This is a genomic window from Ralstonia sp. Ralssp135 (genome assembly GCF_047304345.1).
Lineage (GTDB): Bacteria > Pseudomonadota > Gammaproteobacteria > Burkholderiales > Burkholderiaceae > Ralstonia > Ralstonia chuxiongensis.
Window position 1 is genome coordinate 1 of the sequence record NZ_JBGLYZ010000005.1, and the last position, 54,654, is coordinate 54,654.

Below are 54,654 nucleotides of genomic sequence, written 5' to 3' on the forward strand. Positions count from 1 at the left end.
GGGTTGAGGGGCGGCAGTCGGGGGTTTAAGGCTCAAGCGCCGAGCTTGAGGCTCCGAATCCGCTCCGCCTGCCATACCGCCAAAGCAGTGCTCGCTTCGATTTCTTCCTCCTTGGTTGCCTTCCGGGTTTTATACGGCGACGAACTGGCAACCAAAATCGGCGCGGAGTTATGTATGTCCTGAGCCAGCCAGCTCAGGTAATCCCGACCCGCATCGCGATACCTTTTAGCCTCCGCCGTGGTCAGCCGAATCATGAAGCTGTAGCCGACCGCCCCATGGTTGCAATTGGCATCGAGATACAGCTCGCCATCCGCTTCAAATAAAAACCAGCTCTGCGGTTCGTGGTCCAGCACCTGCATCAACGCCTCCGAGCGCGTATTTGATTGTGTGAGTGGTTGCGAGCAATTGCGCGACATGCCATGGCGCATGTGCAGAGGCTTCGCGTTTGCGATTGCGTTTTCGCGTGATCGTACTGGACGCTGCCATGGGCCGCCTAGCATGCAAGCGTTATTGACCATAGCTGCCCGCCATGCCGATTCCATCGAAGATCAGTGGACCGAGCGTCCAGACACACATCAGCGGTAACGACGCGCCAGGCTCGTCGCCGGTCAAGCCGTCGCAGCCTCAGGCGCCTCAGCGCACGGCACGTACGTCGCAAGGGGAACTTGGGGCGTTGTCTGCGCGCGGCACGAAGCGCCCACGCGAGTCGAGCGGTGACGATGCCGCTGCACAGCCCCAAGCCAAGCAACGCCGCGCGGATTTGCCCCGCTCGGAACTCCCTCGCGCACACGGTGACGCAGATTCGCGCATGGAGCGGATCATGCAGATGCAGGCCGAGACCATGATCCGTAGTGCGGAGCTGCAGAACGTGCTGAACCGGGCCAACGCGCAAGCCAAGCTGATGGAAGAGGGCAGCAAGGCCGCGAAGGATCTGATCAACTAGCGCCTGCGTGCCAGCGTGGCGTGCCCGCGCCGTGGCGGTAGCATCGGCACGGCGCCGGTACCGGTGCGCGTGCTTCCTATGGGGGCCGAACAGCTCGGCGCGCATACGATGTCGCTCAAATCCAGCCATATGTCGCTGGTTTCACACCCTGTGGCGGTGGCCGATTTCATCGAACGGGCAGCCAAGCAAGCCCAGCGCTAACTGCCTAGGTCGGCGAAATCTCTGCCTCCGCCATTGCGGGCGGAGGCTCACTCTGTCAATCCAGCCAGCCACGAATCGTCGATGCCATGACGTTTGTGGAAATCCCATAGCGGTCGTGCAGGGTGGGGAGTGCGCCGGCATCGAGAAATGCGTCCGGCAGCCCAACCTGGCGGAATGGCACGCTCACCCCGGCGCGCATCAGGGTGCCTGCAACCGCCTCGCCCAAGCCGCCGATCACGGTGTGGTTCTCTGCCACCACCACGAGCCGGCCCGAGCGCCGTGCCTCACGCAGGATCGTCTCGGTATCAAGCGGCTTGATCGTCGGCACGTGCAGCACGCCCACGCCAATGCCGTCGCCTTCCAGCGCCTTGGCCACTTCCAGCGCGCGCATGGTCATGATGCCCGACGAGATGACGAGCACTTCGGCGCCGTCGCGCAGCAGCTTGGCCTTGCCCAGCTCGAACTGATAGCCGTATTCGTCAAGCACCACCGGCACGTTGCCGCGCAGCAGGCGCGCATAGACAGGCCCGGCATGCGCTGCAATGGCCGGCACCATCTGCTCGATCTCCAGCGCGTCGCACGGGTCGATGACGGTCATGTTGGGCATGGCGCGCATCAGCGCCAGGTCTTCTGCGGCTTGGTGGCTCGGCCCGTAGCCGGTGGTCAGGCCGGGCAGCGCGCAGACGATCTTCACATCGAGGTTGTCTTCGGCAATCGTCTGGTGCATGAAGTCGTAGGCACGACGGGTGGCGAAGACGGCATAGGTGGTCACGAACGGTTGCGCACCTTCGTTGGCCAGGCCGGCGGCAGCGCCCATGAGCAGTTGCTCGGCCATGCCCATCTGGTAGTAGCGGTCGGGGCATTCCTTGGCGAAGATGTGCAGGTCGGTGTACTTGCCCAGGTCTGCCGTCATGCCGACGACGTTCGGCTTCACGCGCGCCAGCTCGGCCAGTGCGTGGCCGAACGGCGCCGGGCGTGTTGCCTGGCCCTCGCCCGCAATGGAGGCAATCATCGCGGAGGTCTTCAGCTTGGGCTTGTTGATGACGGTGCTGCTCATGCGGTCCTCCCGGCTTCCAGTGCTTGCAGCGCGAGCTGCCATTCGTGCGCGTCAACGCGGATGAAGTGATTCTTTTCGCGCTGCTCCAGGAACGGAACACCGCAACCCATGCGGGTATCGCAAATGATCATGCGCGGCTGCGCACCCTTGTGTGTGCGCGCTGCGTCAAACGCGGCCTTCACCGCGTCGATGTCGTTGCCATCCACGCGCTGGGTGAACCAGCCGAACGCTTCCAGCTTGGGCAGCAGCGGCTCGAACGCCATGATCTGCGTCGACGGACCGTCGGCCTGCTGATTGTTCACGTCCACCACGGCGATGAGGTTGTCCAGCTTCCAGTGCGCGGCGGACAGCAGCCCCTCCCACACGGCACCCTCATCCAGCTCGCCATCTGAGAACAGCGTGTAGACGAACGCGTCGGAGCCCTTGCGTTTGAGCCCGAGGCAGCGCCCGACAGCAATCGTGAGCCCCTGGCCGAGCGAGCCGCCGGACATCTCCATGCCGGGCGTATAGCTGGCCATGCCAGACATCGGCAGGCGGCTGTCGTCACTGCCGTACGTCTCCAGTTCTTCGGCGGGCAGGATGCCGGCTTCGAGCAACGCGGCGTAGAGCGCGATCGCATAGTGGCCGTTGGAGAGCAGGAAGCGGTCGCGGCCTTCCCAGTCGGGGTCTTCGGGCCGATAACGCATGGCGCCGAAGTAGGCGACGGCCAGCACGTCGGCAATGTCGAGCGCTTGCCCGATATAGCCCTGGCCCTGCACTTCGCCCATCAGCAGGGCGTTGCGGCGGATCCGGTAAGCGCGCTCGGCCAGAGGCAGAGCGTCGGTTGGGGGCAATGATGTGGAAGTCATGATGGTTCCTGTGATGAAGCGGGAAGCACGGAGGCAGAGACAGTCAGCGCCTCAACGGTTGACGGTCTTTGCGGGCACGAAGAACACCAGCACGGCGCCAAGCACGATGGCCGAGGAGATGAAGATCAGGCCAGCCGTTGATTTACCCGTCAGGTCGTTGAGCCACCCGACGATGGCCGGCGAGAAGAACCCGGCAAGGTTGGCGAAGCAGTTGACCGCAGCGATGCCCGCAGCGGCCGACATGCCGCCCAGCATGGCGGTGGGCAACGACCAGAACTGCGATGAAGAAGACAGGATCCCGGCGGCAGCAATGCTCAGGCACACCAGCGCAGCGCCCACGTTGCCAATCAGCGGCAGTGCGGCGAATCCGGCGGCGGCAACCAGCATCGGCACGGCAAGGTGCAGGCGGCGCTCGCGGCGGCGGTCTGCGCTCATGCCAATCAACGGCAGCGCGACGATGGCGCAGATATACGGCACGGCGGTGAACACGCCCACCCACAGCGGATCAGCCACGCCAGCCTTGCGGATCAGGGTCGGCAGCCAGAACGTGAGCCCGTATTGGCCAAGCACCACGCAGAAGTAGATGGCGGCCAGCAGCCACAGGCGGCGGTCTGCGATGAAGGCGCCCACCGAACCGTGTGCGGTCTTCTGTGCGTTGTCTCCGGCGACGTTGCGCTCAAGCAGCGCCTTTTCTGCGTCGGTCAGCCACTTGGCCTGGGCGATGCCGTTGTCCAGATAGAACAGGATGGCCACGCCCAGCAGCAGCGACGGCAGAGCTTCGATCAGGAACAGCCACTTCCAGCCGGACAGCCCCGCCACATCGTGAAAGGTGTGCAGGATGTAGCCCGACAGTGGCCCCCCCACGATGCCCGCAAGCGGAATCGCCATGAAGAAAATCGACAATGCCTTGGCCCGGCGCTGCGACGGGAACCAGTACGTCATGTACAGGATGACGCCCGGCGCGAAGCCGGCTTCGGCCACCCCGAGCAGGAAGCGCAGCACGTAGAACGACGTCGGTGTGTTCACGAAGGCAAAAGCTGCAGAGATGACTGCCCACGTCAACATGATGCGTGCGAGCCAGTTGCGCGCGCCGACCTTGTGCAGGACCACATTGCTTGGCACTTCAAACAGGAAGTAGCCAAGAAAGAAGATGCCGGCACCCAGGCCGTAGATCGTCTCGCTGAAACGCAGGTCGTTGAGCATCTGCAGCTTGGCGAACCCCACGTTGACGCGATCAAGGTAGGCGCCCAGATAGCAGATCATCAGGAATGGAATGAGCCGGCGCGCGACCTTGGCATAAGTGCGGGCTTCAAACGTGGCGGCATCGGCGTGCGCCATCTCGTCGCCCGGCAGGGGCGATGCAAACTTCGTGGTCATGGTGTCTCCTACCATGTGCCCCGGGTGGGCCCGGGTGCATGTGTCTCGAAGAAGTCCACGGCCGGTGTACGTGCCGTGGCGGTGTAGGTTGGATCGTTCAGTGAATCAGCATGCCGCCGTTCACGTCGAGCGTGATGCCGGTCAGGTAGGCAGACAGATCGCTCACCAGGAACAGGCACGCGTTGGCAACGTCGGCCGCATCGCCGAGCCGGCCAAGCGGGATGCCCTTGATGATTTCGGCGCGCATGTCGGGCGTGAGCTTGTCGCCGGTGATGTCGGTCTGGATGAGCCCAGGCGTGATGGAGTTGACGCGGACATTGTCGCCGCCGAATTCGCGGGCCATGGCCTTGGCAAGGCCCAGCACGCCTGCCTTGGCAGCGCTGTAGTGGGGCCCGCCGAAGATGCCGCCGCCGCGTTGCGCAGACACCGACGACATGCAGACAATGCTGCCGCGCTTGCGCGCTTTCATATGCGGCAGGACAGCTTGCGACATGTACAGCGTGCCGCGCAGGTTGACGTCGACCACCGCATCGAAATTGCCCGCCTGGATGTCGAGCGTGCGCAGCGGCTGGGTGATGCCTGCGTTGTTGATGAGACCGTCAATGCGGTCGTATTTGGCCAGCGTGGCCTGCGCAGCCGCATCGCAAGCAGCCCGATCGGTCACATCACAGGCCAAGCCCAGATGGCCTTCACCGAGTTCGCGCGCCGCCTGTTCGGCATCTTCGCGCCGCAGGTCGAGTACGACCACACGCGCGCCTTGTGCGGCAAGTGCCTTTGCGGTGGCTCGCCCAATACCGCGCGGCGAAGCGGCACCGGTCACGATCACGACCCTGTTCTCAAGCAACATCGTTGTCTCCTGGCTGTTGGAATCTTGTTGGCTGCAGTGTTGTGCCAGCAGGCGATTCGATCAACGCAGTTGGATTCAACTATGGCTGAGAAATTTTCAGATGACGCCGGGCATGTCTCTGGTGCGGCGCACCATGCGGCCCCGGCAAGTTAGGCGCCTGGCGCGGCTTTGAGCAGCCGGTCGACCCAGGCAAGAAAGCGCGCCACGCGGGGCAGTTCGGCGTTCTGGGGCGGGAACACGATATGGTGGCCCGCCACTTCCAGCGCGTGGTCCTTGCCAAATACCGGCACGAGGCGGCCCTGGTCGATCAGGACCGATGCGAGCAACGTGCTCTCCAGCGCCACGCCCAGGCCGAGCGCCGCAGTCTCGAGCGACATGTACGAACGGTCGAAGGCGAAGTCGAACGACACGTGCATGTGCTCGACGCCAACGCGTGCAAACCACTGCTGCCACTGCACGATTGGCGTCTCCGACCGAATGAGCCGATGCGCGAGCAAGTCTTGCGGCGATTGCACGGGGTGCCGCTCAAGGTATGCCGGTGAAGCCAGCGGAGCGATGTGCTCGGTGCGCAGCGTCCTGATCTGCACGTCGCGCCAATGCGCGTGTCCGTAGCGGATGTCGAGGTCGTAGAACCCGCTGGTGAACGACACGTCTTCATACGAACACGACACGTTCAACCGAATGTCGCTGTGATCCTCCTGGAATGCCGCGAGCCGGGGCAACAGCCACATCAGGCCGAAGCTGGGGCTGGAGTGCACGCGAAGGATCTCGACGTCGGTACGGCTGGAGGCACGTTCGGTGGCGCGGTTGAGCTCGGCCAGCGCCCCTGTCACGTCGCGCAGGTATTGCTCACCAACGGGCGTCAGGACCAGACCGCGGCCTTGCCGGAAAAAGAGCGGCTGGCCGATTGCCGCCTCCAGGTTGCTGATCTGATGACTGACGGCAGAGGCCGTCAGCCCCAGCTCTTCGGAGGCACGATTCACGCTCTTGGTCCGCGCGACGGACTCGAACGCGATGATCGCCTTCATTGGAGGAATACGCATCTTTTGCGTGGCAGAGGTTGATCGGCGGTTGATGAAGCACGGAAGCTATCTTATCGCCCGAACTCTGTGACGCGTACCGCTGCCGCATCCATCACCGATTCACGCTTGCCACACGGCATACCCTTCCTCGCGCAATCCGATCGCCAGCTCCACTTCCATCTCCCGTGCCGCCTCGTAAGGCATCGGGTTGAAGCACTCATACAGCTCCGGCATCAGACGCAACCCATACTCGCGCACAAACCGGTTCGATTTCAGCCCGGCCTTGTGTTTGTCAAACCGCACGTCCGGCGACTGACCTGTCATGCCCACATAAACGCAAGGTTTGTCGCCAAAGTAATCCGGATTGGCTTTCACAAAGCGCGCTTCGCCCAGCACTTGCCGTGACAGCTCGACGACGTAGACATGATGGTGATGACGTGGCATTGGGGAGCGCTCCACCAGCGAAGCAGCGAAGCAGAGAAGAAGCGGACGGTGGGCATGGATCGTAGCGCCCCCGCGCTTCTTCTGCCAGTGCGCGGCTGCATCAGGCCACCGCTGCCGCCCCTTGCAGCCGGAAGAACGCCACTGCATGGCTCAGTTGCTGCCCCTGACCTTCCAATGATGTGGATGCGGCCGCTGCCTGCTCGACCAGCGCGGCGTTCTGCTGGGTGACTTCGTCCATCTGCGTAATGGCCATGTTGATCTGCTCGATGCCACGGCTCTGCTCGACGGAGGCGGCGGCAATCTCGCCCATGATGTCGGTCACGCGGGCCACGGCCTGGGTGACTTCGTTCATGGTCTTGCCGGCAGTCTCCACGAGCGAGGAGCCGTCCTGGATCTTCTGCACCGAGGTGCTGATGAGTTCCTTGATCTCCTTCGCGGCGCTGGACGAACGCTGCGCGAGGCTGCGCACTTCACTGGCCACCACGGCAAAGCCGCGGCCTTGCTCGCCGGCGCGTGCGGCTTCCACCGCGGCGTTGAGTGCGAGGATGTTGGTCTGGAACGCGATGCCTTCAATCAGGCCGATGATGTCTGCCACCTTGGCCGAGCTGGTGCGGATGTCGGTCATGGTGTCGACCACGTTGCCGACCACGGTGCTGCCGCGTTGCGCAATCTCTGAGGCGTCGGATGCGAGCACGCTGGCCTGCTGGGCGTTGTCGGCGTTCTGCCTCACGGTGGAGGTCAGCTCTTCCATGCTGGAAGCCGTCTCTTGCAAAGACGAAGCCTGCTGCTCTGTGCGCGACGACAGATCCTGGTTGCCACTCGCAATCTGACCCACATCGCTGGCAATGCCGTGCGCGGCCTGGCGAACCTGGTCGATCAGCTTCACAAGGCTGGCCTGCATTTCCGACATGGAAGCGAGGATGCTGCCGCGCGGTGCAGTTGCTCCACCGGGCACGGGGCCCAGGTCTCCGGAGGCTACACGGCGCGTGATGTCGCTCAGGGCATCCGGCTCGGCACCCAGCGCGCGGGTCAGGCCACGGGTGATGAGAATGCCGGCAGCCAAGGCACCCAGCACGGTGGCAAGGCAAATGCCGATGAGCAGCGTGCGCTGGAAGGCGTAGCGCTCGGCAGACTGGCGCTCCATCTCGTGTGCGCGCTCGCGGGCGTGTTCGCTGTAGGCATTGGTTGCCTTGACGAGCGCGGCCAGCAGCGGCCGGCACTGCTCGTTCATCATCGTGATGGATTCTTCATGCTTGCCAGTCAGCGCCGCGTTGACAATGGCGAGCGCCACGGGGCCGTACTTGACCTCAATGCTGTCGATGTCAGCAACCAAGGCCCGTGCGCGGTCATCGGTGTCTCCGGCTTGCGCAGTCAGCTCCTTGAGTTTGCCCAGGCGGCTCTGCACGTCTTCATGCGCCTGCGTGACAGCGGCTTTTTCCAGGTCGATGTCTGACTGCTTCGTCACGAGCACGAGGTTGCGTGCCGCAATGGCGCGGCGGTCCACGGCGGTGCGCACACGTTCGGACAGCAAGGCCCGGGCGTTCACGCCGTTCACGTACTTGGAAAAACGGGCGTTCGACTCGCTCAGCGCCTGCACTGCAAGCGCAGACACCAGCAACACCAGCCCCGCCAAAAAGCCAAACGCCAAGGTGAGCTTGGCGCGCACCGTCAAATTGTTGATGCTCATTGTGATTTCCCCGTTCGGCCTTTTAACCGCGCCGTTTGTTGATGGCAGGCCCCGATGACGCTGCTCGAAACTTGCAACGGCAAGGAAACTTGATGCTGTAGCGACCAAGTGGGGGTAATCCTCCCTATGTGAGCAATTTTGAGAATTGGCGCAACCAACGCGAGCGTCACGCGCCGGCGCGATCTCAGCCCAGCACGAAGACGAAATGCCGTGATGGCGCACGTTGCCTGGGCAAGTGGTTGTGGCGGGGCAGGCGGTGATTAGTCTTTTTGGAGGGAGCGATTGGTGTCCGGTTGAGGAGGGGGTGAACGGTTCCAATCTCCCCGTGGTCCAGCAACTTCGCTGGATGCACCGGCGTTTCGTGGCGGCGGCAGCACGTGGCGGGTGCCGCTCTAACATGGTCGTCGACGCTACGCGGTTGAGCAGGGCACCGGATCGTCGTCTTTCTCCTTCCGAATCTTGGGAATGAAGTCCATGGGCAACCATCGCATTGGCTCGGCATCCACCACGCTGCCACATCACAGCACCTTGGCGAACAAGGAAAACGTAGCGCCGCAGCAGCAGCCCAATGGCAAGCAGGTTCGGTCTCGGCAGGGGGTCTTGGCGTCGCTTGCCGCGAGCCCGCGTCGTGCAGGGCGCGCGCTGCAGCGGATGCTGCATATCAATCGGCCCGCCGAGCCGGTCAAACCACAAGTTGCCCGACCGGCTGCGCAGGTGCGGCCACCCGTCCAGCAGCCCCCCTTGGCCAACGCCCCCGTGCGGCGCGAAGTTGCGGGGCCACCCAGATCGGTGCGTACGCCAGGCCATGGAGTGTCTGGCGGCAATACCTCGGTCCAGCATCATCGTGCGCGCATATTGAGCCAGATCGAGCATCTGCCGACCGAGCACGGCAAGCAGGCTTGGCGCAAGCCGATCGAGGCGATGGAAACACTCGATCGACACTTTGCTCACTTGCCGCCCGCGCAATCCGTCAAGTTGCTGCAGCAGATGCAGGTCATCCTCAGCATCAAGGACAGCCATGCGCGCAATCTGAACCTGGATCACTTTGTCGCCTCGCTCAAACCGGCAGCCGTACACGCGCGCCCATCGGGAGGAATGTCTTCACCGGCACCGCGTCCATCCGCTCCTCGCCAGGCTGCAGCCACGCAGAACGGCCCGGCAGCCACGCCGACCAAGCTGAGCTTCAAGGATCTTGAGGATTTCGCGAGCCAAAGGCCGCGTCCGGTCGCGCAGGCCCAAAGCACGCCCGCACGGCGCCCGCAGGCTGGCCGACCGGCGAGCGCACCTGCCACGCCCGCACGTGCGCATACCGCCCCGACCCGAACGCTGGCCGACTTCGAGCGCGACGCAGAGGAAGCCGCCGCCTATCACGGCCACGCGCATGCGGACTACAGTGCCGCTCGTGCGGAGTACGCCAGCTATCTCGCGCGCAGCAATCCGGCGCCGGAACGCCGCTCGCAGTCTGCACCGCCGCGCCTGCAACGCGCTGCGCCCTCCAAGCTGGACCATGTGCAGCGCGCCCAGATTGCGCGTGCCGAAGACGAGCGCGCCCGCTACCACGGCGAAATGCCGAACTATCAGCAGGCCTATGCAGACCATGCCGCTTGCCAACCGACGCCCGCCGCCGTTGGGCTCAGGCGCGCGGCGCGCCCGGCGCCTCGTCAGTTGAGCGCCAGCGAGCTGCAGTCGATCCATCAAGCTGAAGCCCAACGCGCGGAATACCACAGCGAAAGCCCCGACTATGCAGGCGCGGAAGCCGCATACCGGGCGCAACACGGGCTGTGAGGGGTTTGCGGCGGGCCTGACTCAGTGATGGGCGCGCCGAACATGCTCCGCTTGGGGAGGGAATGCGCGGCCCTCAGCTGAGTTTCGGTTCGACAATGCTATGGATGAAGCTTCTCGCCCTTGTTCAGCATGTCGATGAACTGAGCGATCTTCTTTGCGCGCGTCTCGGCCTTCTTCACGTTTTGGATTCTGAACAGAATCGCATAGCGGTTCTGGCTATTCAGGGTCGAGAAGAATTGCCTGGCCTTCGGGTTGGTGTCGAGAGCCTGCTGCAGGTCATCGGGCACCGTTGACGTACTTGCCGATGCATAGGCAGCCTCCCAACGCCCGTCGCGCTTGGCCAGATCGATTGCGCGAAGCCCGCTTGGGCGCATCTTCCCGTCGGAGATCAACGCTTCTGCCTTGGCTTTGTTGATCTTCGACCAGATGCTTTTGGCGGTTCTCGGCGTAAATCGCTGTAGCCAGTAGTGCTCGTTCTCAGCCTTTTTTTGGCCATCGATCCATCCGTAGCAGAGGGCGCTCTCCAGCGCCTGTGCGTAAGACACGGTCGATTGGTCGGCCGACCGCTTTGCGATGCGGAGCCAGACACCGGTCACGGCCTCTGCGTGGGTGTCGAGCCAGGCTTCCCAGGCTTCCTGAGTGGTGAACGTAAGTTGTTCGTTCGACATCTCGCTAGATCACTCACCGTCAAGTTGGCAGGGGAGGTTATTCGCGCTTGAAACGCAGCACACCTCTTCCCATTGGATTTTCGGAAACCAGCGGGTTCGGCATCCACGCTGTGTGGACCTCAAGTGTGTCTGCGTCGAGCGTGTAGAACCGTTCCTGCTCCGTGCCAGTCCAGGCTTCATTCCAGGATGCATCCACCTTTGTGATGAACCGGTCCCCCTCGACCCGATACCGCCCCGTATAGGCCATCACCGTACGGAATAGCGCCAGCAGTTTCTCGTCTGTATTGCCGGGCTCCCGCACCTTTGCGGTGAGAAGCACCATGAGGCGCCCATCCGAACCGAAGATCAGCGACCCTCTGGGATCAGGGCCCCAAGGCTGCGTGCGCTCCCTTGTCTCTTGCATCTCGGTCTCGAAAGACACCAACCGCCAGCTACCGTGCAGTTTTGCGTCGTGCTCAGTCATGGTTCGTCCTGTCATCGTCCGTTCAGATGTTCGTACGGGGCGGGCGCCGCAGAACAACATGCGTTGCGTTTTCCGACGCTACGGATTCAACACACGTATAACCCAGCGCTCGCAAATCAATGCCTTCGAAGAGAGGTTCCCCACGGCCGAGCAAGATCGGCGAGATCGCAATGTGCAGTTCATCGATGAGGCCCTCGCGAAGGTACTGTCGGATGGTGCCTGCCCCACCGCCGATGCGTACATCTTTCCCGCCGGCGGCCTCGCGAGCACGGTCGAGCGCTTCTCGAGCGCCGCCTGTGACGAAGTGGAAGGTCGTGCCGCCCTCCATCTCGATGGGCGCACGCGCGTAGTGGGTCAACACGAAAACGGGAACGTGATACGGCGGGTTGTCGCCCCACCAGCCTTTCCAGTTGTCGTCGGGCCAGTCCCCGCGAATGGGGCCGAACATGTTTCGCCCGAGAATCCACGCCCCAACGTTCTGAAAACTGCGGGCGGCAAAATCATTGTCAACGCCGGTTGTGCCGCCGTCCTTGCCGAGCAGGGCGTGCTGGAACGTGCGCGTCGTGACCAGCCACGTGTGCAGTTCTGTCCCGCCAATGCCGAGCGGATTGTTGATGTCCTGATCCGGACCTGCGCCGTATCCGTCAAGCGAGATGGTGAAGCCCGCAACGCGAACGCGTGTCATCGTTTGTCTCCAGCTCGAATGCGACGCCCGAACGGTCATCAACGGATGCCGGCGTCAAGACCTGCATATTAGTACCGGCGCCAGCCGAACGTGCCGCGCACGCCGGGCCAGACATCGGCCATTGGGGGGAGGGGGCCGCCATCATTTAGAATCGCGCACTTTGCCCGTACTCCCATGTGGTTCAAAAACCTTCAGCTTCATCGCCTGCCGGCACCTTGGGCCGTTACCCCTGACCAGCTTGAAAAGTGGCTGGCGCCTCACGCGTTTCAACCGGGCAACAGTGTAGAAAAGCAGACCTCCGGCTGGGCATCGCCGCGGGATGACGGCGCGCTCGTGTATTCGAACAACGGCCAGATGCTGCTGACCTTTCGCGCGGAAAAGAAGCTGCTGCCGGCGTCCGTCATCAATCAGGTGACCAAAGCCCGCGCGCTTGAGGTTGAGGAGCAGCAGGGCTTCAAGCCCGGCCGAAAGCAACTGCGCGAACTCAAGGAGCAGGTGACCGACGAACTGCTGCCGCGCGCGTTCAGCATTCGGCGCGATACCCGGGTGTGGATCGATACCGCAAACGGCTGGCTCGTGATCGATGCGGCTTCGCAGGCGGTTGCCGACGACGTGCGCGGCCTGCTCGTGAAGTCGATCGATCAATTGCCGCTCACGAACGTGCACGTGGCGCATTCGCCGGTTGCCGCGATGACGGAGTGGCTGCTCTCTGGAGAGGCGCCCGGCGGTTTTACCGTAGACCAGGACGCGGAGCTGCGCTCGACGGGTGAGGGTGGTGCCACCGTGCGATACGTCGGCCACGCGCTCGAAGCGGAAGACATGCGCCGGCATATCGAAGCCGGCAAACAATGCATGCGCCTTGCCATGACCTGGGACGACCGGGTCTCCTTCGTGCTGACGCCGTCGCTCCTGATCAAGCGCGTGACGCCGCTTGACGTGATCAAGGAAGCCGAAGACCCCACCGCCCAGAACGATGACGAACGCTTCGACTCCGATGTCGCGCTGATGACCGGCGAGTTGGCGCGGATGCTGACCGACCTGGTCGACAGTCTTGGCGGCGATCAGCTCGACGCCATGCAACAGGCCAAAGCGGCCTGAGCTTCGTCAGCCGGCTGGCGGTGTGCCGGTGAACACCGCCAGCTGCGCCTCGAACGCGCGCTGGTAAGCGGGCCGGGCTTCACCGCGCGCGACATAGGCGGCCAAGCTGGGGAATTCATCCAGAAGGCCCGACGGCCGCAGCCGGAGCAGGACGGACACCATCAACAAGTCCCCCGCGCTGAACGCGCCATCAAGCCAATCCGCATCGCCCAGGCGCGCAGAAAGTTGATCCAGCCGACGGCGGATGCGATCCATGATCAGCGGCAAGCGCTCAGCGGTCCACGGCTTGTCGCCCTCCTGGAACTTTGCAGTAACGAGTTCAAGAATCGGCGGTTCGACGGTGTTGAGCGCCGCAAACATCCACGTGATCGCCCGCGCCCTGGAATTGTTATCGCTTGGTAATAAAACCGTATGCCGCTCAGCGATATGGAAGACGATCGCGCCTGTTTCGAACAAGGCCAGGTCGCCTTCTTCGTAGGTCGGAATCTGGCCGAACGGATGCAGGCGCAGGTGCGGAGGCGCTTTCATCGCCTGGAACGAAACCAGCCGGACGTCATAGGGCTGGCCCGCTTCTTCTAGCGCCCAGCGGACACGTGTGTCGCGCGCCAGTCCCTTGCCGCCATCGGGCGAGCGTTCAAAAGCGGTAATGGTGGGGATCATGCATGCGCTCCGATGCGTGTCTGGCGCCACTCGTGGAGGCTGTGGCACCTGCGGTTGGTTTTCAGTAGAACGGAAGACTCCACCACGTTGCGTGCCAAGCATGTGCACGCCGGCGTCAAAGATCAATCGACATTCGTTGACGCGCCTCACGCCGGAAGGCACACTCGTCCCCATGCAAGTCCACACGTCCCTCACCATTGCGATCCAGCATCACGCGCATGCCCATTGGGGATGGCCGCTGGGGACGTGCACGCATTAGCAATCCGCAACACCATGCGCACCGAAGCCCCGCCGACATCGACGGGGCTTTTTGTTTTTTGCGCGTTCCATCCGCTGTCGCATCAACCGGGGTATCCAACCTCGATTCAACCGCCGCTTCCCTATCGATGAAACAGGAAGATCAAATGCCAGCCATGTCGCCCCCTTTCGCAATGCCCCTCGATCTGTACCGAGCGCTCTCGAACGTGTGGTCCGCAGATACATCGAGCCCGACCGATGCGTGGTCACCGTCAAATCCGGCGCAGAATCATTGCAGCGTGACTTCGCTTGTCGTGCAGGACTATTTCGGTGGAGACATCCTCACGACGCAGACGCCAGGCGGCACGCACTTCTACAACCGGATCGACGGCAAGATGTGGGATCTGACAGTGAGCCAGTTTGCCGAGCCGGTGCCGTATGACGACACGCCGTCCACGCGCGAAGCCGCGTTGGCTGATACCTCACCGGAAAAATACGCACTGCTCGTGTCGAGGCTGAAGGCGAGCAGGTAGCGCTTGCCGCTCGGTATCCCGCAGCATCCGGCCAGCCTGGCGCGAATTGACGGCGGTGCCTGTTCGATGCTGCGTCGTGCTTGCGCGCGCTTGTGCGTGCTCGACGGGGCGCGGGCAGGAGGCACCCCGGCTTTTAGGCGCCATTTCTGGTGTTTCGCTGCCAGTGATACCGCGCTCACCCCCGTAGGGAGGGGGCTGCCGCGCCCCATGCGCGACGATATTCCCACGTAAAATCCGGAGCGCGCGCCGCCATGCTCGGCGCCCTGTTTTGATATCCGGATGTACGTCGATCTTCTTACCCTTTATCTCCTTGCCGTCGGAATCCTGCTCGCCAGCGCTGGAATGCTGTTCTGGGAGCATCGGACCAACCCCCGGCGCAGCAAGGCGTTGCGCCTGCTGGCGGCCGGGTTTGCGACGCTCTCGCTCGGGTGCACGGCCGTGCTGTTCCGCCACGTAGTGCCGGGTGCGACGGGCGCAGCACTCTGCAACCTCATCATGCTGTGCGGCTATCTGCTCGTGCTGTCGGGCGTGGCGGCGCTGAACGGGCGGCAGTATCGCGGCGCCGCAGCCGGCGTGCTCATCGGCATGGCCCTGGTCTGGGCGATCTGGGGTGCGCAGTGGCAAGGCATCCTCTGGAACTACGTCAGCGCGATTCCGATTGCATTGGTCAGTGCGATGACGGCCCGGGAAATGTGGCGATGCGACACCATGAAGCCGCTGCGCCCGCGACAACTCGTGGTGATGGTGACGACCCTGCATGCCGCGCTCTACCTTGCCCGCGGGCTCGCGCTGCCCTGGCTGGTGTCCGCATTCGGGCCGGCCATGCAGCCGCTGGCCAGCAAGTTGACGATGATCGAGGGCGTCTTGTACGCGATGGTGTTGCCGATGACGTTGCTGAAGCTCATTCGGGACGAAGCCCATGGCCAGCTTCTGAGCGAATCGCAGACGGACTACCTGACCCGCCTTGGCAATCGCCGCTGGTTCTTCGAACGGGGCGAACGCCTGATCGAAGGTATTGGCAGCCACCGCCCCATCGCCATGCTCGTGTTCGATCTAGACCGGTTCAAGTCCATCAACGACCGCTATGGACACCAGGCTGGCGACACCGTTCTCAAGGTGTTTGCGGAAATCGCGCAGGGCGTGCTTGGCCCCGGCGTAATGCTTGCGCGCATTGGCGGCGAGGAATTCGCCGCGTTGCTGTCGGGCGACGACGCCCGCCATGCCAGAACGCGGGGCGAGGCCGTGGCCAAGTGTTTTGCGGAGGCGGTTCAACGCCGCAGCGACAGCGCCGGCATTCTGGCGACAGTCAGCATTGGCATGGCTCAGTTCGACGCCGATCTGCCGTCGCTGGCGGATGGTCTGGCTGCTGCAGACAAGGCGCTCTACCGTGCCAAATCGCTGGGCGGCAATCGGCTTGAAGTCGCGCAGCCTGCCGGGCAAGTCGACGAGGCTGTGTTCTCGTAACGGTGAACGTTGTTCAGTCCGTCCGGCCGGCGCGCAGGTCGCTCTTGCGGATGAGCTGCAAGAGCGTCTCCGCAGGCTTGCTCAAGCGCCGCGCAGACAACGTAATGAATTCGATTGCCGGCAGCGGCGGCAGGACATCGCCATTGACGGGCGGTACCAGCCCGCCGCCGGCCAGGTTCTGCGCACGCACGGTAATCCCCAGGCCGCCGCGTGCGGCCGCAATACACCCGGAATGACTGCTGCTGGTGCAGACCACGCGCCACAGCCAACCGGCCGCGGCCAGCGTGTCCAGCACGATTGCGCGGGTTACGCTCGGCTCGTTGACAAGGATGAGCGGCAGCGGCTGACTCACATCGACCACGGTACCGGGCCGCGCCAGCCATTCGAGCTGCCCTCGGAATAGCGGGACACCACGTCGGCCGCCTTCGCGGCGCTTGCCGACAATCAGGTCAAGCGAGCCGTCTTCGATGCCTTCGTACAGCTTGCTGGTCATCCCCATCGTGATTTCAAGCTCGACATCCGGGTGCGTGGCCCGGAAAGCGGCAAGCAGATTGGGCAGCGGCCCCTGCGCCAGGTCTTCCGAAGAGCCCAGCCGGACACGGCCCTGCAGCCGGGGCGCACTGAACTGCAACTCGGCGCGCGCCAGGGATTCGAGGATCAACTTCGCGTGAACGAGCAGGGCCTCGCCGTCGGGTGTGAGCGAGACCGAATGGGTGTCGCGCACAAATAACCGCCGGTTCACGCTTTGCTCGAGCCGGCGGATGTGATCGCTGACCGACGATTGCGACAGGTCAAGCTGGCGCCCCGCCTCCGTAAAGCTATGTGCGGCGGCCACCGTGGCGAAGGTTTGAATCCAGACAGGATTGAGCATGCCGGCATTGTCATCGGGTTTTCCGATAACAGTCAACGTCTCTAGAGGGGGTCCCGATTGGCTATCCATCGGTAGCATTGCGGGTGATGTCCGGCGCTTTCCGGACAGCATTCCAGGATTCACATGCACACCGCTTCAACTTCCGCCACCCCACAGAGCGCCTCGCAGAAGGCCATGCTGTGGATTGTCTTTGCCGGCTTCTTCATGCAGGCGCTGGACACAACCATCGTCAATACTGCGCTGCCATCGATGGCAGGCAGCCTCGGTGAAAAGCCGCTCGACTTGAAATCGGTGGTGGTGGCCTACACGCTGACCATGGCCATGCTGACGCCAGCATCAGGGTGGCTGGCGGACAAGTTCGGTACGCGGCGCGTCTATTTCACCGCGATCCTGATTTTTGTTCTCGGTTCGGTGTTCTGTGCAACGGCACACACGCTGCCGCAACTGGTGATCGCACGTGTGCTGCAAGGGATTGGCGGATCGATGCTGTTGCCGATCGGCCGGCTGGCGGTGCTGCGCAACATTCCGGGCGAGCAGTACATCGCAGCGTTGGCCTTCGTGTCGGTGGCGGGACAGGTTGGTCCGCTCCTGGGGCCCGCCCTGGGCGGTTGGCTCGTGCAGGATGTCTCGTGGCACTGGATTTTCCTGATCAACGTGCCGGTGGGTTTCGTCGGTCTGTTTGCGGTACGGCGCTATCTGCCGCAAGACGCCGTGCGCGCCGTGGCGCCATTCGATTGGCTTGGCTGCGGGCTGCTGTCGTTGTGCATGGTGGCCTTCTCGCTGGCGCTCGAAAACGGTGCACGTAGCCCCTGGAGCGTGGCGCTGATCGCCGTGAGCATCGTCAGCGCGCTGCTTTATATTCCGCACGCAAGGCGGCGAGTGGCACCGCTGTTCCAGCTTGCGCTCTTTCGCGAACCGAACTTCAGCATTGGGCTGGTCGGCAACCTGTTTTGCCGCATCGGTTCCGGCGCCGTGCCATTCCTGTTACCGCTGCTGTTCCAGTTGCAGCTTGGGTATTCGCCGTTCCATTCGGGGTTGCTGCTATTGCCCATTGCCATTGCCGGCATGCTCGCCAAGCGTTGGGTGGTTCCGCTCGTGAACCGGTTCGGATACGACGTGTTTCTCCAGGTCAACACGTGGGTCGTCGGTGTCTCGATTGCCTCGTTTGCGGCCATGTCGCCGGGCTGGCCGCTGGCGCTATCGATCGTGCAACTGTCGGTGTTTGGATGGGCGAATTCGATGCAGTTCGCGGCCATGAACAGCATCACGCTCAAAGGCTTGTCGCATCAGGATGCGGGCAGCGGCAACAGCTTGTTCTCGATGGTGCAGATGCTCGCAATCGGCCTGGGCGTATCGATCGGGGGCGGTCTTGTCAGCCTTTTCTCGGTCAAGCTTGGTGTGGCCGCGCCGGCGTATCGGCTGGCGTTCTTCACCATGGGCGTGGTGACGGTGTTCTCTGCATGGATTTTCCGCAGGCTTGACGCCAAGCCCGCGCCGCTCCATGCCAAGAACGTAGAAGCCAAGACTGTGCAGGCGCGCTAACGATTGCAGGCGCTGCGTAGGCCGGGCCTCATCCGCGCATGCGCAGAAGATCGGCGTAGGAGACCAATTTGCGCTTTCCCGTCCCGAGCGTCTTGCGCTTTGAGGTTGACCGGCCTGGCTTGCTGCGCTCGAACTTGGCCGCGGCACGTGCATCTTCCTTGGCATGGACGCTGGCGGATTTCGTTTCCGCCTTGGCGCGTTCGGCTTCCAGGCGTGCGGCCACCCGCTCTTCGCGCGCAACTTCCTGTGCTGCCGAGAGGATTTCTGCCTTGAGTAGATCGCGTCGCTGTTTGGCGGCAACGCGGGCGGCCTGCAGTTGTTCCTTCCGTTGCCGAAGCCAGTCTTTTCGGCTCACTGGCGCGGGCCGTGCCTCTGCCGGCACGCTCAGGCGCAAAGCCCGGCTGGCGGCGACTTTCTCGGCATAGATCTGGCGACGCGGATCGCGTTTCGCATCACTCATGGTGCGTAGCGCTCCCTGGCGGTACGGGTCTGCCGCCGTGCATGAGCAAGGGATGGCGGGTCATGACGTTCATTCCGTCAACCGTACCATAGGGTTTCAAGTCCCGCAGGGGTGCTGCCCGCCCATCAAGCCTTCTGGCGCCCGTTCCGGCAGGCGCGCGAACGCGCAGCGACGTCGCGTCGCCATGCCGGTGCGGTATTCCACCTCAGTCAGGCGGCATCTCAGCCGTTGAGCTACGGCGGTTGATGCCCCCGGAGCGCTCATCCAGGAGCATTTTTTCCGCCGCCTGCAATACCGTATGTGCGTGAATACGCAACCAAATTGCATCGCCGTTGGCGCAAAATAGTGGTTTGGGCATTTTTGTGTCCCCTCGCACTCTTGGAGACGGTATGAACAACGTTGTCGAATCGGCTATTTCGATCGAGAAGCGCCCGAACCCTGTTCCGGCGGAAGAGCGGGCGCGCCTGCTGGAAAACCCCGCTTTCGGCCGCGTCTTCACGGATCACATGGCCACCATCCGCTACACCGAGGGTAAGGGCTGGCACGACGCCAAGATCGGCGCGCATGGCCCGATCCAGTGCGATCCGTCCACGCTGGTGTTGCACTACGCGCAGGAAATCTTCGAGGGCATGAAGGCCTACCGCCTGCCGGATGGCGGCGGTGCGCTGTTCCGCCCGGAGGCGAACGCGCGCCGGTTCCAGAATTCTGCCAAGCGCCTGGCAATGCCCGCGCTGCCGGAAGATCTCTTCCTGCAGGCCGTGCGCGAGCTGGTCAAGCTGGACCGTGACTGGATTCCGTCGGGCCAGGGCTCGTCGCTGTACCTGCGCCCCTTCATGATCGCCACCGAAGTGGTGTTGGGCGTGAAGCCGTCGGCCGAATACCTGTTCTGCGTGATTGCCTGCCCGGTGGGCGCGTACTTCAAGGGCGACGCATCGTCGGGCGTCACCATCTGGGTGTCGGACAACTACACGCGCGCCGCGCCCGGCGGTACGGGCGAGGCCAAGTGCGGCGGCAACTACGCTGCCAGCCTGGTCGCCCAGGCCGAAGCCACCCGCGAGGGCTGCGACCAGGTCGTCTTCCTCGACGCGGTGGAGCGCAAGTGGATTGAAGAGCTGGGCGGCATGAACGTGTTCTTCGTCTTCGATGACGGTTCTCTGCAGACGCCGCCGCTCACGGGCACGATCCTGCCCGGCATCACGCGCGATTCGCTGATCACGCTGGCGCGCGGCATGGGCTTGACTGTGCGTGAAGAGCCGTACTCCATCGACCAATGGCAGGCCGACGCCCAAAGCGGCCGCCTGCGCGAAGCCTTTGCATGCGGTACCGCAGCGGTCGTCACGCCCATCGGCAAGGTCAAGGGCCACAAGCACAACTTCACCATCGGCGATGGCAAGGCGGGCGAGCTGACGACCAAGCTGAAGGCGGCGCTGGTCGATCTGCAGAACGGTCGCGCACCGGACCCGCACGGCTGGCTCGACCGCCTGTTCTGAGACCGGGATGGCTGAGTCGCTTTCTGCGCTTTCGGTGGATGGGACCGAGGCATGGATCACCACACCCGATGGCCGTCTGCATGCCCGGCAATGGGGCGGCCCGGTTGACGATGCCGGCAAACCGCCCATCGTGCTGCTGCACGACTCGCTCGGCTGCGTAGCGCTGTGGCGTGATTTTCCGCAGCACCTGGCGCAGTCGACCGGGCATGCGGTCATCGCCTACGACCGGCTTGGCTTCGGCCAATCCGACGCCTTTGCGGGCCAGCTCGATCCGGGCTTCATTCAGCAGGAAGCGTACGGTAGCTTTGCCGCGCTGACCGAGCAACTTGGCGTGGACCGCTTCATCGTCTTCGGCCACAGCGTTGGCGGTGGGATGGCCGTGTCGATTGCGGCGGCGTATCCGGGCCGCTGCGCGGGGTTGATCACCGAGTCGGCGCAGTCGTTCGTGGAAGAGCAAACGCGCGAGGGCATCCGCGTTGCCCAGGCACAGTTTGCACAGCCCGGTCAGATGGGCCGGCTGGAGCGCTATCACGGCAGCAAGGCGCAATGGGTGCTGGATGCGTGGGTCAACACGTGGTTGTCTCCGGCGTTTGCGCAGTGGTGCCTGGACGATGCGCTGCTTGCCGTGCGCAGCCCCGTGCTGGCGGTGCACGGCACCGAAGATGAATACGGCTCGACTGCTCAACCCGAACGCATCGTCACGCTGGCCGGTGCACCCGCCACGCTCAAACTCGTGCCGCGTTGCGGGCACGTGCCGCATCGGGAGCAGGAGGCCGCTGTGCTGGATGCGGTCAACACGTTCCTCCCCACATTGGCCTGATTCGCATTGCCCACCGGCGCCCTCGGGCGCTGGCATAAGCGGTTGTTGCGAGCCTCCGTTCAGGTGCGTCGCACCAAAATCGAACGACCGTTTTTAAATCGTCCGTTTCAATCGACTGCTTTTTTCCCGCCTTCAGAGGGCTGCACAGCGGCCGCTTTGTTTGGAGTTTCGCGCCTAGTTTCTGGCGTTGGTCTCTCCTCCTGCTGCGCCTATAACGCAAGTGTCGGGCACGACCCCGGCGGCGCACGCATGTGCGTACACAAGCCAAGCCACCCAGCGGGGCAAAACAGGAGGAAGACAATGGCAACACCCGGCATGGTCGCGTCCGTGGAATGGACCGACGGCAAGCGCTATCTCTGGATGCTCGGCGCGCTGACCATCACGCTACCCATCATCGCGGCCGTTTCGGCGCTTGCGACGGGCTGGCATCCGCTCTGGTGGGCGGGGCCGTTCATCGTGTTCACGATCATTCCGTTGCTCGATTTGCTGATTGGCGACGACCGTGACAACCCGCCCGAAGAAGTCGTCCCGACGCTGGAAAAACAGCGCTACTACCGTCGCATCGTCTACTTGGCGACCACCGTGCTCTACGTTAGTTTTGCGGTGGCGATGTGGGTGCTGCGCACGTATGACCTAGCCTGGTACGACTACATTGCGTTCGCGTTTTCGGTGGGCGTCGTGACAGGTATCTCGATCAACACCGCGCATGAGCTGGGTCACAAGACAGACCGTTTCGAACGGTGGCTCGCGAAGATCACGCTGGCGCCAGTCGCTTACGGGCACTTCTATGTGGAGCACAACCGCGGTCACCATGTGCGCGTGGCCACGCCGGCCGATCCGGCAAGTGCGCGCTATGGCGAGTCGTTCTGGGAGTTTCTGCCGCGCACGGTGGTGGGCAGCGTCAAATCGGCGTGGGCATTGGAGAAGCGTCGGCTGGAGCAGCATGGCCACTCGGTCTGGTCATGGCGCAACGATGTGCTTAACGCCTGGGCGATGACCGTGGTGCTGTGGGGCGTGTGCATTGCGTTTGTCGGGCTGAAGGCGGTGCCGTTCCTGATCATCCAGGCCATCTACGGCGCGTCGTTGCTGGAGGTGGTGAACTACCTGGAGCACTACGGCCTGTGCCGCCAGCAATTGCCCAGCGGCCGCTACGAGCGATGCACACCGCAGCACTCGTGGAACAGCAACCACGTGGTGACGAACCTGTTCCTGTATCAACTGCAGCGACATGCCGATCACCACGCCAACCCGACGCGCTCATTCCAGGCGCTGCGGCATTTCGAGCATTCGCCGCAACTGCCTGCCGGTTATGCCGCGATGATCCTGATCGCCTATGTGCCGCCGCTGTGGTTTCGCATGATGAACCCACGCGTGGTGGCGCATTACAAAGGCAACATGTCGCTGGCGAACATCAAGCCGTCGATCCGCGACAAGGTGCTCGCGCAGTATCCGGCGCGCGCCTGAGCTGCCGGCCTTAGCGCCGCGCCACCAGGTACTGCACACCCTGCGCGCCGTAGCGCTCGGTGTGCGGTGCGTTGGCTGCCAGATGGAATGTGTCGCCGGGCCGGTAGACGCGCTCGGCGCCGCCTGCGCGGATATGGATTTCTCCTTCCAGGATGAGCGCTTTCGCCTCGAACGGGTGCGTGTGCGTGTCCAGCTCGCCTGCGTCTCGCGTAACGACGACAAACTCTGTAAAGCCCTCTGCTCTTAGCGCGCTGACGAATGCGTCACGGTCCATTGACGTGTCTCCATAGGGCGCCGTATGGGCGCAGAATGTCGAGGCGCCACCGAACCTCCGGCCCTGCCATGAACGCCATCACGCCCGCCGCCTTGCTTGAACCCGCTCCAGTCAGCCTGCGCTCCAGCGAGGGCCGCGGCTGGGACGGCTTTGCCGCCACCCTGCTCGGCATCCGCCCCGGCACGTACCGTGTGCCCGCCATGGCGCATCACCGCGTCACCGTGCATGTCGGCGCACCCGTGCGGACGAACTGCGTATGCGACGGCCGCCGTTATTCGGGCATCCAGGCGCACGGCGATGCGAACGTGATTCCCGCCGGCCTGCCCGGCATGTGGACGGACGATGCCGACTGCCGGATTCTGCGGATCGCCATCACCGACACGTTTGTGCGCAGCATCTGCGAACAGGTGGGTGCACCGGCAGACATGACGCCGCGTCTGCAATGGCGCGATGCGCGCGTGCACCATCTTGCCGCTGCGCTGGGGGCCGAACTGGAGGCGGAAGACACCTCCGATGCGTTGTATGCGGAAAGCCTGTGCACGGCATTGGTGGTCCGTCTGCTCAACAGCAGTCGGGATGTGGCTGCCGGGGCGGCCAACAGCGCTCGCACGCTGGCGCCCCGCGTGGCTGCACGCGTGATCGACTACATCGAAGCCCATCTGCACCAGCGCCTGACGCTGGCCGAACTGGCGGCGCAGGCCGGCTTGAGCGTGCCGCATTTCAACGTGCTGTTTCGTGCAACGCTGGGCGTGCCGGTGCATCGCTATGTCGTGCAGCGCCGCGTCGAACGCGCGAAAGTGCTGCTGCTTGAAGGCCGGCGCAGCGCATCGCAGGTCGCGCTCGAGGTCGGCTTCGCGCACCAGAGCCACATGACGCAGTGGATGCAACGGTTGCTCGGTGTGGGCCCGCGTGACATCGCGCGCGCGGGCAAGGCTGCGGCCGCTTCTCCGGACACGCCGGCCGGGTAGCCAATCCTCCGAATCTGCCGGATTCCTCCGTTTCTGCAAGTCGGGTTTGCAAGACCGCCCTAAGCTCGTGCCTCCCACTTGAGAGGAGCGCGAACATGTTTGTCATCTTTGGGGCGTCGGGCAAAGTTGGCCGCGCCACCGCCGCGGCACTTCGCAACGCGGGCCGGCCAGTGCGCGCGGTGGTGCGCCATGCGCGGCAAGGCGAGGCGCTGGCCAGGCTCGGCTGCGACATTGCGATTGCCGACCTGACAGATCCGACCTCCGTCGCATCGGCCATCAAGGGCGCCACGGCCGTGCAGATTCTGTGTCCGGTGCCGGTGCGTGATGCGGACCCAGCGGCGACCATGGAGCGCATGGTCGACGTGGCGGCTGATGCGTTGCGCGCCAACCCGCCCTCGGCTGTGCTGGCCTTGTCCGACTACGGCGCAGAACTGGACCGGGGCACCGGCCTGACGCGGTTGTTTCATCTGCTGGAAGAGCGGCTCAAGCCGCTGGAGACGCACCTGACGTTGCTGCGTTCAGCAGAGCACGCGCAGAACTGGGCGGCGATGCTGCCCGTCATGCTGGCAACAGGACGGCTGCCGAGCCTGCACCAGCCGCTGGAGCGCGCGTTTGCGACTGTCGCCACGCAAGACGTTGGTGCGCTGGCCGCCGAATTGTTGCTGGAGGCGCCATCGGCAAAAACGCCGCGCATCGTCAGCGTGGAGGGCCCGCGCCGCGTGAGCCTGGTCGACGTGGCACGCGCCTTCAGCGCCGTCGTCGGCCGCGAAATTGTTGCCGATGCACTGCCGCGCACCGCCTGGGCGCCGATGCTGCAACGCGCCGGTCTGAGCGCGAATCACATGCAGCTCATCACCGAACTGTACGACGCGGTCAACGCCGGGCAGATCGACGTGGAGAAGGGCGTATCCGAGCAGCGTTTCGGCAAGACCGAGCTGCACGATGTGTTTGCCTCGATGCTCGCGGCGCACGTGCAGTCGAGATAGTTTGGGGAGTCGTCCAGGGCGTCTGGATGGTCCGCCGCTTTGCGCCTATCCTTCGCAGCATTGCTCAAGCCGACGCCCCGTGCGGGCGAGGAGGCCACCGTGATGATTTCCGCACGCTGTCTTGTCCTGGCGCTGCTGCTGGCCGCGCCGGCCACCCACGCTGAAGACGACCTGCAGAACCGCGGTCACGACCCGTTCTTCCAGATTTCGTCAGGCGTAGCCAACTGCCCCGAGCCGGCCGGCCCGCGCATCACCGAGGCGGAATGGAAGCGTGATTCCCACCACCGAATCGAGCACGGCAACCATTGTTGGCTGGAAGGGCGCTGCCGCCAGTTCAACTCTTTCGCCTACGACGATGAGATTGCCGAGACTGCGAAGCGGCGCCTGCAATGGATGTCCATCCATGTGCCGGGATGGAAGCAGAACACCACGCTGTGGGTGACGATATGGGAGCGGTGGATGCTGGTGCAGGGCTGCGTGGCACCGGGTTATGCGCTGGCGCCGTTCATGACCGCCCTGCATGACGTGCCCGATGTCGAACGCTTCATCAACGAGACAACAGCACACCCGGAGCGGGGCGTGCCGTATGCGTTGTTCCACAAGGGCGCAGTTGCCAAGCCCTGAGAGCCAATCGGCCTCTACCTTCTGACGTTTCGGCTCAGCGAGTGTGCTTCTGATAAGTGCCGACAAGTTCGGCTTCAGCCAGCACATGGCCACGCATGGCCCGCTCCAACTCGGCCTTGGTAGGTGCGCCAAGCTCCGGCAGTTCGACGTTCAGCGCGTAGAGCTTGTGGTAGTAGCGATGGCGCCCGACGGGCGGGCAGGGGCCGCCGTATGCGGTGCGCTTCCAGTCGTTGTTGCCGGGGCGTGCGCCGGGAGGCAGTCCCGTGCGCGACGCGTCTTCCGACAGCGAAGTCGTGGCGGGTGGGATGTTGTAGAGCACCCAGTGGACCCACGTCATCTTTGGTGCGGCGGGGTCGGGGGCGTCGGGGTCATCGACAATCAATGCCAGGCTGCGCGTGCCGGCCGGGGCGCCGGCCCACGCGAGCGGCGGCGATGTATCCGCGCCTTCACATGTGAGGCGGCTGGGGATTTCGCCGCCGGCGGCAAAGGCCGGAGAGGTCAAGGTGAGCGTCATGGCGTTCCTCACTTGAGCGGAGACGGGAGGGCCACACAGCAGGGTTGCCAGCAGCAGCGCCCGGCCCAGCATTCGGAGCGTTCGGCAGTCTGCAGGCGGCATGTGCTAGGTCCTGGTTGGCGAGAGCGCATCGTCTAACGCGCTCCTGACTCCTTTCAAGCTAGTGCGCGGCGGCGGGGCAGACAAGCATTGCCGCCGTCGCCTCAGCGCCCATCGTCCACTGCCTTCAGGCGAACCACCCCAGCACCAACGCCGCCACAGCCGGCACCGTCTGCACGAAAAGAATCCGCTTGTTGACGGTGATGGCGCCCCAGATGCCGGCCACCGCCACGCAGATCAGCCCGAACAGCGCGAACGACGCGTTGACGGTCGGGTCTGGTGCCACCAGCCCAATCACCAGCGCAGCCACCAGGAAGCCGTTGTACAGGCCCTGGTTGGACGCCATGGCTGCAGTCTCGGCGGCTTTCTCGGGCGTCATGCCGAAGACCTTGGGCCCGCGCGTCTTCCAGAGCACCATTTCGAGCACAACGATATAGACGTGGATCAGCAATACGAGCAGGTAGGCGATGAGGCCGAGGGTTTTGATCATGGGAGGCAATCAGATGTGAACGTGCCGCCATGATAGAGACTTTGTGCCGCGTATCGGCACCCTGATGGAGGGGTATCGGCAGGGCAGAGGCGCACGCAGCCCATTCCCGCTGATGCGCCGCCTGCAAATTTCATCTGGCAGGACTATCCTGTGCGTTTTCGTTCCAGGCAGAGGAGCCATCGCATGACTGCATCGCAAGGATCCATGATCTCGTTCAAGCGCCCAGACGGGCAGGATGTCCAGGGCTATCTGGCCAAGCCCGCCAAGGCGGAAGGCGCCCCGGGCATCGTCGTCATCCAGGAGTGGTGGGGGCTGAACGACCAGATTCGCGGCGTGGCAGACCGCCTCGCACGCGCGGGCTACATGGCCCTGGTGCCCGATCTCTACCGCGGCAAGATGACGGTAGAAGAAGAGGAAGCCCACCATCTGATGACCAACCTGAATTTTGGCGACGCGGCCACGCAGGACGTGCGCGGCGCCGTCCAATATCTCAAGCAGACGTGCGCCCGCGTGGGCGTGACGGGCTACTGCATGGGCGGCGCGCTGACGCTTCTGACGCTGAGCAATGTGCCGGAAGCGGATGCCGGCGTGGTGTGGTACGGCTACCCTCCGCTGGAATACATCGACGCCTCGAAGATCAAGGTGCCGGTGCAGGGGCACTGGGGCACGCAGGACACCGCCTTCAAGATCGAAGGCGTTGATGCGCTGGAAAAGAAGCTCGTCGATGCCGGCGTCGATGTCGACTTCCACCGCTATCTCGCGCATCACGCTTTCGCCAATGAAACGGCCGTGGGCGAGAACCGCATCGCCATCACGCAATACGACCCGGTGTGGGCCGAACACGCGTGGGACCGCGCGCTGACGTTCTTTGGCCGCACGCTCTGGTCGCGTCAGGCGTAAGCGCTGCCCGAAGTGCGGGTTTGGCGGTAAGGCGCAATCACGAAATGCTGCAAACTGGCACGTGGGCTGCGCCGTTGCCGCCGCTATAATTCACGGCGCTGCCGCACCAACGGCAGCTGGGTTTAGCAGCCTATTTTTACCGTATGGCCGGACGGCCGCCTCGCGCGGCTTTTTCACGTCCGTGCTCGTGCACGTCTGCATCATGGCGGGCCGGGCAGGGGACCTTCGGGTCGCCGGCGTCCTACGGGCCGGTCTGCTAACCCTGTCGTCGGGCCCGCCACCCTCGTTTAGCAGCGATTAGTCGGGCCTTTTGCTATCCGTAGGAGGCTCCATGACTGTTGTGTTCAGTGGGCGTCGCCCCGCGTCCTATCCTTCCCCGCCTTGGTTGTGCCCCGTTCCGTTGCGATTCGGGAGCTGCCAATGACACTCACCAAACGCCGCGTCTACCTTGACGGTGCGCTGGAAGCGCGAACCTTTCTCTGCCGAACGCAGGCCTACGTGCGCGAGTTTGGACAACACCGGCCGCGCCTTTTGCGGCAGCAACTGATGCAGTACACGGGCAGCGCATATCCACCCGCATTTGCGCGTGGGTTTGTCGACATGATTGGGGCATACCTGTCGCTGGCACTCGAACGCAGCGATATCGATCCGGCCACGTGGGAACTGATGGCCGAGGTTGAACGGTTGCGATAGGAGCGCTGCAGGGGGCTGGAAATCAGACGCCCAGAATGCGCCGCGCCGCGCGGTCACCCCACCACGCGGCTTCTTCAAACACGGAATAGCCGGACAGGTCCGCATGCGCGTAGTGGATCGGCCCGGCGCTCTCACGCAGGCGCGCAATGCCCGGTCGGGAGAGAAAGCCCGGTGTGGGAATCGCCATCGCGTGGCCGCGCAGCGTCAGGTCTGCGCGGCGTATCTGCGTGCGCAGGCGAATGCCGTACACCGTATCCAGATCGGCCAGCGCGCGATCGAGCAGCGCTTGCGGCGATGCCTTCAGCAGCCATTCACGCGCGGTCTTCGGCGTCATGTCCGACAGCGCCACGTAGGCCGTGAACACGCTCTGCGCGGGCGGGCCGACGCGAATGTCCTGGTGATTGGCCACCACGTAGCCCAGGCCCGTGCCGCGATAGACCACGTTGTCCCACGCCAGCGGCGTGTCGTCGTGTTCGGGCGGAAAGCCATCGATGAGCAGGTTGGCGAGCAGCCACGGCGCAGCTTCGGGCAACTCGGCGGCGGGCACATCAAAGCCCTCGACGATGTGTTTGGCAACGTGCATCGGCATCGCGCTGACCACGTGATCGGCCAGCAGGCGCACGACGCGGCCGTCTGCCTGCAGCACATCGGCGAAGACGCGTGCGCCGGCCTCGTTCGTCGTGCCGATGCGCGCGGCGCTGCCCGGTAGCAAGCGGCCTGGTTCGTTCAATCCGGCCGCTTCGAACAGCCGCTCGGCCATCCAGTCCAACCCTTCCGGCCACGTGAGCACGGTGCCCTGCTCGGCGTTGCTCGCCATGCCGCCTCGGCTGGCGAAATACGCAATGCCGGCCCAGGCGGAAACGTGATCTGCCGTGGCGCCGTAATCGTCGCGGCAGCAGTAATCGGCGTACCAGTGCAGCGTGGCGGCGCGGTAGCCCTCGCGGTGCAGCCAGTCGCGGAATGTGAGCGCATCGAGCGCGCGCCATGCCGGGTCTGCGGACGAGAGCGCCGTCGGCACGGCAAAGATGCGGCGGCCATCGGCGCCCTTGGTTTGGCGCAGGTTGTCGATCTGGGCGAAGAAGCGGACGTGCTCCGCACGCTCATCGGGTGTGATGCCCTCATGCGGCACGAAGCCGTCTTGCCAGCGATTGCCGAGCCACAGGCGTTCATCGGGGGCATGCACGAGCACGCGTTCGTCGTACGTCGGGCGCAACGCAAATGGGTTGCGCTCGATCACGCTAAAGTCGGCCAGCATCTCGCGCACGTGCGTCGATTCCATCGACGGCAGCGGCAGGTAATGCGCACCGGTCGGGAAACGCTGCGTACCGAAGGCGCCGCCCGCGGCATTGCCATATCGCTCGGGGCCTTCCACGACCACCACGTCGTGCCGCCCGCTTTTTGCCAGCCGCCACGCGCAACTTAAGCCGCCGATGCCGCTGCCGCAGATGGCCACGCCGACGCGGCGCGTTTCCGACGGCGCGGGCAACGCGCGCAAGTCGCGCAATTGGTGGCCCGCAGCCTGACCCGGCATGCGCACGTTGGGCGTGATTTCCGTAAACGCCCGAAACCCCGCCCACGAAGCGGCGCCCGCAGCGGCCACGCCGGCCGCAGCTGCGCTCATCAGAAAGCTGCGTCTGCTGTTCATGATGTGCCGGTCATCAGCGCAGCACGCCGTGCCAGTCTTCTTCGAAATACCGCACCAGCGATTGGTTGTTCAGCCGGTTCGGCTCCACCTGCGGGCGCGGCATGTCGGGCGCAAAGCTGAACATCTGGTGCGTGGTGTCGGCATCCAGGAAGCGCGTCGGCACGCGGTATGACGTAGGCGGCTGGAAATCCGCGCGGCCAGGTGCCGCCAGGATGAAGCCCCATTCGCCAAAGGACGGCACCAGCGCGTGATATGGCCATGTACGGTAGCCGGCTTCCTTCAACGTCGCATCCACACACCAGTACGAGCGCGGCGCGAAATACGGAGACGTGGCTTGAATGACGACCAGGCCCGTATCCGCCACATGGCGCGACAGCAGCCGATAGAACGGCACCGAATACAGCTTGCCGATGCTGAAGTTCGACGGGTCCGGAAAGTCCACGATGGCCACGTCAAACATGTCGGTAGCGGTCTGCATCCATTGCGCCGCATCGGCGTTGACCACCGTCACGCGCGGGTCGCTGAACGCATGCTGATTGAGCGCGACCAGCGCCTCAGCGTGCGAGAACAGGTTCGTCATGCGCGGGTCTAGGTCAACCAGCGTGACGTGCTCGATCTGCGGGTACTTCAGGATCTGCCGCAGCGCGAGGCCGTCGCCGCCGCCCAGCACCAGCACGCGCCGCGCACCGCGCACCGATTCCAGCGCAGGCAATACCAGCGCCTCGTGATAGCGGTATTCGTCGCGCGAGGAAAACTGCAGGTTGCCGTTGATGTACAGCCGCAGGTCGTCCTTCCAGCGTGTCACCACCAGCCGCTGATACGGCGAGGAAATCGCATGGATGATCTCGTCGCCAAAGAGCGCACGTTCAGACCAGTGCGTGAGCTTGTCCGATGCGCCAAAGCCCGCGAGCAATGCCGCCGCCACTGCACCCGCGCGCCACGCCATGGCCGCGCGCATGCGGGCCGAGAGCGCCAGCTCGGCGCGGAAGTGCCAGAGCGTCCAGACCGCAATCGCCGTATTGAACAGGCCGAACAGGAAGCCGGTGCGCACGAGCCCCAGGCGCGGCGCCAGCACCAGCGGAAACAGTAGCGACACCGCCAGCGCGCCTAGGTAATCGAACGTCAGCACGCGGCTGACGAGATCGGAGAACTTTGCCTGCCGCCGATGCAGCATGCGCATCACCAGCGGGATTTCCATGCCGACCAACACGCCGATCACCGTCACCAGCGCATACAACACCAGCCGGAACGGCGCCGATTCCAGCGCAAACAACGCAAACAGCGCCGCTGCAGATACGCCGCCGAACAGCCCGACCAGCAATTCCAGATCGACAAAGCGGGCGAGCAGCGCGTCATCGGCCACGTAGCGCGAGAGCCACGAACCGATGCCCATGGCAAACAGATAGGCGCCGATGATGGAAGAGAACTGCAGGATGGAATCACCCAGCAGATACGAAGCCAATGCCCCGGCAATCAATTCGTAAGCGAGCCCGCATGAGGCGACCACGAAGACGGCGAGGACCAGCAAGGCATTGCCGCGGCCCGCAGGCTGCGTGGGTTCGTATGTGGCGTCAGGCTGCGGCGTCGACATGCTGCGAAGGTGGAAAAATGAAGGTGCGTTAACAAACGGCGGATGCCAAGGCGAGCGCGATTGTGCCGCCTTTTTTCCCTCCCTGCGAGCCGGGTGGTGCTCGGCCGCATCGGGGGGTACGCAAGCGGCGCATCAGCCGCTATAGTGGCGCCACCTATGTACTGCACGGCCTTCCCATGCCCGACATGATCGCTCCCGTGATCGCCTACGCCTCGCACTTGCTGGCGGGCGCCGTGGTGTTCTCCGGCTTCTTTTTCGTCTATCTGCGCCTGACGCCGTATGACGAGTTCAAGCTGATCCGCGAAGGCAATATTGCGGCAGCGCTGTCGCTGTCCGGTGCGCTGCTCGGCTTCGTGCTCACCATTGCATCGAGCATCACGCATGCCGATGGCCTGGTGCCCTTTCTGTTCTGGGCGGTGATGGCGTCGGTGGTGCAACTGATCGTCTTCCTGGTGCTCACGCGGCTGATGCCGGACTACCGCTTGCAGATCGAGCACAACAATATCGCCGCCGGTATGCTGTTTGGCGTGAGCGCGCTGGCCGTGGGCGTGATCAACGCGGCGTGCCTGTCCTGACCTTGTCCTGATTATTCCTGCCCCGCGAATCATCGCGAAGGAGTTTGCTGTGAGCCTGTCCAGTTTCATCAAGAAGCAGTTCATCGACATCCTGCAATGGACGGAAAGCGAAGACGGCGTGCTTGCCTGGCGCTATCCGATGCAGGACATGGAAATCCAGAACGGCGGCACCCTGGTCGTGCGCGACTCGCAGATGGCGATGTTCGTCAACGAAGGCCAGATTGCCGACGTGTTCAGCGCCGGCACCTTCAAGCTGACCACGCAGACGCTGCCCGTTCTCACGTACCTGAAGAACTGGGACAAGCTGTTCGAGTCGCCCTTCAAGTCCGACGTTTACTACTTCAGCACGCGCCAGCAGCTCGGCCGCCGCTGGGGCACGCCGCAGCCCGTGACGGTGCGCGACAAGGATTTCGGCATGGTGCGCCTGCGCGCCTTTGGCGTGTATGCCTACCACGTGGCCGATCCGAAGCTGTTCTACCAGCAGGTGAGCGGCACGCGCGACATCTACACCGTGGATGAAGTCGAGGCGCAGCTTGGCCCCGTCATCATGGGGGCGATGGCCACCGCGTTTGGCGAATCCGGCGTGCCGTTCCTGGACCTGGCCGCCAACCAGATGCTGATGTCGAACAAGGTGCGCGAGGCGCTGCTGCCGCAGTTCACGCAGTACGGCCTGGCGCTCGACAGCTTCCAGGTGTCCAGCGTCACGCTGCCGGACGAATTGCAGGCCGCGCTGGACCGCCGCATCAGCATGGACATGACCGGCGACATGCAGCGCTTCACGCAATACCAGACGGCCGAATCGCTGCCGCTGGCCGCGCGCAACGAGGGCGGCATCGCCGGTACGGGCGCGGGTTTGGCGGCAGGGCTCGCGATGGGCCAGGCGATGGCCGAGAGCCTGCGCACGGCGGTGCAGGGCAACGCAGGTGGCGCGGCTGCTCCGGCGGCTCAACCTGCGGCTGCAGCCCCAGCGGCTCCAGCAGCGGACGACCCCACCGCTCGGCTGGCCAAACTCAAGGAGCTGCTCGACAAGGGCCTCATCACGCAAGCTGACTTTGATGCCGGCAAGGCTGCCGTGCTCAAGGCACTGACCGGAGGCTGAGCTTCGGCCCCGCTGATCGGATGACCGGGCGGCACCGCAAGCCGCCCGTTTTTCTGCGCAATTTTTCGCGCAATCGAACGACCTGACCATGTTTCATGCCAACTGCCCGGCGTGTGGCGCGCCGGTGGAATTGAAGTCTGCGGCCGCCGTCATGGCGGTGTGCAGCTTCTGCAAGAGCACGCTGCTGCGCGACGGTGAGACGCTGTCCGACATCGGCAAGATGTCTGCCGTGCTCGAGGACTACGCACGCGTGCAGATCGGCACCACCGGGCGCTACAAGAACAAGGCGTTCACCGTCGTTGGCCGCATCCAGTTGCGCTACGACGCAGGTTTCTGGAACGAGTGGTACGTGCTGTTTGACGACGGCACCGATGGCTGGCTCGCAGAAGCATCCGGCCAAGTCACGATGACGTTCGCGCGCGGCACACCGTCCAATGCGGTGGCATTCGAGGCGCTGCGTCCCGGCCAGCTTTACGACGCCGAGGGCACGCAATTCACGCTGTCCGACGTGCGCGAGGCCGATTGCACAGGCGGTCAGGGCGAATTGCCGTTCCGCGTGGGCGAGGGTTGGCATGCGCGCGTGGCCGACGGCCGCCGCGAAGACGCCTTCATCACGCTGGATTACTCCGACGGCACAGCCCCCACGCTCTACGTGGGTGAGGCCACCACGCTCGACGTGCTCAAGTGCCAGCTTTTGCGCACCGACGCCGAGATCAAGGAAACCGCCGGCCGCGTCCCGCGCAAGCTCACGAATCTCGACTGCCCGCAGTGCGGCACGTCGATTCCGTTCAGCCCCGGCCTGACGGGCCACGTGCTGTGCCCCGGCTGCGGTGCGGCCATCGATGCGGCCACGCCGCGCGGCGACATCATTGCGCGTGCGCGGTCGGTGCCGCAGGTGGCCACCACGCTGGAGCTGGGCGACAAGGCGCTCATCGACGGCCTGCAGTGGCAGGTGATCGGCGTGATGCGCCGTGCGGTGGTCGATGGCGGCGGCGAATGGTTCGAATACCTGCTGTACACGCCCAAGCGCGGGTTCAGCTGGATGGTCGAAACCGACGACGGCTGGTTCCGCGCCAGTGTGCTCGACCGCTGGCCCACCCAGAAGGACGGCCGCACCGCAGTGCTCGACGGCAAGGCGTACGCCCGCGACGAGGACTACACCGCGCGCGTGACCTACGCCGCCGGCGCCTTCAACTGGCGCGTTCAGGCCGGTGACCAGACGCGCGTTATCGAATACACCGCAGGCGAGGAGAGCCTGGCCGCGGAGAGCGACGCGCATGAGCTGACGTGGTCCAAAAGCACGCCGGTGAGCGCCGCTCAGATCAAGGCGTGGTTCGGCAAGGTGGTGGCGGAGCCGGCCAAGGCATCGTCGACGAACTACATGACGGTGGCGGTGGTGGCCTGTGTGCTGCTCGGGCTGCTGAACCTCGTACCGTTCTTCATGGCGCCGGGTTCGGTGTTCGGTATCACATTCTTCGCGGCACTGCTGTTGTTGGTGCCGGCGTGGCTGGTTGCCAAGATCGGGGGCGGGGAATGAAGAACTGGTTCGTTCTCTATGCCGTGGCGGTGGTGATTGGCGCCACCTATATGGACTGGAAGGCCGGCTTTACCGCGCCGCGCACGCCGTCGTACGGCAGCAGCACGGGCGGCTCGTCTTACTGGGGTGGCTCATCGGGCGGCAGCGGTTATGGCGGCGGTTTCAGTGGGGGCCACAAGTGACGCGCATCGACGCAGCGCTTTCAGTGGATGAAGCATCCTCCGCCGTGGGCGAGCATCTTCTGCTCGATCTGTACGGCGTGGCGCCTGCGCTGCTGCGCGATGCCGCTGCACTGGAAACCGCGCTGCGCGATGCTGCCGACGCGCTCGGCGCCACCATCCTGCATGCACATCTGCATCGTTTCGATTCCGTGCGCACGGGGTTGTCCGCTGGCGAGCAGGGCGGCGTGACCGGCGTATTGCTACTTGCTGAATCGCATCTTTCCATTCACACCTGGCCCGAGCATGGGTTTGCCGCCATCGATGCGTTCATGTGCGGCACCGGCACGACGCATGCCGCGCGCGCGGTGTTCGAGCGTGCGTTGGCACCGCAACGTGTTGACGTGCGCGTCGCCCGCCGCGGCGGCGAGCCTGCACAAAACTGATCTACACCGGCTGACCGTCGAATATCACGCGATTGCGCCCCAGCCGTTTGGCAGCCAGCAGCGCGGCATCGGCGCGCATGATGAGGTCGGTGGGCGTGCACAGGTTGCGCCCCGGCCCGCAGCTCGCCACGCCCAGGCTGATCGTGCACCGGATGTTGGCCTCGGGCGTGCCAATCTCCAAGGACTCCACAGCGCTGCGTAAGCGCTCCGCAATGCTGGTGGCCTGGGGGTTGTTCGTGTCGGGCAGCACCACCAGGAATTCTTCGCCGCCGTAGCGGCCCACCGCGTCGATGGGGCGCGAATTCACCCGCAGCGCACGTGCGATCTCAACCAATACCGTATCGCCCACGGGGTGGCCGTAGGTATCGTTCACGCGCTTGAAGTGGTCAACGTCAACCACCAGCAGTGAAAGGGGCTGCCCATGCAGCATCGCGTGGCCGCATTCGCGCGTGAGCAGTTCCATCGCAGCGCGCCGGTTCCAGATGCTCAGCATCGGATCGGTCAGGCTCTCGTGGCGCGCGACCTGCAGCTCGGTCAGGATGGAGCGCTGCGTTTCGCTCAGTTCGCGCTCGCGAAAACCCGATTCCACCCAACTGGCCAGGTCGTCGAGCAACTCTCGCTCCGCGCGGTCGAATGCACGCGGCTTCTGGTCGATCACGCAGAGCGTGCCGACGGCATAGCCCACGAGGTTCCTAACGGGCCGCCCGGCATAGAAGCGGATGTGGGGCGCGCCGGTAACGAGCGGGTTATCGGCAAAGCGCGGGTCGGCCATGGTGTCGGGAATGACCAGCATCTGGTCTTCGGCCACGGCATGTCCGCAGAACGAGATGTCGCGCGAGGTCTCGCGCACGTTCAGCCCGATGCACGATTTGAACCATTGGCGCTGGGCGTCGATGAGCGACACAAGCACGATGGGGGCTTCGAACACGCGCTTGGTGGTGCGGGTCACGCGGTCGAACAGTTCCTCATCCGGCGTGGACAGCAACAGCATGTCCTGAAGGGAGGCCAGACGTTCTGCTTCGTTATCCGGAATCGGGGCGGGTTTCATGCGCAAGGGGCGCCGGTCCGGCCGGCGCGCTTGAAACGGGCAATGGAAGAGGAATAGCCCACGCGTAGCAAGCCGCGGGCCCGTGGCACATCACGTTAGCGGCCGACCATGTTCTCTGGCCGCACCCACGCATCAAACTGCTCGGGCGTGACATAGCCCAGCGCCAGCGCGGCTTCGCGCAGGCTCGAGCCTTCCTTGTGCGCCTTCTTGGCGATCTGCGCCGACTTGTCGTAACCGATATGCGGGTTGAGCGCCGTCACCAGCATCAGGGATCGCTGCACCAACTCGTCGATACGGTCACGGTTCGGCTCGATCCCCACGGCGCAATGGTCGTTAAAGCTGCGCATGCCGTCGGCCAGCAGGCGCACGCTGTGCAGGAAGTTGTAGGCGATCATCGGGCGGAACACGTTCAGCTCGAAGTTGCCCGACGCACCGCCGATGTTCACTGCAACGTCGTTGCCGAAGACCTGCGCGCACAGCATCGTTACGGCTTCGCTCTGCGTGGGGTTGACCTTGCCCGGCATGATGGACGAGCCCGGCTCGTTCTCGGGAATGGAGATTTCGCCCAGACCGCTACGCGGGCCGCTCGCCAGCCAGCGGATGTCGTTGGCAATCTTGGTGAGGCTGGCTGCCAGTGTTTTTAGCGCGCCGTGCGCATGCACGAGGCCATCCGCTGATGCCATGGTCTCGAACTTGTTCGGCGAGGTGATGAAGGGCAGGCCGGTCAGTTGCGCCAATTCTGCGGCCACCTGTTCGGCGTAGCCGCTGGGGGCGTTCAAACCTGTGCCGACGGCCGTGCCGCCCAGCGCCAGTTCGCACAGGTGTGGCAGGGCGGCGTTCAGGTGCGTCTCGTTGTGCTGCAACTGCGCAACGTAGCCGGAGAACTCCTGGCCCAGCGTGAGCGGCGTCGCGTCCTGCAGATGCGTGCGGCCGATCTTGATGATGTCGTTGAAGTCCTCGGCTTTCTTGGCGAGCGTCTCGCGCAGCGTGCGCAGCGAGGGCAGCAAGTGCCGCGTGATGGCCGTTACAGCCGCCACGTGCATCGCCGTGGGGAACACATCGTTGGACGACTGGCTGCGGTTCACGTCATCGTTCGGATGCACGAGGCGCGCTTCGCCACGCTCGCCGCCGAGCAGTTCGCTGGCGCGGTTGGCGAGCACCTCGTTCATGTTCATGTTGGTCTGCGTGCCCGAGCCCGTTTGCCAGACCACCAGCGGAAATTCATTCGGGTGCTTGCCTGCGATGACTTCATCGGCGGCACCCACAATGGCGTTGGTTTTTTCGGCGGACAGCAGCCCGAGCCGCTGGTTGACGACGGCGCTGGCACGTTTGATGCGGGCGAGCGCGTCGATCAGCTCGCGCGGCATGCGGTCGCCGGCAATGTCGAAGTTCTGCAGCGAGCGTTGCGTTTGTGCGCCCCACAGGTGGTCGGCAGGGACTTCAATGGGGCCAAAAGTGTCGCGTTCGGTACGGGTGGTCATAGCAGAAGGAAAGGCGCGAGGTGACTGGGATGAACGCTCCAGTATAGGCAGAGCCCAGTGCCCTTGTTGGCGGTAGGGCGGATACGTCAGCCAAGCCGGGTACAGCGTTTGCGGGCTCACGCCAGGCGCGCCACAATGACGGCTGCCTCGCACACCGTGCCGCTCCTGCCCCCCGCCCCATGCCCACCACGCCCTCCGCTTCCGTCGACAAATCCCTGAAACCGCTGCTCTGGCTGGTGGCCATGGGTCTGTTCATGCAGACGCTCGATTCCACCATCGTCAACACCGCGTTGCCGGCGATGGCGCGCAGCCTGTCGGAAAGCCCGCTGAAGATGCAGTCGGTCATCATCGCCTACACGTTGACGACCGCCATGCTGATGCCCGCGTCAGGCTGGCTGGCCGATCGCTTCGGCACGCGAAAGATGTTCTTCGCCGCCATCTTCCTGTTCACCATCGGTTCTTTGTTCTGTGCAGAATCCCGCAGTCTGGACATGTTGATTGCCTCGCGTGTGGTGCAAGGTGTGGGCGGCGCGCTGCTGATGCCCGTGGGGCGGCTCACGGTGCTGCGCGTGGTGCCACGGGAGCAGTTTCTGCCCGCCATGAGTTTCGTCACGATTCCGGGGCTGATCGGCCCGCTGATCGGTCCGACGCTGGGGGGCTGGCTGGTGGAAGCCGTGTCGTGGCACTGGATCTTCCTCATCAACATTCCCGTGGGTGTGATCGGCGCCCTGGTCACGCTCAAGGTGATGCCCGATGTGCACGCTGAAGATGACAACGGTTTCGACTGGTCCGGCTACCTGATGCTGGCCTTCGGCATGGCAGCGGTGTCGTTCTCGCTCGACGGGCTCTCGGAACTGGGCTTCCAGCACGCGACGGTGCTGGTGCTGCTGGTCTTCGGTTTGGCCGCGCTCACTGCGTACTGGCTGCACGCGGGGCGCGTGGCCGGGCCGCTGTTTCCGCGCACGCTGTTCGGCATTCCGAGCTTTTCCATTGGTGTGCTGGGCAACCTGTTTGCGCGCATCGGTAGCGGCGGGATGCCGTTCCTTATTCCTCTGCTGCTGCAGGTGAGCCTCGGGTACACACCGCTGCAGGCCGGGCTGATGATGGTGCCGGTGGCCGCTGCCGGCATGGCCGCCAAGCCGTTGGGCACCTGGGCCATCAAACGCTACGGCTATCGCCGCATGCTCTCTGTCAACACGGTCATGGTCGGCCTGATGATGGCCAGCTTTGCCGTGATGACGCCCAACGTACCGGTGTGGCTGCGCATCGTGCAATTGGCGGTTTTTGGCACCTTCAACTCGATGCAGTTCACGGCCATGAACACGCTCACGCTCAAAGACCTGAGCGGCCCGCTGGCCAGTGCGGGCAACAGCATGCTCTCGATGGTGATGATGCTGTCGATGAGTCTGGGCGTGGCCGCAGCGGGCGCGTTGCTCACGGGCTTTACCGATTTCACCGCTGGGCCGGAAGGGCGCGACACGCTGGCTGCATTCCACAAGACGTTCGTCTGCGTGGGCGTCATGACCTGTGCAGCCGCGTGGATCTTCGCGCAGCTCTCGCGCTTCGAGTCAACGCACGTCGTCAAGCGGCCCGAGATGGAAGTGCATTGATTGCGCGCTTCGGCTGCCGCGCTGGCTACTTTTTCCAGTAGCCGCGCATCTTCTGGCTCAGGTCTACCCTGGCTGCGGCACGCGCTTCGGCTGCGGGGTCTGCGCCGGGCTCTGGTTCCGGCCATGCACACGTTTCGAACAGCGGCAGCAGCGCCGGCGGAATGAACCGCGTGCGCGACGCGTAGATGTGGCGATCGCCATTGGGTGTTTGCTGCGTGACGTAAAAGCGCTGGGGCACCAGGATGTCCAGGTGCTCGCGCGCACGGGTCATCGCCACGTAGAGCAGCCGGCGTTCTTCTTCCAGCTCTTCATGCGAACCGGCGCCCAGATCGGCCGGCATGCAGCCATCCACGGCGTTCAGCACATACACCGCTTTCCACTCCTGGCCTTTCGATGAATGGATCGTTGAGAGGATCAGATAGTCCTCATCGCGGTACGGGTCGCCCGATTCATCGCTGGTCAGCTCGGGCGGGTCGAGCGTCATCTCGGTCAGAAAGCGCTCGCGCGTGGCGTACGTGGCGGCCATGCGGGCGAGCTGGTCCAGATCGCCCTGGCGTACGGCCGCGTCGTCGTGCAGACGCTCCATGTGCGGCGAGTACCAGGCGCCTACGGCGTCGAGTTCGCCAGCCCATTCCAGACTGTCTTTGGGCGTGCGCAGGGCTTGCATGAGTGCCATCAGCGCAGACCAGTCGCCGGCCAGCCGTGCCGGTGGTTCGTGGGCGAGCAGCGCGGCAATCGGGTCCGCCGCTTCCGCCATGGCGTCGAGCACGCGTGCCGCCGTGGCAGGGCCTGCACCCGGCAGCAGTTGGATCACGCGAAACCCGGCGATGCGGTTGCGCGGGTTCTCGGCCCAGCGCAGCACCGAGAGCACATCCTTCACATGCGCGGCCTCCAGAAACTTGAGGCCGCCGTATTTCACGAACGGGATGTTGCGGCGCGTGAGTTCAATCTCCAGCGGCGCGCTGTGGCTCGAGGTGCGAAATAGCACCGCCTGCGATTTCAGCGTCAGCCCGCCTTCCCGGTGATGCAGCACCTGCTCGGCCACACAACGCGCCTGCTCGGCTTCATCGCGCACCGAAATCAAGCGCGGACGATGCGTCGATGCGCGGTCCGTCCACAGCGTTTTTGCAAAGCGCTCTGTTGCGAAGCGCATCACGCCGTTGGAGGCATCGAGAATTGGCTGGGTCGAACGGTAATTGCGCTCCAGCAGCACCGTGTGCGCCGGCCGCGAAAAGTGGCGCGGAAAGTCGAGGATGTTGCGCACCGTCGCCGCGCGAAATGCGTAGATCGATTGCGCGTCGTCGCCCACCACGGTGACGCCGCGGCCGTCCGGACGCAGCGCGCGCAGGATGGACGATTGCAGCCGGTTCGTGTCCTGGTATTCGTCGACGAGGATGTGGTCGAAGCGTGCGCCAATCTCGGCCGCCAGTTCTGCGTCAGACACCATCGCGTGCCAGTAGAGCAGCAGGTCGTCGTAGTCGAGCACGTGCTGCGCCTGCTTGGCTTCGACATACGCATCGAACAGCGTGCGCAGCTGCGTTTCCCACATCGCACACCACGGAAAGTGGTGCTTGAGCACGGCGTTCAGCGGGCTCTCGGCGTTGATGGCGCGCGAGTAGATTGCGATGCACGTCTGCTTGAGCGGGAAGCGGCGTTCCTTGGTCGACAGGTTCAGCTCATGGCGCACGACGTTGAGCAGATCGGCCGAGTCGCTGCGGTCATGGATGGTGAAATCGGGGGCGAGGCCGACGCGCTCGGCGTATTCACGCAGCAGGCGCGCGCCGATGCCGTGGAAGGTGCCGGCCCAGGGGAGGGTGGTTTTGTACGAAGTGCCAGCCGAATTGAGGGCGTTGTTCGATCGCTCGCCTTGCATGGCACGCGCCAGCAGGTGGCCGGCGCGGTTGGACAGCTCGCTCGCTGCCCGGCGGGAAAACGTCAGCAGCAGGATGCGCTGCGGATCGGCCCCATTGGCCACCAGATGCGCCACGCGCCAGCCCAGCGTGTGCGTCTTGCCGGACCCGGCACCGGCCAGCACGAGGAGCGGGCCGGTTTCCGCCGCATCCGCCCCGGAAATACCGAACTCGACCGCTTGGCGCTGCTGGTCGTTCAGTTGGGCTAGATAACCGGGGCTGGCCGCGGCATTGGCGGTGTCAGGGGTGGAGGAGGCGGTAAGCACGGCAGGGCGTCACAAAAAATAACTGTATGAATATACAGCACTGTGACGCCTGCTTTCGGAAAGTGAAGGCGGTGAAGGGGAGGGCCGATCAAATCCCGTCCCGCAGCGTCTTCGTGAAATCCTGCGGTGTAGCCCGCCGGTTGACGGCCTCCACCAGATCCGCCAGGAACCAGGGCAGCACGAGCTGCGTGCCCGGATCGCTCAGCCCGACGCGTAGTCTGTCAGGAGATGCCGGTTCGGCGGCTTTGGCCGGCTGGATCTGCTGCGGAGGCTGGCTGTGCGCGAGCATCCCTTGCAGGTCCTGATCGGTGAATGTGAAGGTCGACGTGGTCAGGGCCGAAGCGGACATTGCTGCCGACATCAGCGTCGCGGCCACGACAAGGTGTTTGAGGGTGTTGGCAGGCATCGTGGCCTCCAGAACAGAACGGTTGGGTGAGTAGGTGACCGGCGCGCAGCGCGATGGCCGCAGCCATGATCCTCCCTCCGATCCTGGCGGTGGCTTAGGGTTCCGTTTCGCTCAGGAAAACCTAAATATCTGCGCAATTCGATCAGTTGGCCTGCGGTTGCAGGGCGATCACCGCCATGCCCGTCAGCGCAATGGCCGCACCGCCGATGTCCCAGCGCGTGAGCGTCACGCCGTCGACCAGGCGCAGCCACACCAGCGCCACCGCGATATACATGCCGCCGTATGCGGCATAGGTGCGGCCGGCGGCGGTCGGGTGCAATGTCAGCAACCACGCAAACAGCGCCAGTGAGGCGGCCGCCGGCAGTAAGAGCCAGACCGGCTTGCCCTGACGCAGCACGAGCCAGGGCAGATAGCAACCGACGATTTCCGCCACGGCGGTGACGGCAAACAGCAAGGCAATGCGAAGCAGTTCCAAAGTGGGCCCCGAAGCAATCAAAACGCGGACGGCGCAGATTGTGGCATGCGGCGCCGCGCTGCCACGTGGTCTCAGGCGTGCGAGGCGGTGTGCGCCTGCTGCAGCGCATCGACTTCCTCCTGCGTGCCCGCATACGCGCCGGCGCGTGTGGCAGTGAGGGCGGCCGCGGCGGCGGCCTGGCGCAAGTGCGCTTGAACGGGCGCATCGGGCGATTGCAGCAGGCTCGCCAGCCAGCTTCCCATGGCGGCATCGCCGCAGCCGACGGTGTCCGCCACCGGCACGGCAAAGGCCGGTTGTGCGACACGGGCATCGTCTTGCCCCCGGTGCGCTGCTGCCAGCCATTCCATGCCATCGGCCCCGAGCGTGAGCAGGATGTCGGCCTGCGGCGCGAGGGTGCGCAGCGTGCTCAGCGGATCAGCATCCCTGGGGAAAAGCTGGCGCAGATCTTCATCGGACACCTTGATGACAGACGCGATGGCGGCCATGCGCAGCAGCAGCGGCGCGTAGTGCGGTGCGTCCATCGCCGTGCGCCAGTTCGGGTCGAAGGTGATGCGCGTGCCTTGCGCGGCCAGCGTCTCGGCCAGTGTCACCAGGCGGCTGCCCAGCGGCTCGCGCGCTAGGCTGATGCAGCCGAAGTGGGCGATCTCCACGGCGGTTTGCCAGCCGGCGGGCAGGGCGTGTGCATCGAAATGCAGATCGGCGCTGTCATCGCCCACGAAGAAATAGTGCGGCGGCTGGGTGGACGTGACCATTGCCAGCAACGGCGAGCGGTCGACGCGCTGTAGGAAGCGCAGGTCAAGGCCAGCCGCCTGGGAATCTGCGAAGAGCGCATCGCCGAACACGTCGTTGCTGATGGCGCCCGCGTAGCCCGTGGGCACACCCAGACGCGCCGCCACGCGTGCCACATTCCAGCACGCGCCGCCCGGCCGGGCGAGCCACTGGCCGTTGCCCTGGTGCAGAAAATCAGTCAGCGCTTCACCAAAGACGACGAGGCGGGGCAATGACAAGAAGTCGGTCATGCTGGCAATGGCAGGTCAGTCGTTTGAGCGGAAGGTGTAAGCGGCAGCGGCGAAGCACGCCGATACAGCGCACGGAATGTCGATAGCCGTTCAGCAAGCCGCGCGTGGCGTGCGGCATCGGGCCGATACGTGGCTTGCACGGGTGGTTTGGCGCAGACGGCCGCTTCGATGCCGCCATCGGCCATCCAGCCCAGGCGGGCAGCGCCGAGGGCGCCACCGGCTTCGCTGCCGACATGCGTCGTCAGTTCGGTGTTGAGCGTGTCGGCCAGCAACTGCGCCCAGAACGGACTGCGCGAGCCGCCGCCCACAAACGACAGCGATGCAACCTGCGTGCCCGCTGCGCGCAACGCGTCCAGGCCATCCGCCATGCCGAAGGCGACGCCCTCGATCACGGCATAACCGAGCGCGGCACGGTCGCTGGCGTGTGTGAGGTTGTGGAAATGCCCTTGCGCAAACGCGTCGTTGTGCGGTGTGCGCTCACCGCAAAGGTAGGGCAGGAAGAACGGCGCTGACTGGCGTTCAGATTCGGCCAGCGCCGCAATTTCCGGCAGCAGCGTGGCTTCCGGCACGCTCGTCAGCCGGCAGAACCAGCGCAGGCAGCTTGCCGCAGACAGCATCACGCTCATCTGGTGCCAACGCCCCGGCAGCGCATGGCAGAACGCGTGCACGGCTTGGGCAGGGTTCGGGCGAAAACGGTCGTTGACGACAAAGATCACGCCCGACGTGCCCAGCGACAGGAAGCCATCGCCGGGCTGTGTCGCGCCGATGCCCACAGCGCTGGCCGCGCCGTCGCCACCGCCGCCGGCAACGATGACGTCATGCGCCAGGCCCCATGCATTGGCCACCTCGGGCAGCAGCGTGCCGCTGGGCGCGCTGCCTTCCACCAGGCGCGGCATCTGGCGGCGTGACAAGCCCGTCGCGGCGAGCAGTTCGTCGGACCAGGTGCGCCGTGCCACGTCCAGCCAGAGCGTGCCGCCCGCGTCCGATGGGTCGGATGCGCGCTCGCCCGTCAGGCGAAGGCGCAGGTAGTCCTTGGGCAGCAGCACGCAATCGATGGCGTTGAACACATCGGGCTCATGGCGTGCGCTCCACAGCAGCTTCGGCGCGGTAAAACCGGGCATCGCCAGGTTGCCGGCGACGGTGTGCAGGTCGGGCACGCGGCGGGTGAGTTCCAGGCATTCGGCGGTGCTGCGCGTGTCGTTCCAGAGCATGGCAGGGCGCAGCACACGGTCGCGTGCGTCGAGCAGCACCGCACCGTGCATCTGGCCCGACAGGCCGACCGCGCGCGTGGCGGCGAAGGCTTCCGGCGCCGCATTGCGCAGTTTGCTGACGGCTGCACTCGTGGCTTGCCACCAATCTTCCGGCGTCTGCTCGGCCCAGCCCGGATGCAGTCGCGATACGGTGAGCGGCTCGCCCGCCGCTCCGACGATGGCGCCCGCTGCATCGAGCAGCAGCACTTTGACTTCCGAGGTTCCGAGATCGATGCCGAGGTACATGGGGCCGCCGGGTCCGGTTGCTTGAACCGTGGATTGTCGCGCGAATCCGCTGATACGTTGGTTGGCAACTAACCGGCCGTTGCGGCTTGTTCGACTGCCAGCCACGCCCGCACGCGCTCGATGGCGTCGCGAACAAGGCCGGTGAGCGCTTCCGTGCCCGCGAGATTGCCCCACAGTGCGGCGTTCCGGCAGTACACGGCAACCGGGTCGTCTGCGGCGAGCATGGCGTGCGCGGCAACCGGATCGAACTGGCCATCCTGATAGGCATACGGCAGCGTGCCCGCATGCCAGCGCTCCAGAAATACGAAGAACAGTGCCGGCAGCATCGCCGTGGCAAGCGGCACATGCCCGCGCGCAAAGGACTCAGCCAGCGTGGGCGTGATGAACCCGGGAATTTTCGAAAAACCGTCGGCCGCCACGCGCTGGTTGGTGTCGCCGATATGCGGATTGGCGAACCGGTCGAGAACGGTGTCGCGGTAGGCCGCCAGGTCGATGGGGCTGGGCTGATTGGCAGTGAGACACGGGATGACATCGTCGGTCACGTAGTCGCACGCCAGGCGCTGGATGGACGGCACGGCAACGCTTTCGTCAATCGTGTGCAGCCCCAGCAGCGTTCCGGCCCAGGCGATGCAGCTATGGCTGGCATTGAGCACGCGGATCTTTGCTTCCTCGTACGGCAGCACCGAAGGGACGAACTCGACGCCCACGCGTTCGAGCGCGGGCCGCCCGGCACGGAAATCGTCTTCCACCACCCATTGCGCAAAGGTTTCGGCCATCACGGGGCAGCGGTCTTGCCAGCCGGTCTGTGCGGTCACGCGATTGCGCAACGCGTCGGTCGGGCGTGGTGTGATGCGGTCGACCATCGTGTTGGGCGTGCTGGCATGTGCGTCGAGCCATGCAACAAGGCCGCTGTCGTCGGGCCTGCTGCGCAACGAGAGGAACTGGCGCAGGCCGCTGCGAAAGAGTTCTCCGTTGTGGCGCAGGTTGTCGCAGTTGAGCAGCGTGAGGGGCGCGCCGCCACGCTGCAAGCGCAGGTGCAGCAGACGGGCCAGCGCGCCGTATAGCGTGCAGGCACCGCCGCGCAGGTCAGCGGCGATGTCTGGCTGCGTCGCGTCGAGTTGGTGCTGCTGGTCGAGGTAGTAGCCGCCTTCCGTCACGGTAAAGGAGATCACGCGCGTATCGGGCGCCGCCCCGATCTCGCACGGCGCCGCGAGTTCGGCATCCCACGGCACGACGGCATCGATGGATTGGATGCGCGTGTACGCGCGATGCCCGGCGGTGTCGACGGTCTCCAGCGTGTAAGCGCCGTGCTGAGCGGCAAGGTCATGCAGCAGCGGGCCGGCATCGTCGCGGATATTGGCCAGCGCCAAACGCCACGACGTGTCGCCGGTCTCGCGAAGGCGATGCAGATACCACGCCTGGTGCGCGCGATGAAAGGAGCCGGCACCCAGGTGCAGCCAGGTAGAGGAGTGGGGGGAAGGCATGATCGTGTGCAACGTTGGGGTGTGCGCCTCAGGCGGCCAGTTGCGCTTGCAGGCGCGGCAGCGCGCGGCCCTCGGCGTCGAACAGGTGGCAGTGCGTGGCATCCGCGGTCAACGTGATGGCGCTGCCATGCGCGAGCTTGGTAGATTCCGGCACACGCAGCACAAGGCCATCCTGCGCGGCTTCGCAATCGGCATGCAGATAAGCCACGTCGCCCAAGGACTCGATATGCGTGACGGTGCCTTGTAGTGCGCCGCCCGCGTCCAGATGCAGATGCTCCGGGCGGATGCCGAGCGTGACGGCATCCCCCGCACGCAGCTCACCCGGCGATACGGCCACATGCTGTTGGCCGCCCGCGAGCGCCACGGCCACGCCCGACGCGTCGGCACGCGCGACGGCGCCACGCAGGAAGTTCATCTTCGGCGAGCCGATAAAGCCCGCCACGAACTGGCTGGCCGGGTGGTGATACAGCGTGTGCGGAGAGCCCACCTGTTCGATGCGGCCGTCACGCAGCACGACGATCTTGTCGGCCAGCGTCATGGCTTCCACCTGATCGTGCGTGACGTAGATCATGGTGGTCTTCAGTGCGTCGTGCAGGCGGGCGAACTCCAGGCGCATCTTCACGCGCAATGCGGCATCCAGGTTTGAGAGCGGCTCGTCAAACAGGAAGACCTTCGGTTCGCGGGTGATGGCTCGACCGATGGCCACGCGCTGGCGTTGACCGCCGGAGAGTTGGCGCGGCTTGCGGTCGAACAGCGCATCAATGTGCAGGACTTCGGCAGCGCGGCGTACGGCAGCGTCGATGGCCTCGCGCTTCATGCCCGACAGCTTTAGGCCGAAGGCCATGTTGTCGTACACGCTCATGTGCGGATACAGCGCGTATGACTGGAACACCATCGCAATGCCACGCTTGGCGGGTACCACATCGTTCACGCGCGTATCGCCGATCAGCAGGTCGCCGCCGTCGATGTCTTCCAGGCCTGCAATCGTGCGCAGCAATGTCGATTTTCCACAGCCCGAAGGCCCGACGAAGACGACGAATTCGCCATCGGCAATATCAAGGTTGATGTCGTGCAAGACGGTGTTCTGCTCGTAGCGCTTCTGCAGATTGCGCAGGGTCAGGCTGGCCATGGCGAGGTCTCCTTGGGCGTGTTCTGTGTGCGGATCAGGCGGGCGTGGCGAGCGTCGAAGAAAGCGCGTCGGCCAGTGCCCGCATGTCGGTAAAGACGTGCCGCGCGCCGGCAGCCAGCAGGCGCTGCGTGGCGACAGCCGGCACATGCGCGACGCCGGCAAAGCCGAATACGGTCAGGCCGGCGGCCCGGGCGGCACGCACGCCGGTGTCGCTGTCTTCAATGACTAGGCATTGTGCGGGGCTGGCGCCCAGGCCCGCACACGCGGCGAGATACACGTCAGGCGCCGGTTTGGGCCGCGGTGTTTCGTAGGCGCTATAGATATGCTCGCCAAACAGCTCGCGCAGTCCGGCGCGGCGCAGGCTCGCTTCAATGCGCGGGCGGCTGCTGTTGCTGGCGACGGCCTTGGGCTGCGGCAGCGTGGCGAGCAGGTTGGCAATGCCGGGCACCGGCTGCGATTGCGTGGCGCAGTCGTGTTCGACATCAGCCACCACGGTGGCCAGTTGCGCGTCGGACAGGTGAAAGCCGATGCTGCTCTGCAACTCGCTCAGCAGTGCCATCGTGTTCATGCCCAGGCGCGGTTCGAGCATGTCTTCCAGCGCGGCGGATGAAAGGTGCGGTATGTGCGGACCCAGCGTGCGGATCAGCGCGCGCAACGCCACCGACTCGCTGTCGATCAGCACGCCGTCGCAATCGCAGATCAGGTAGGCGGGGGCGCGCTCGTTGGCGTATTCGTTGGCGTGTGGCGTCATTTCACGGCCCCGAATGTCAGGCCGCGCACAAGTTGTCGTTGTGCCAGCCAACCCAGCACGAGGATCGGCGCAATCGCCAGTACCGAGGCCGCCGACAGCTTCGCCCAGAACAGCCCCTCCGGGTTGGCGTACGACGCAATGAACACGGTGAGCGGTGCGGCATCGATGCTGGTCAGGTTCAGGCTCCAGAACGCTTCGTTCCACGACAGGATCAGCAGGAGCAGCGCCGTGGAGGCCAGCCCCGGCAGCATCGTCGGCAGCAGCACGTAGACGAGTTCCTGCCAGAGGTTGGCGCCGTCCATGCGCGCGGCCTCCAGAATCTCGCGCGGCACGTCGTTGCAGTAGGTGAAGACCATCCACACGGCAATCGGCAGGTTGGCGAGCGTGTAGACGATGACGAGCGCGGTGATGGAATCCAACAGCCCCGCCGTCTTCGCCAGCAGGTACACCGGCAGCAGCACGCCCACGGCCGGCATCATCTTGGTCGACAACATCCACAGCAGGACCTGCTGGGTGCGCTTGTTCGGGAAGAACGCCATCGCATAGCCCGCCGGAATGGCAATCGCCAGGGCCAGCAGCGTAGAGATGATCGACACCGCCAGCGAGTTGCCGAGGAAGCTCGGGTAGTGCGCGCGCTCCAGCACCTCGCGGAAGCTGTCGAGCGTCGGCGTGAACAACAGCGTGGGGGTGTAGGCGTCCTGTTCGGTCTTGAAGGCAGTGAGCGCTGCCCACGCGATCGGGAAGAACAGCACCAGGGCAATCGCCCACGCCAGCACGCCGGCAAGCCGTGTGCGCCAGGTTGAGGTGAGGGCGCTCATTGCTCGTGCACTCCCTTCAGGTTGCGGGCCAGCATGCGCACGAGGAAGAACGCCACCACGTTTGCCAGTACGACGGCCACGATGCCGCCGGCCGACGCAATACCGATGTCGAACTGCTGCAGGCCGAGGCTGTAGACGAAGTAGGCGAGGTTGGTCGTGGCCGTGCCGGGGCCGCCGGCGGTGGTGGTGTGGATCTCGGCAAAGATCGAGAGCAGGAAGATGGTCTCGATCATCACCACCACGGCAATCGCACGCTTCAGGTGCGGCAGCACGATGTGCCAGAAGATGCGCACGGGGCTCGCGCCGTCGAGCTGCGCGGCTTCCTTCTGCTCAGGGTCGAGCGATTGCAGCGCCGTCAACAGGATCAGGAAGGCAAACGGCGTCCACTGCCACGCAACGATGATGATCACGGAGAGCATCGGCTGCGTCGCGAGCCAATCCACCGGCTCGACACCGAACAGGCGCGCCACCCACGCGGCCAGACCGTAAACGGGGTGCAGCATCATGTTTTTCCAGATGAGCGCGGCCACCGTCGGCATGACAAAGAACGGGCTGATCACGAGAATGCGCGCCACACCGCGCCCCGCAAACGGCTGGTCGAACAGCACGGCCAGCAACGTGCCCGCCACGACGCTGATCACGAGCACCGAGCCGATCAACACCAACGTGTTGCCGATGGCCGGCCAGAAGGCGGGGTCTTCGATCAGGAAGCGGTAGTTGTCGAGCCCCGCCAGGCCGGTCTGGTCAGGGTTGAGCAGGTTGTAGCGGCTGACGGAGAAATACAGCGTCATCGCCAGCGGCACCGTCATCCACAGCAGCAGAACCAGCACCGATGGCGACACCAGCAGCGTGGGCAGCCAGCGCCGCGCGCGCTGTGGCTGGGCCGGTGACGGCGTACCACCCATGCCGTTCACCCGAGACTCCAATACATGTTCCATGACACCTCCTGGCGCAGCAGCGGCTGCATCACTTCAGATAGCCGCCTTGGCGCATCGCCCGCAGTGCCTGCGATTGCGAGACACGGAGTGCATCGTCCACGGTCGTCTTGCCCGTGAGCGCACCGGCAATCGCCTGGCCAACCACCGTGCCCAGCGACTGGAACTCCGGAATCGTCACGAACTGCACGCCGGTGTACGGCACCTTCTGCGCGGACGGATCGTTCGGGTTGGCGGTCTCGATGGCGTGCCGCACGAAGCTCGAGAAAGGCGCAGCCTTCTGGTAGGCCGGGTCGTCATACGTCGATGCGCGCGTGCCCGGCGGCACCTCGCCCCAGCCCTGCGCCTTGGCCACGGCGCGGATGTAGTCCTTCGATGTCGCCCATGCCGCAAACGTCTTGGCGGCCTCCGGCGATTTTGACGATTTCGGCACCGCAAGCGCCCAGATCCACAGCCAATGCGAGCCCTTCGGTGTGCTGGCGATGGGCGCATTCGCAAAGCCCACCTTGTCGGCCACCTTGGAATCCTTCGCGCTGCTGACCATGCCGGCGGCGACAGTCGCGTCGATCCACATGCCGCACTTGCCGCCCGAGAACAGCACAAGGTTCTCGTTGAATCCGTTGCTGCTTGCACCGGGCGGGCCGTATTTCTTCAACAGGTCGACATACGTGTTGACCGCCTGTTTCCACTGCGGCGTGTCGATGGTTGGCTGCCATTTCTCGTCGAACCAGCGGCCTCCGAACGTGTTGACCATGGTGGACACCAGCGCCATGTTTTCGCCCCAGCCGGCCCGGCCGCGCAGGCAGATGCCGTACACACCCTTGGCGGGGTCGTGCAGCTTGGCGGCGAACTTGGCAATGTCGTCATACGTGGGCTGCTCGGGCATCTTCAGGCCCGCCGCACTGAACAGATCGCGCCGGTAATACGTCATCGAGCTTTCGGCATAGAACGGCACGGCGAAGAGCTTGCCGCCCTGCGAGAGGCCATCGCGCACCGTCGGCAGCAGGTCGGCCGTGTCGTAGCTGGCGGGCATGTCCAGCGGGGCGAGCCAGCCTTTCTTGGCCCACAGCGGCGCTTCGTAGCCACCGATCGTCATCAGGTCGAACTGGCCGCTGCCGGTGGCGATGTCGGTGGTCACGCGCTGGCGCAGCACACCTTCTTCCAGCGTGACCCAGCGCAGTTTGATGTCGGGATGCGCCTGCTCGAACTGGCTCGACAGTTTCTGCAGCACGATCATGTCGGGGTTGTTGATCGTGGCAATCGTGAGCGTGGTGGGTGCGGCATGCGCAGTGAGAGCGCAGAGAGCGGGGAAGGCAGCGAGGGCGGTCAGCTTGAGTAGTTGGGATGGGCGGGCCATCCCGCGCAGAAGCGTGCGGAACATGCAGTCGTCTCCTTTCTTGGAATGTGGCGATGCGGGCGCACCGCCTGGACTTGCTTCGGGTTTTGAGCAATTGTCCGTGTTGCGAGCAAATAATCGGATGCGATGTTGCGATTGTCAAGCAAATGCTCGGTGAGAGGGCAAAAGCACGATACGATGCATGCCATATCGCCAAGGTTCTAGAGGAGGCGCTGCGTGTCCAAGCAGCAGGAAAAACGAGACCAGGCCGCGCGCGCGGCGTGGCTTTACTACGTGGGCAACCACACGCAGCACGACATCGCCGAGCAGTTGGGCGTGTCGCGCCAGATCGCGCAGCGGCTGATCGCCTATGCGGTAGAACATGGGCTGGTGAAGGTGCGCGTGACGCACCCGGTGTCAGCGTGTCTGGAGTTGGCGGAGAACCTGCGCAGCCGTTTCCGGCTGGAGACCTGCCATGTGGTGCCGGCCAGTGCCGACGATGCAGACGCTGCACAACGCATGATTGCCGTGGCCGCCGCAGAAATCATGGAGCGCCACCTGCTGGCCGACGCGCCGCGCGTGGTGAACGTCGGCTCGGGCCGCACGCTGCGCGCCGCGATCGATCAACTTCCGGATATTGACCGGCCGCAGCATCGCATCGTCTCGATGGTCGGGGCGATTGCGGCGGATGGCTCGTCCAACCGCTACGACGTCGCGCTTGCCGCGGCGGAGAAAACCCGCAGCCGCTATTACCTGCTCCCTGCGCCGCTCGTTGCGGACAGCGCCGAAGACACCCGGCAGTGGTGCCAGCACCGGCTCTACGGCGTGGTGGCCGATTTGGCTGCGCAGGCGGATGTCACCTTCATTGGTGTCGGCACGATCGGGCCCGGTTGCGCATTGCAGGTCGACGGCTTCATCAGCGCGAAGGATGTGGAAGATCTGCTTGCCCATGGCGCGGCAGGCGAGTTGATCGGCCGGCCGATCGACGCCCAGGGGCGCTTGCTGGATGTGCCGCTGCAGAGCCGCATCACCAGCTTGCCGCTCAAGCCGATGCCATCTCGCCCCGTGATCGCCATTGCTGGCGGCGTGGCCAAGGCGGGCGCGATCGGGGCGGCGTTGCGAGGCGGCTGGCTGACCGGTCTTGTGACCGACGAAGCGTGCGCGCAGCGGATTCTGGCTGCAATGGACTGAACTCACCACACCGAGAACGTGATGCTCGAACTCCGCCCGACCTGCGAACACTGCAACACGGCGCTGCCGCCCGATGCGACCCACGCGCGCATCTGCTCATTCGAATGCACGTTCTGCGCGACCTGTGTAGACAGCGTGTTTGGCAATGTCTGCCCGAACTGCGGTGGCGGCTTTACGGCACGGCCGATTCGCCCGTCGAAAGATTGGAAGAACGGCAACTTCCTGGGCAAGCACCCGGCCAGCACGATGGTCAAGCATCGTCGGGCAGACTTGGCCGTGCATGCCGAACTGGCGGCGGCTGTGGGATCAACGCCGCCGGAAAGGCGCTGACTGGAAAACGCGTGCGGGCTAACGCGGTACGGCCGCCGGCAACACCGGCGTGACTTTGTATCCGCGCGCCGCCAGCAGCGCCGGAATCCCCTTGGGCCCGATCATGTGCAACGCGCCCACAGCAGCAAACACGCGTTGGCCGCTGTTGTGCACGCGCGCAATGTTGTTAGCCATGGCGCGGTTGCGGTTCGTCACCAGACGTTGGAAGGCGCGTTTATCCGTCGCGGTCTTCAGGCAATCGCACCACTGAGGGTAGTGCTCCAGCGTGCTGATGTCGCTGTCGGCCCAGGCGTTGGCGAGCGTGAGCGTCTGCGTGCGCGCCTCGCCCGATTCAATCGCGTCGAGCACGGTGTCGAATTGCTGCGCGACCTCGTTCTTCGGCACGATCTCGTTGAGCACGCGCACCTGCTGCGCCAGCGTTTCTAGCGGCACGATGGGCAAGTGCACGCTCTTGGCGTAGGTCGTGAGAAACAGGTCGATACCGAAATCGGGATAGAGCCCGTCCGTGCGCACCCCCAGCACCGCCAGCGAGGCCAACTGCATGGTCGGCTGGAATTTGCGGATCTGTGTGAGCGCCGTGTCGGGCAGGCACGCGGCAGAAAGCAGCTTGTTGAAGCGTTCACCGCGCCGGCCGGCCATGAGGCGGCGATCTTCTGCGCTGTTGTGCGCGGTGAGCGGTTTGCGGTCGGTGTCCTTGTCGAGCAGGTCGAGTTCGAGCGCGATGCTATCCACCTGCTGAAGCGCGTTGCGCACGGCGGGGCCGGGCAGCATCCAGTCGGCCCGCGCCACATGGATCGTCCCGTAGAGCCACGAGGTGTGACCGTTCTTTTCGATACGCCAGAGCAGGCCGTGGTCGGTCGCGCGTTGCGCGGCGGCGGCCCAGCCGTCCTTGGGGATGAAGCTGGAGGCCGGGGGCGGACAGTTTGTGGCCTGTGCCTGCGCGGGCGTTGCGTCTTGCGCCACAGCGGCGCCCGTGCCCGTCAGCAGAAAAAACGCGGCCGCCAGCGCGCGCCACGTGGTGCGATTGCCTGCCATTTGGCTGCTCCCCGAAATATTGTTGTGGTCGTCTGTGCAGTTTAGCGGGCGCAGACCATCGCGTCCCACGCGGCCATCGCGCAATCGACGGTGGCGATCAAGGCTTCACGCGGAGCGCCGTCGCGCGCCTGGATCGACAGGCCGTTGAGCACGGTCGCGTAGTAACCGCCAAGTGCATCGGCGTTGGCCGTGGCGGGCACGTCGCCTTCATCCATACCGCGGCGGATGCGCGTTCGGATGGCCTCGATGGTTTCCAGCCGGATCGCGCGCAAGTCCTCCTGCACCTGCCGATTGGGGGCCGAACACAGCAGCGCGCCGAGCACCACCATGCATCCGCGCGGCGCGTCGGGCTGGCTGAAGGCAAGGGCGTTGCTGCGCAAAAGCGCGTCGATGGATTCGCGCGCGGTAGCCGGTTCCGTCAGGGCGATGGCCGTGGTGCTGCCAGCCGTCTGCCGGTACAGCGCAACGGCCTCGCGAAAGAGCGCTTCCTTCGAACCAAATGCCGCGTAGAAGCTCGGCGCGGTGATGCCGCCCATCGCCTGCTTGAGTTCGTCGAGCGTGGTGCCTTCGTAGCCGCGCGCCCAGAACACGGTCATGGCCTGGCGCAAGGCTTCGTCGCGATCAAAGGTGCGGGGGCGTCCGCGTGTCGCCATGATGAAGTCCTGAAAT

The 54,654-nt window shown here is 64.7% G+C and carries 55 protein-coding genes and 1 pseudogene; 22 read left to right on the forward strand and 34 right to left on the reverse strand.

The window, feature by feature from the left end; genetic code table 11:
* Positions 1–32: 32 nt before the first annotated feature.
* On the reverse strand, positions 33–359 hold the full coding sequence (locus ACCD03_RS05745) for a hypothetical protein (protein ID WP_413411052.1): 327 nt from the start codon (positions 357–359) through the stop codon (positions 33–35).
* Positions 360–529: 170 nt separating this feature from the next.
* Between ACCD03_RS05745 and ACCD03_RS05750 the strand changes: the two genes are divergently transcribed.
* Positions 530–943, forward strand: coding sequence for a hypothetical protein (locus ACCD03_RS05750; RefSeq protein WP_413411053.1), 414 nt, complete (start codon positions 530–532; stop codon positions 941–943).
* Positions 944–1,199: 256 nt separating this feature from the next.
* Here the strand turns inward: ACCD03_RS05750 and ACCD03_RS05755 are convergent, their stop codons facing one another.
* From ACCD03_RS05755 to ACCD03_RS05785, 7 genes and pseudogenes are all read right to left on the reverse strand, one after another.
* Positions 1,200–2,201, reverse strand: a complete 1,002-nt coding sequence (locus tag ACCD03_RS05755; protein WP_253534920.1) for a transketolase family protein — start codon at positions 2,199–2,201, stop codon at positions 1,200–1,202.
* Positions 2,198–3,049: a transketolase gene (locus ACCD03_RS05760; RefSeq protein WP_413411054.1), complete on the reverse strand. Its 852-nt coding sequence runs from the start codon at positions 3,047–3,049 to the stop codon at positions 2,198–2,200. The genes ACCD03_RS05755 and ACCD03_RS05760 overlap by 4 nt, the downstream gene beginning before the upstream one ends.
* Before the next feature lie 51 nt (positions 3,050–3,100).
* On the reverse strand, positions 3,101–4,426 hold the full coding sequence (locus ACCD03_RS05765; protein WP_045201862.1) for an MFS transporter: 1,326 nt from the start codon (positions 4,424–4,426) through the stop codon (positions 3,101–3,103).
* 97 nt (positions 4,427–4,523) lie between these two features.
* Positions 4,524–5,273 carry an SDR family NAD(P)-dependent oxidoreductase gene (locus tag ACCD03_RS05770; RefSeq protein ID WP_413411055.1) on the reverse strand — a complete coding sequence of 250 codons (750 nt, stop codon included), beginning with the start codon at positions 5,271–5,273 and terminating at the stop codon, positions 4,524–4,526.
* Positions 5,274–5,422: 149 nt separating this feature from the next.
* Positions 5,423–6,316 (reverse strand): LysR substrate-binding domain-containing protein, encoded by an 894-nt coding sequence (locus ACCD03_RS05775; protein ID WP_413411056.1) that lies wholly within the window; start codon positions 6,314–6,316, stop codon positions 5,423–5,425.
* A gap of 99 nt (positions 6,317–6,415) precedes the next feature.
* A complete protein-coding gene (locus ACCD03_RS05780) occupies positions 6,416–6,739 on the reverse strand; it encodes a hypothetical protein (RefSeq protein WP_024978472.1) in 324 nt (107 codons plus the stop codon).
* Between the two features lie 109 nt (positions 6,740–6,848).
* Positions 6,849–8,426: pseudogene (locus ACCD03_RS05785) on the reverse strand (methyl-accepting chemotaxis protein); the annotation flags it as partial.
* Between the two features lie 474 nt (positions 8,427–8,900).
* Between ACCD03_RS05785 and ACCD03_RS05790 the strand changes: the two are divergent.
* Positions 8,901–10,211: a hypothetical protein gene (locus tag ACCD03_RS05790; RefSeq protein ID WP_413411057.1), complete on the forward strand. Its 1,311-nt coding sequence runs from the start codon at positions 8,901–8,903 to the stop codon at positions 10,209–10,211.
* 98 nt (positions 10,212–10,309) lie between these two features.
* On the opposite strand, the gene ACCD03_RS05795 is transcribed toward ACCD03_RS05790, so the two are convergent.
* The 3 genes from ACCD03_RS05795 to ACCD03_RS05805 are packed head-to-tail and all read right to left on the reverse strand — an operon-like array spanning position 10,310 to position 12,027.
* Positions 10,310–10,879: a YdeI/OmpD-associated family protein gene (locus tag ACCD03_RS05795; RefSeq protein ID WP_413411058.1), complete on the reverse strand. Its 570-nt coding sequence runs from the start codon at positions 10,877–10,879 to the stop codon at positions 10,310–10,312.
* 37 nt (positions 10,880–10,916) lie between these two features.
* Positions 10,917–11,342 carry a lipocalin-like domain-containing protein gene (locus ACCD03_RS05800; protein WP_413411059.1) on the reverse strand — a complete coding sequence of 142 codons (426 nt, stop codon included), beginning with the start codon at positions 11,340–11,342 and terminating at the stop codon, positions 10,917–10,919.
* A gap of 22 nt (positions 11,343–11,364) precedes the next feature.
* On the reverse strand, positions 11,365–12,027 hold the full coding sequence (locus ACCD03_RS05805) for a dihydrofolate reductase family protein (protein WP_413411060.1): 663 nt from the start codon (positions 12,025–12,027) through the stop codon (positions 11,365–11,367).
* A 174-nt stretch (positions 12,028–12,201) separates the two neighbouring features.
* Between ACCD03_RS05805 and ACCD03_RS05810 the strand changes: the two genes are divergently transcribed.
* On the forward strand, positions 12,202–13,125 hold the full coding sequence (locus ACCD03_RS05810; protein ID WP_413411165.1) for a recombination-associated protein RdgC: 924 nt from the start codon (positions 12,202–12,204) through the stop codon (positions 13,123–13,125).
* 6 nt (positions 13,126–13,131) lie between these two features.
* Here ACCD03_RS05810 and ACCD03_RS05815 read toward each other — a convergent pair whose 3' ends face one another.
* The gene (locus tag ACCD03_RS05815) at positions 13,132–13,785 is read right to left on the reverse strand and encodes a glutathione S-transferase family protein (protein WP_413411062.1); all 654 of its coding nucleotides are present in this window, start codon (positions 13,783–13,785) and stop codon (positions 13,132–13,134) included.
* A 413-nt stretch (positions 13,786–14,198) separates the two neighbouring features.
* Here ACCD03_RS05815 and ACCD03_RS05820 point away from each other — a divergent pair, with 413 nt between their 5' ends.
* Positions 14,199–14,555 (forward strand): hypothetical protein, encoded by a 357-nt coding sequence (locus ACCD03_RS05820; RefSeq protein WP_325654801.1) that lies wholly within the window; start codon positions 14,199–14,201, stop codon positions 14,553–14,555.
* 279 nt (positions 14,556–14,834) lie between these two features.
* Positions 14,835–16,019, forward strand: coding sequence for a diguanylate cyclase (locus ACCD03_RS05825; protein ID WP_413411063.1), 1,185 nt, complete (start codon positions 14,835–14,837; stop codon positions 16,017–16,019).
* Positions 16,020–16,032: 13 nt separating this feature from the next.
* On the opposite strand, the gene ACCD03_RS05830 is transcribed toward ACCD03_RS05825, so the two are convergent.
* Entirely contained in the window at positions 16,033–16,890 is an 858-nt protein-coding gene (locus tag ACCD03_RS05830) for a LysR family transcriptional regulator (protein ID WP_024978489.1), read from the reverse strand.
* A gap of 123 nt (positions 16,891–17,013) precedes the next feature.
* Between ACCD03_RS05830 and mdtD (ACCD03_RS05835) the strand changes: the two genes are divergently transcribed.
* Positions 17,014–18,432, forward strand: coding sequence for a multidrug transporter subunit MdtD (mdtD, locus tag ACCD03_RS05835; RefSeq protein WP_413411064.1), 1,419 nt, complete (start codon positions 17,014–17,016; stop codon positions 18,430–18,432).
* Between the two features lie 28 nt (positions 18,433–18,460).
* Here mdtD (ACCD03_RS05835) and ACCD03_RS05840 read toward each other — a convergent pair whose 3' ends face one another.
* Positions 18,461–18,892 carry a hypothetical protein gene (locus ACCD03_RS05840; protein WP_413411065.1) on the reverse strand — a complete coding sequence of 144 codons (432 nt, stop codon included), beginning with the start codon at positions 18,890–18,892 and terminating at the stop codon, positions 18,461–18,463.
* A 389-nt stretch (positions 18,893–19,281) separates the two neighbouring features.
* Here ACCD03_RS05840 and ACCD03_RS05845 point away from each other — a divergent pair, with 389 nt between their 5' ends.
* The 3 genes from ACCD03_RS05845 to ACCD03_RS05855 all read left to right on the forward strand — a co-directional run bounded on the left by ACCD03_RS05845 (position 19,282) and on the right by ACCD03_RS05855 (position 22,666).
* Entirely contained in the window at positions 19,282–20,382 is a 1,101-nt protein-coding gene (locus ACCD03_RS05845) for a branched-chain amino acid aminotransferase (protein ID WP_045201829.1), read from the forward strand.
* A gap of 7 nt (positions 20,383–20,389) precedes the next feature.
* Complete coding sequence (locus ACCD03_RS05850; protein ID WP_413411066.1) at positions 20,390–21,202, forward strand: alpha/beta fold hydrolase; 813 nt, start codon at positions 20,390–20,392, stop codon at positions 21,200–21,202.
* A 300-nt stretch (positions 21,203–21,502) separates the two neighbouring features.
* Positions 21,503–22,666, forward strand: coding sequence for an alkane 1-monooxygenase (locus ACCD03_RS05855; protein WP_413411067.1), 1,164 nt, complete (start codon positions 21,503–21,505; stop codon positions 22,664–22,666).
* Between the two features lie 10 nt (positions 22,667–22,676).
* Here ACCD03_RS05855 and ACCD03_RS05860 read toward each other — a convergent pair whose 3' ends face one another.
* Positions 22,677–22,940: a cupin domain-containing protein gene (locus tag ACCD03_RS05860; RefSeq protein ID WP_413411068.1), complete on the reverse strand. Its 264-nt coding sequence runs from the start codon at positions 22,938–22,940 to the stop codon at positions 22,677–22,679.
* A gap of 68 nt (positions 22,941–23,008) precedes the next feature.
* Between ACCD03_RS05860 and ACCD03_RS05865 the strand changes: the two genes are divergently transcribed.
* The 3 genes from ACCD03_RS05865 to ACCD03_RS05875 all read left to right on the forward strand — a co-directional run bounded on the left by ACCD03_RS05865 (position 23,009) and on the right by ACCD03_RS05875 (position 25,518).
* The gene (locus ACCD03_RS05865; RefSeq protein ID WP_413411069.1) at positions 23,009–23,908 is read left to right on the forward strand and encodes a helix-turn-helix domain-containing protein; all 900 of its coding nucleotides are present in this window, start codon (positions 23,009–23,011) and stop codon (positions 23,906–23,908) included.
* 95 nt (positions 23,909–24,003) lie between these two features.
* A complete protein-coding gene (locus tag ACCD03_RS05870) occupies positions 24,004–24,894 on the forward strand; it encodes an NAD(P)H-binding protein (protein WP_413411070.1) in 891 nt (296 codons plus the stop codon).
* 102 nt (positions 24,895–24,996) lie between these two features.
* Complete coding sequence (locus tag ACCD03_RS05875) at positions 24,997–25,518, forward strand: BON domain-containing protein (protein ID WP_156158325.1); 522 nt, start codon at positions 24,997–24,999, stop codon at positions 25,516–25,518.
* A 34-nt stretch (positions 25,519–25,552) separates the two neighbouring features.
* On the opposite strand, the gene ACCD03_RS05880 is transcribed toward ACCD03_RS05875, so the two are convergent.
* Positions 25,553–26,032 carry a YbhB/YbcL family Raf kinase inhibitor-like protein gene (locus ACCD03_RS05880; protein WP_413411071.1) on the reverse strand — a complete coding sequence of 160 codons (480 nt, stop codon included), beginning with the start codon at positions 26,030–26,032 and terminating at the stop codon, positions 25,553–25,555.
* 226 nt (positions 26,033–26,258) lie between these two features.
* Entirely contained in the window at positions 26,259–26,621 is a 363-nt protein-coding gene (locus tag ACCD03_RS05885) for a DUF1304 domain-containing protein (RefSeq protein ID WP_024978500.1), read from the reverse strand.
* 183 nt (positions 26,622–26,804) lie between these two features.
* Between ACCD03_RS05885 and ACCD03_RS05890 the strand changes: the two genes are divergently transcribed.
* Together ACCD03_RS05890 and ACCD03_RS05895 are read left to right on the forward strand one after the other, a co-directional pair.
* Positions 26,805–27,521 (forward strand): dienelactone hydrolase family protein, encoded by a 717-nt coding sequence (locus ACCD03_RS05890; protein WP_413411072.1) that lies wholly within the window; start codon positions 26,805–26,807, stop codon positions 27,519–27,521.
* A gap of 420 nt (positions 27,522–27,941) precedes the next feature.
* Positions 27,942–28,214, forward strand: a complete 273-nt coding sequence (locus ACCD03_RS05895) for a hypothetical protein (protein ID WP_045201813.1) — start codon at positions 27,942–27,944, stop codon at positions 28,212–28,214.
* A 22-nt stretch (positions 28,215–28,236) separates the two neighbouring features.
* Here the strand turns inward: ACCD03_RS05895 and ACCD03_RS05900 are convergent, their stop codons facing one another.
* Both ACCD03_RS05900 and ACCD03_RS05905 read right to left on the reverse strand, forming a co-directional pair.
* Positions 28,237–29,859, reverse strand: a complete 1,623-nt coding sequence (locus ACCD03_RS05900; protein WP_413411073.1) for an NAD(P)-binding protein — start codon at positions 29,857–29,859, stop codon at positions 28,237–28,239.
* A 13-nt stretch (positions 29,860–29,872) separates the two neighbouring features.
* The gene (locus tag ACCD03_RS05905) at positions 29,873–31,450 is read right to left on the reverse strand and encodes a polyamine aminopropyltransferase (RefSeq protein ID WP_413411074.1); all 1,578 of its coding nucleotides are present in this window, start codon (positions 31,448–31,450) and stop codon (positions 29,873–29,875) included.
* Between the two features lie 176 nt (positions 31,451–31,626).
* On the opposite strand from ACCD03_RS05905, the gene ACCD03_RS05910 reads away from it, so the two are divergent.
* The 5 genes from ACCD03_RS05910 to speD all read left to right on the forward strand — a co-directional run bounded on the left by ACCD03_RS05910 (position 31,627) and on the right by speD (position 35,265).
* A complete protein-coding gene (locus ACCD03_RS05910) occupies positions 31,627–32,025 on the forward strand; it encodes a DUF350 domain-containing protein (RefSeq protein WP_316673504.1) in 399 nt (132 codons plus the stop codon).
* Between the two features lie 49 nt (positions 32,026–32,074).
* The gene (locus tag ACCD03_RS05915) at positions 32,075–33,124 is read left to right on the forward strand and encodes an SPFH domain-containing protein (protein WP_325654825.1); all 1,050 of its coding nucleotides are present in this window, start codon (positions 32,075–32,077) and stop codon (positions 33,122–33,124) included.
* A gap of 88 nt (positions 33,125–33,212) precedes the next feature.
* The gene (locus tag ACCD03_RS05920) at positions 33,213–34,661 is read left to right on the forward strand and encodes a DUF4178 domain-containing protein (RefSeq protein ID WP_316673508.1); all 1,449 of its coding nucleotides are present in this window, start codon (positions 33,213–33,215) and stop codon (positions 34,659–34,661) included.
* Positions 34,658–34,843: a hypothetical protein gene (locus tag ACCD03_RS05925; RefSeq protein WP_024978507.1), complete on the forward strand. Its 186-nt coding sequence runs from the start codon at positions 34,658–34,660 to the stop codon at positions 34,841–34,843. Before ACCD03_RS05920 ends, ACCD03_RS05925 begins: the two co-directional genes overlap by 4 nt.
* Positions 34,840–35,265, forward strand: a complete 426-nt coding sequence (gene speD / locus ACCD03_RS05930; protein ID WP_325654828.1) for an adenosylmethionine decarboxylase — start codon at positions 34,840–34,842, stop codon at positions 35,263–35,265. The genes ACCD03_RS05925 and speD overlap by 4 nt, the downstream gene beginning before the upstream one ends.
* A 1-nt stretch (position 35,266) precedes the next feature.
* On the opposite strand, the gene ACCD03_RS05935 is transcribed toward speD, so the two are convergent.
* Positions 35,267–36,313 carry a diguanylate cyclase gene (locus ACCD03_RS05935; protein ID WP_413411075.1) on the reverse strand — a complete coding sequence of 349 codons (1,047 nt, stop codon included), beginning with the start codon at positions 36,311–36,313 and terminating at the stop codon, positions 35,267–35,269.
* A gap of 95 nt (positions 36,314–36,408) precedes the next feature.
* Positions 36,409–37,794, reverse strand: coding sequence for a class II fumarate hydratase (fumC, locus tag ACCD03_RS05940; RefSeq protein WP_413411076.1), 1,386 nt, complete (start codon positions 37,792–37,794; stop codon positions 36,409–36,411).
* Between the two features lie 179 nt (positions 37,795–37,973).
* On the opposite strand from fumC, the gene mdtD (ACCD03_RS05945) reads away from it, so the two are divergent.
* Positions 37,974–39,404 (forward strand): multidrug transporter subunit MdtD, encoded by a 1,431-nt coding sequence (gene mdtD, locus ACCD03_RS05945; RefSeq protein WP_045201801.1) that lies wholly within the window; start codon positions 37,974–37,976, stop codon positions 39,402–39,404.
* A 25-nt stretch (positions 39,405–39,429) separates the two neighbouring features.
* Here the strand turns inward: mdtD (ACCD03_RS05945) and ACCD03_RS05950 are convergent, their stop codons facing one another.
* The 11 genes from ACCD03_RS05950 to ACCD03_RS06000 all read right to left on the reverse strand — a co-directional run bounded on the left by ACCD03_RS05950 (position 39,430) and on the right by ACCD03_RS06000 (position 51,450).
* Positions 39,430–41,580, reverse strand: a complete 2,151-nt coding sequence (locus tag ACCD03_RS05950; RefSeq protein WP_325654836.1) for an ATP-dependent helicase — start codon at positions 41,578–41,580, stop codon at positions 39,430–39,432.
* Between the two features lie 88 nt (positions 41,581–41,668).
* A complete protein-coding gene (locus tag ACCD03_RS05955) occupies positions 41,669–41,986 on the reverse strand; it encodes a hypothetical protein (protein WP_413411077.1) in 318 nt (105 codons plus the stop codon).
* Positions 41,987–42,128: 142 nt separating this feature from the next.
* Positions 42,129–42,461, reverse strand: coding sequence for a YnfA family protein (locus ACCD03_RS05960; RefSeq protein WP_045201796.1), 333 nt, complete (start codon positions 42,459–42,461; stop codon positions 42,129–42,131).
* Between the two features lie 71 nt (positions 42,462–42,532).
* A complete protein-coding gene (locus ACCD03_RS05965) occupies positions 42,533–43,480 on the reverse strand; it encodes a carbohydrate kinase family protein (protein ID WP_413411078.1) in 948 nt (315 codons plus the stop codon).
* On the reverse strand, positions 43,477–44,976 hold the full coding sequence (xylB, locus tag ACCD03_RS05970) for a xylulokinase (protein ID WP_413411080.1): 1,500 nt from the start codon (positions 44,974–44,976) through the stop codon (positions 43,477–43,479). The genes ACCD03_RS05965 and xylB overlap by 4 nt, the downstream gene beginning before the upstream one ends.
* 68 nt (positions 44,977–45,044) lie before the next feature.
* Positions 45,045–46,460: a D-arabinitol 4-dehydrogenase gene (dalD, locus tag ACCD03_RS05975; RefSeq protein WP_413411081.1), complete on the reverse strand. Its 1,416-nt coding sequence runs from the start codon at positions 46,458–46,460 to the stop codon at positions 45,045–45,047.
* 28 nt (positions 46,461–46,488) lie between these two features.
* Entirely contained in the window at positions 46,489–47,589 is a 1,101-nt protein-coding gene (locus ACCD03_RS05980) for an ABC transporter ATP-binding protein (RefSeq protein WP_413411082.1), read from the reverse strand.
* A 34-nt stretch (positions 47,590–47,623) separates the two neighbouring features.
* Entirely contained in the window at positions 47,624–48,340 is a 717-nt protein-coding gene (locus tag ACCD03_RS05985) for an HAD family hydrolase (protein ID WP_045201788.1), read from the reverse strand.
* Positions 48,337–49,158, reverse strand: a complete 822-nt coding sequence (locus ACCD03_RS05990; protein ID WP_413411083.1) for a carbohydrate ABC transporter permease — start codon at positions 49,156–49,158, stop codon at positions 48,337–48,339. The genes ACCD03_RS05985 and ACCD03_RS05990 overlap by 4 nt, the downstream gene beginning before the upstream one ends.
* Positions 49,155–50,063, reverse strand: a complete 909-nt coding sequence (locus ACCD03_RS05995) for a carbohydrate ABC transporter permease (protein ID WP_413411166.1) — start codon at positions 50,061–50,063, stop codon at positions 49,155–49,157. Before ACCD03_RS05995 ends, ACCD03_RS05990 begins: the two co-directional genes overlap by 4 nt.
* 61 nt (positions 50,064–50,124) lie before the next feature.
* Complete coding sequence (locus tag ACCD03_RS06000; protein WP_413411167.1) at positions 50,125–51,450, reverse strand: ABC transporter substrate-binding protein; 1,326 nt, start codon at positions 51,448–51,450, stop codon at positions 50,125–50,127.
* A gap of 216 nt (positions 51,451–51,666) precedes the next feature.
* Here ACCD03_RS06000 and ACCD03_RS06005 point away from each other — a divergent pair, with 216 nt between their 5' ends.
* Entirely contained in the window at positions 51,667–52,620 is a 954-nt protein-coding gene (locus ACCD03_RS06005; RefSeq protein WP_413411084.1) for a sugar-binding transcriptional regulator, read from the forward strand.
* Between the two features lie 21 nt (positions 52,621–52,641).
* Positions 52,642–52,950: a DUF1272 domain-containing protein gene (locus ACCD03_RS06010; RefSeq protein WP_325654855.1), complete on the forward strand. Its 309-nt coding sequence runs from the start codon at positions 52,642–52,644 to the stop codon at positions 52,948–52,950.
* Between the two features lie 18 nt (positions 52,951–52,968).
* Here ACCD03_RS06010 and ACCD03_RS06015 read toward each other — a convergent pair whose 3' ends face one another.
* Entirely contained in the window at positions 52,969–53,985 is a 1,017-nt protein-coding gene (locus tag ACCD03_RS06015) for a TraB/GumN family protein (RefSeq protein ID WP_413411085.1), read from the reverse strand.
* A gap of 41 nt (positions 53,986–54,026) precedes the next feature.
* On the reverse strand, positions 54,027–54,638 hold the full coding sequence (locus ACCD03_RS06020) for a TetR/AcrR family transcriptional regulator (RefSeq protein ID WP_413411086.1): 612 nt from the start codon (positions 54,636–54,638) through the stop codon (positions 54,027–54,029).
* Positions 54,639–54,654 lie beyond the last annotated feature (16 nt).

What these genes read in the sequence shown, in the direction of transcription:
- ACCD03_RS05745 (WP_413411052.1), bottom strand. Translation starts at nt 359, where the DNA reads ATGCAGGTGCTGGACCACGAACCGCAGAGCTGGTTTTTATTTGAAGCG.
- ACCD03_RS05750 (WP_413411053.1), top strand. Translation starts at nt 530, where the DNA reads ATGCCGATTCCATCGAAGATCAGTGGACCGAGCGTCCAGACACACATC.
- ACCD03_RS05755 (WP_253534920.1), bottom strand. Translation starts at nt 2,201, where the DNA reads ATGAGCAGCACCGTCATCAACAAGCCCAAGCTGAAGACCTCCGCGATG.
- ACCD03_RS05760 (WP_413411054.1), bottom strand. Translation starts at nt 3,049, where the DNA reads ATGACTTCCACATCATTGCCCCCAACCGACGCTCTGCCTCTGGCCGAG.
- ACCD03_RS05765 (WP_045201862.1), bottom strand. Translation starts at nt 4,426, where the DNA reads ATGACCACGAAGTTTGCATCGCCCCTGCCGGGCGACGAGATGGCGCAC.
- ACCD03_RS05770 (WP_413411055.1), bottom strand. Translation starts at nt 5,273, where the DNA reads ATGTTGCTTGAGAACAGGGTCGTGATCGTGACCGGTGCCGCTTCGCCG.
- ACCD03_RS05775 (WP_413411056.1), bottom strand. Translation starts at nt 6,316, where the DNA reads ATGCGTATTCCTCCAATGAAGGCGATCATCGCGTTCGAGTCCGTCGCG.
- ACCD03_RS05780 (WP_024978472.1), bottom strand. Translation starts at nt 6,739, where the DNA reads ATGCCACGTCATCACCATCATGTCTACGTCGTCGAGCTGTCACGGCAA.
- ACCD03_RS05790 (WP_413411057.1), top strand. Translation starts at nt 8,901, where the DNA reads ATGGGCAACCATCGCATTGGCTCGGCATCCACCACGCTGCCACATCAC.
- ACCD03_RS05795 (WP_413411058.1), bottom strand. Translation starts at nt 10,879, where the DNA reads ATGTCGAACGAACAACTTACGTTCACCACTCAGGAAGCCTGGGAAGCC.
- ACCD03_RS05800 (WP_413411059.1), bottom strand. Translation starts at nt 11,342, where the DNA reads ATGACTGAGCACGACGCAAAACTGCACGGTAGCTGGCGGTTGGTGTCT.
- ACCD03_RS05805 (WP_413411060.1), bottom strand. Translation starts at nt 12,027, where the DNA reads ATGACACGCGTTCGCGTTGCGGGCTTCACCATCTCGCTTGACGGATAC.
- ACCD03_RS05810 (WP_413411165.1), top strand. Translation starts at nt 12,202, where the DNA reads ATGTGGTTCAAAAACCTTCAGCTTCATCGCCTGCCGGCACCTTGGGCC.
- ACCD03_RS05815 (WP_413411062.1), bottom strand. Translation starts at nt 13,785, where the DNA reads ATGATCCCCACCATTACCGCTTTTGAACGCTCGCCCGATGGCGGCAAG.
- ACCD03_RS05820 (WP_325654801.1), top strand. Translation starts at nt 14,199, where the DNA reads ATGTCGCCCCCTTTCGCAATGCCCCTCGATCTGTACCGAGCGCTCTCG.
- ACCD03_RS05825 (WP_413411063.1), top strand. Translation starts at nt 14,835, where the DNA reads ATGTACGTCGATCTTCTTACCCTTTATCTCCTTGCCGTCGGAATCCTG.
- ACCD03_RS05830 (WP_024978489.1), bottom strand. Translation starts at nt 16,890, where the DNA reads ATGCTCAATCCTGTCTGGATTCAAACCTTCGCCACGGTGGCCGCCGCA.
- mdtD (WP_413411064.1), top strand. Translation starts at nt 17,014, where the DNA reads ATGCACACCGCTTCAACTTCCGCCACCCCACAGAGCGCCTCGCAGAAG.
- ACCD03_RS05840 (WP_413411065.1), bottom strand. Translation starts at nt 18,892, where the DNA reads ATGAGTGATGCGAAACGCGATCCGCGTCGCCAGATCTATGCCGAGAAA.
- ACCD03_RS05845 (WP_045201829.1), top strand. Translation starts at nt 19,282, where the DNA reads ATGAACAACGTTGTCGAATCGGCTATTTCGATCGAGAAGCGCCCGAAC.
- ACCD03_RS05850 (WP_413411066.1), top strand. Translation starts at nt 20,390, where the DNA reads ATGGCTGAGTCGCTTTCTGCGCTTTCGGTGGATGGGACCGAGGCATGG.
- ACCD03_RS05855 (WP_413411067.1), top strand. Translation starts at nt 21,503, where the DNA reads ATGGCAACACCCGGCATGGTCGCGTCCGTGGAATGGACCGACGGCAAG.
- ACCD03_RS05860 (WP_413411068.1), bottom strand. Translation starts at nt 22,940, where the DNA reads ATGGACCGTGACGCATTCGTCAGCGCGCTAAGAGCAGAGGGCTTTACA.
- ACCD03_RS05865 (WP_413411069.1), top strand. Translation starts at nt 23,009, where the DNA reads ATGAACGCCATCACGCCCGCCGCCTTGCTTGAACCCGCTCCAGTCAGC.
- ACCD03_RS05870 (WP_413411070.1), top strand. Translation starts at nt 24,004, where the DNA reads ATGTTTGTCATCTTTGGGGCGTCGGGCAAAGTTGGCCGCGCCACCGCC.
- ACCD03_RS05875 (WP_156158325.1), top strand. Translation starts at nt 24,997, where the DNA reads ATGATTTCCGCACGCTGTCTTGTCCTGGCGCTGCTGCTGGCCGCGCCG.
- ACCD03_RS05880 (WP_413411071.1), bottom strand. Translation starts at nt 26,032, where the DNA reads ATGACGCTCACCTTGACCTCTCCGGCCTTTGCCGCCGGCGGCGAAATC.
- ACCD03_RS05885 (WP_024978500.1), bottom strand. Translation starts at nt 26,621, where the DNA reads ATGATCAAAACCCTCGGCCTCATCGCCTACCTGCTCGTATTGCTGATC.
- ACCD03_RS05890 (WP_413411072.1), top strand. Translation starts at nt 26,805, where the DNA reads ATGACTGCATCGCAAGGATCCATGATCTCGTTCAAGCGCCCAGACGGG.
- ACCD03_RS05895 (WP_045201813.1), top strand. Translation starts at nt 27,942, where the DNA reads ATGACACTCACCAAACGCCGCGTCTACCTTGACGGTGCGCTGGAAGCG.
- ACCD03_RS05900 (WP_413411073.1), bottom strand. Translation starts at nt 29,859, where the DNA reads ATGAACAGCAGACGCAGCTTTCTGATGAGCGCAGCTGCGGCCGGCGTG.
- ACCD03_RS05905 (WP_413411074.1), bottom strand. Translation starts at nt 31,450, where the DNA reads ATGTCGACGCCGCAGCCTGACGCCACATACGAACCCACGCAGCCTGCG.
- ACCD03_RS05910 (WP_316673504.1), top strand. Translation starts at nt 31,627, where the DNA reads ATGCCCGACATGATCGCTCCCGTGATCGCCTACGCCTCGCACTTGCTG.
- ACCD03_RS05920 (WP_316673508.1), top strand. Translation starts at nt 33,213, where the DNA reads ATGTTTCATGCCAACTGCCCGGCGTGTGGCGCGCCGGTGGAATTGAAG.
- ACCD03_RS05925 (WP_024978507.1), top strand. Translation starts at nt 34,658, where the DNA reads ATGAAGAACTGGTTCGTTCTCTATGCCGTGGCGGTGGTGATTGGCGCC.
- ACCD03_RS05935 (WP_413411075.1), bottom strand. Translation starts at nt 36,313, where the DNA reads ATGAAACCCGCCCCGATTCCGGATAACGAAGCAGAACGTCTGGCCTCC.
- fumC (WP_413411076.1), bottom strand. Translation starts at nt 37,794, where the DNA reads ATGACCACCCGTACCGAACGCGACACTTTTGGCCCCATTGAAGTCCCT.
- mdtD (WP_045201801.1), top strand. Translation starts at nt 37,974, where the DNA reads ATGCCCACCACGCCCTCCGCTTCCGTCGACAAATCCCTGAAACCGCTG.
- ACCD03_RS05955 (WP_413411077.1), bottom strand. Translation starts at nt 41,986, where the DNA reads ATGCCTGCCAACACCCTCAAACACCTTGTCGTGGCCGCGACGCTGATG.
- ACCD03_RS05965 (WP_413411078.1), bottom strand. Translation starts at nt 43,480, where the DNA reads ATGACCGACTTCTTGTCATTGCCCCGCCTCGTCGTCTTTGGTGAAGCG.
- xylB (WP_413411080.1), bottom strand. Translation starts at nt 44,976, where the DNA reads ATGTACCTCGGCATCGATCTCGGAACCTCGGAAGTCAAAGTGCTGCTG.
- dalD (WP_413411081.1), bottom strand. Translation starts at nt 46,460, where the DNA reads ATGCCTTCCCCCCACTCCTCTACCTGGCTGCACCTGGGTGCCGGCTCC.
- ACCD03_RS05980 (WP_413411082.1), bottom strand. Translation starts at nt 47,589, where the DNA reads ATGGCCAGCCTGACCCTGCGCAATCTGCAGAAGCGCTACGAGCAGAAC.
- ACCD03_RS05985 (WP_045201788.1), bottom strand. Translation starts at nt 48,340, where the DNA reads ATGACGCCACACGCCAACGAATACGCCAACGAGCGCGCCCCCGCCTAC.
- ACCD03_RS05990 (WP_413411083.1), bottom strand. Translation starts at nt 49,158, where the DNA reads ATGAGCGCCCTCACCTCAACCTGGCGCACACGGCTTGCCGGCGTGCTG.
- ACCD03_RS05995 (WP_413411166.1), bottom strand. Translation starts at nt 50,063, where the DNA reads ATGGGTGGTACGCCGTCACCGGCCCAGCCACAGCGCGCGCGGCGCTGG.
- ACCD03_RS06000 (WP_413411167.1), bottom strand. Translation starts at nt 51,450, where the DNA reads ATGGCCCGCCCATCCCAACTACTCAAGCTGACCGCCCTCGCTGCCTTC.
- ACCD03_RS06010 (WP_325654855.1), top strand. Translation starts at nt 52,642, where the DNA reads ATGCTCGAACTCCGCCCGACCTGCGAACACTGCAACACGGCGCTGCCG.
- ACCD03_RS06015 (WP_413411085.1), bottom strand. Translation starts at nt 53,985, where the DNA reads ATGGCAGGCAATCGCACCACGTGGCGCGCGCTGGCGGCCGCGTTTTTT.
- ACCD03_RS06020 (WP_413411086.1), bottom strand. Translation starts at nt 54,638, where the DNA reads ATGGCGACACGCGGACGCCCCCGCACCTTTGATCGCGACGAAGCCTTG.